Annotated in this window: 58 protein-coding genes and 2 pseudogenes (2 of these 60 cut by a window edge); 26 read left to right on the top strand and 34 right to left on the bottom strand. The window is 65.1% G+C overall.

The window, feature by feature from the left end; all coding sequences use genetic code 11:
- Positions 1-687, bottom strand: partial view of an S-methyl-5-thioribose-1-phosphate isomerase gene (gene mtnA, locus D1F64_RS17510; protein WP_117413461.1) — the 5' portion only. 417 nt of this gene lie to the left of the window's left edge; only the first 687 of its 1,104 coding nucleotides appear in the window; the start codon lies at positions 685-687; its stop codon lies beyond the left edge, outside the window.
- 95 nt (positions 688-782) lie between these two features.
- Complete coding sequence (locus tag D1F64_RS17505; RefSeq protein WP_117413460.1) at positions 783-1,259, bottom strand: YbaK/EbsC family protein; 477 nt, start codon at positions 1,257-1,259, stop codon at positions 783-785.
- A 265-nt stretch (positions 1,260-1,524) separates the two neighbouring features.
- Here D1F64_RS17505 and D1F64_RS17500 point away from each other — a divergent pair, with 265 nt between their 5' ends.
- A complete protein-coding gene (locus tag D1F64_RS17500; protein WP_346432264.1) occupies positions 1,525-2,085 on the top strand; it encodes a hypothetical protein in 561 nt (186 codons plus the stop codon).
- Here D1F64_RS17500 and D1F64_RS17495 read toward each other — a convergent pair.
- A complete protein-coding gene (locus D1F64_RS17495; RefSeq protein ID WP_117413458.1) occupies positions 2,067-3,035 on the bottom strand; it encodes a metallophosphoesterase in 969 nt (322 codons plus the stop codon). The two genes, D1F64_RS17500 and D1F64_RS17495, sit on opposite strands and share 19 nt — an antisense overlap.
- A 426-nt stretch (positions 3,036-3,461) precedes the next feature.
- Between D1F64_RS17495 and D1F64_RS17490 the strand changes: the two genes are divergently transcribed.
- The gene (locus D1F64_RS17490; protein ID WP_117413457.1) at positions 3,462-3,953 is read left to right on the top strand and encodes an NUDIX domain-containing protein; all 492 of its coding nucleotides are present in this window, start codon (positions 3,462-3,464) and stop codon (positions 3,951-3,953) included.
- Between the two features lie 34 nt (positions 3,954-3,987).
- Here the strand turns inward: D1F64_RS17490 and D1F64_RS17485 are convergent, their stop codons facing one another.
- Complete coding sequence (locus D1F64_RS17485; protein ID WP_117413456.1) at positions 3,988-4,962, bottom strand: glutathione S-transferase family protein; 975 nt, start codon at positions 4,960-4,962, stop codon at positions 3,988-3,990.
- Between the two features lie 368 nt (positions 4,963-5,330).
- Between D1F64_RS17485 and D1F64_RS17480 the strand changes: the two genes are divergently transcribed.
- The gene (locus tag D1F64_RS17480; protein WP_248304497.1) at positions 5,331-5,906 is read left to right on the top strand and encodes an N-acetyltransferase; all 576 of its coding nucleotides are present in this window, start codon (positions 5,331-5,333) and stop codon (positions 5,904-5,906) included.
- A gap of 2 nt (positions 5,907-5,908) precedes the next feature.
- Positions 5,909-6,205 carry a GNAT family N-acetyltransferase gene (locus tag D1F64_RS17475; protein ID WP_117413455.1) on the top strand — a complete coding sequence of 99 codons (297 nt, stop codon included), beginning with the start codon at positions 5,909-5,911 and terminating at the stop codon, positions 6,203-6,205.
- A gap of 6 nt (positions 6,206-6,211) precedes the next feature.
- Here the strand turns inward: D1F64_RS17475 and D1F64_RS17470 are convergent.
- The 5 genes and pseudogenes from D1F64_RS17470 to D1F64_RS17455 all read right to left on the bottom strand — a co-directional run bounded on the left by D1F64_RS17470 (position 6,212) and on the right by D1F64_RS17455 (position 13,190).
- Positions 6,212-8,307: pseudogene (locus D1F64_RS17470) on the bottom strand (hypothetical protein).
- A gap of 3 nt (positions 8,308-8,310) precedes the next feature.
- Positions 8,311-10,470 (bottom strand): DUF4159 domain-containing protein, encoded by a 2,160-nt coding sequence (locus tag D1F64_RS17465; protein ID WP_346432263.1) that lies wholly within the window; start codon positions 10,468-10,470, stop codon positions 8,311-8,313.
- Positions 10,455-11,135 (bottom strand): BatA domain-containing protein, encoded by a 681-nt coding sequence (locus D1F64_RS25525; protein ID WP_346432262.1) that lies wholly within the window; start codon positions 11,133-11,135, stop codon positions 10,455-10,457. Before D1F64_RS25525 ends, D1F64_RS17465 begins: the two co-directional genes overlap by 16 nt.
- Complete coding sequence (locus tag D1F64_RS17460; RefSeq protein WP_117413454.1) at positions 11,135-12,097, bottom strand: DUF58 domain-containing protein; 963 nt, start codon at positions 12,095-12,097, stop codon at positions 11,135-11,137. The genes D1F64_RS25525 and D1F64_RS17460 overlap by 1 nt, the downstream gene beginning before the upstream one ends.
- A 70-nt stretch (positions 12,098-12,167) precedes the next feature.
- Positions 12,168-13,190: a MoxR family ATPase gene (locus D1F64_RS17455; protein WP_117413453.1), complete on the bottom strand. Its 1,023-nt coding sequence runs from the start codon at positions 13,188-13,190 to the stop codon at positions 12,168-12,170.
- Between the two features lie 419 nt (positions 13,191-13,609).
- Here D1F64_RS17455 and D1F64_RS17450 point away from each other — a divergent pair, with 419 nt between their 5' ends.
- The 5 genes from D1F64_RS17450 to D1F64_RS24770 are packed head-to-tail and all read left to right on the top strand — an operon-like array spanning position 13,610 to position 16,448.
- Positions 13,610-14,224, top strand: a complete 615-nt coding sequence (locus D1F64_RS17450) for a DUF1285 domain-containing protein (protein WP_346432261.1) — start codon at positions 13,610-13,612, stop codon at positions 14,222-14,224.
- Positions 14,221-14,910 (top strand): CoA pyrophosphatase, encoded by a 690-nt coding sequence (locus D1F64_RS17445; RefSeq protein ID WP_248304496.1) that lies wholly within the window; start codon positions 14,221-14,223, stop codon positions 14,908-14,910. Before D1F64_RS17450 ends, D1F64_RS17445 begins: the two co-directional genes overlap by 4 nt.
- A gap of 26 nt (positions 14,911-14,936) precedes the next feature.
- Positions 14,937-15,197 carry a DUF6111 family protein gene (locus D1F64_RS17440; protein ID WP_117413451.1) on the top strand — a complete coding sequence of 87 codons (261 nt, stop codon included), beginning with the start codon at positions 14,937-14,939 and terminating at the stop codon, positions 15,195-15,197.
- Positions 15,198-15,204: 7 nt separating this feature from the next.
- On the top strand, positions 15,205-15,972 hold the full coding sequence (locus D1F64_RS24775) for a CCA tRNA nucleotidyltransferase (RefSeq protein WP_205470521.1): 768 nt from the start codon (positions 15,205-15,207) through the stop codon (positions 15,970-15,972).
- Positions 15,903-16,448 carry a hypothetical protein gene (locus D1F64_RS24770; protein ID WP_205470520.1) on the top strand — a complete coding sequence of 182 codons (546 nt, stop codon included), beginning with the start codon at positions 15,903-15,905 and terminating at the stop codon, positions 16,446-16,448. The genes D1F64_RS24775 and D1F64_RS24770 overlap by 70 nt, the downstream gene beginning before the upstream one ends.
- A 3-nt stretch (positions 16,449-16,451) precedes the next feature.
- On the opposite strand, the gene hemF is transcribed toward D1F64_RS24770, so the two are convergent.
- A complete protein-coding gene (gene hemF / locus D1F64_RS17430; protein ID WP_117413450.1) occupies positions 16,452-17,363 on the bottom strand; it encodes an oxygen-dependent coproporphyrinogen oxidase in 912 nt (303 codons plus the stop codon).
- A gap of 46 nt (positions 17,364-17,409) precedes the next feature.
- Complete coding sequence (locus D1F64_RS17425; protein WP_117413449.1) at positions 17,410-17,868, bottom strand: tRNA (cytidine(34)-2'-O)-methyltransferase; 459 nt, start codon at positions 17,866-17,868, stop codon at positions 17,410-17,412.
- A 158-nt stretch (positions 17,869-18,026) separates the two neighbouring features.
- Here D1F64_RS17425 and D1F64_RS25520 point away from each other — a divergent pair, with 158 nt between their 5' ends.
- The 8 genes from D1F64_RS25520 (at position 18,027) to bluB (ending at position 25,205) form a co-directional block, all read left to right on the top strand.
- Complete coding sequence (locus D1F64_RS25520; RefSeq protein WP_346432260.1) at positions 18,027-18,527, top strand: hypothetical protein; 501 nt, start codon at positions 18,027-18,029, stop codon at positions 18,525-18,527.
- Positions 18,461-19,864, top strand: coding sequence for an ABC transporter ATP-binding protein (locus D1F64_RS17420; RefSeq protein ID WP_346432259.1), 1,404 nt, complete (start codon positions 18,461-18,463; stop codon positions 19,862-19,864). Before D1F64_RS25520 ends, D1F64_RS17420 begins: the two co-directional genes overlap by 67 nt.
- A 268-nt stretch (positions 19,865-20,132) precedes the next feature.
- A complete protein-coding gene (gene petA, locus D1F64_RS17415; protein WP_117414690.1) occupies positions 20,133-20,717 on the top strand; it encodes a ubiquinol-cytochrome c reductase iron-sulfur subunit in 585 nt (194 codons plus the stop codon).
- A gap of 26 nt (positions 20,718-20,743) precedes the next feature.
- The gene (locus tag D1F64_RS17410; protein ID WP_117413448.1) at positions 20,744-22,015 is read left to right on the top strand and encodes a cytochrome b N-terminal domain-containing protein; all 1,272 of its coding nucleotides are present in this window, start codon (positions 20,744-20,746) and stop codon (positions 22,013-22,015) included.
- A gap of 30 nt (positions 22,016-22,045) precedes the next feature.
- The gene (locus D1F64_RS17405; protein ID WP_117413447.1) at positions 22,046-22,888 is read left to right on the top strand and encodes a cytochrome c1; all 843 of its coding nucleotides are present in this window, start codon (positions 22,046-22,048) and stop codon (positions 22,886-22,888) included.
- A gap of 141 nt (positions 22,889-23,029) precedes the next feature.
- Positions 23,030-23,914, top strand: a complete 885-nt coding sequence (locus tag D1F64_RS17400) for an S-methyl-5'-thioadenosine phosphorylase (RefSeq protein ID WP_117413446.1) — start codon at positions 23,030-23,032, stop codon at positions 23,912-23,914.
- Positions 23,915-23,993: 79 nt separating this feature from the next.
- On the top strand, positions 23,994-24,542 hold the full coding sequence (locus D1F64_RS17395; RefSeq protein WP_117413445.1) for an adenine phosphoribosyltransferase: 549 nt from the start codon (positions 23,994-23,996) through the stop codon (positions 24,540-24,542).
- Positions 24,543-24,548: 6 nt separating this feature from the next.
- Entirely contained in the window at positions 24,549-25,205 is a 657-nt protein-coding gene (gene bluB, locus D1F64_RS17390; RefSeq protein ID WP_117413444.1) for a 5,6-dimethylbenzimidazole synthase, read from the top strand.
- Between the two features lie 9 nt (positions 25,206-25,214).
- Here bluB and D1F64_RS17385 read toward each other — a convergent pair whose 3' ends face one another.
- Both D1F64_RS17385 and D1F64_RS17380 read right to left on the bottom strand, forming a co-directional pair.
- Positions 25,215-25,694: a MaoC family dehydratase gene (locus D1F64_RS17385; protein WP_117413443.1), complete on the bottom strand. Its 480-nt coding sequence runs from the start codon at positions 25,692-25,694 to the stop codon at positions 25,215-25,217.
- Complete coding sequence (locus tag D1F64_RS17380) at positions 25,691-26,149, bottom strand: MaoC family dehydratase (protein WP_117413442.1); 459 nt, start codon at positions 26,147-26,149, stop codon at positions 25,691-25,693. The genes D1F64_RS17385 and D1F64_RS17380 overlap by 4 nt, the downstream gene beginning before the upstream one ends.
- A gap of 257 nt (positions 26,150-26,406) precedes the next feature.
- Between D1F64_RS17380 and D1F64_RS17375 the strand changes: the two genes are divergently transcribed.
- Complete coding sequence (locus D1F64_RS17375) at positions 26,407-27,438, top strand: methyltransferase (RefSeq protein ID WP_117414689.1); 1,032 nt, start codon at positions 26,407-26,409, stop codon at positions 27,436-27,438.
- A 116-nt stretch (positions 27,439-27,554) separates the two neighbouring features.
- Entirely contained in the window at positions 27,555-27,953 is a 399-nt protein-coding gene (locus tag D1F64_RS17370) for a phospholipid-binding protein (protein WP_117413441.1), read from the top strand.
- A gap of 63 nt (positions 27,954-28,016) precedes the next feature.
- Here the strand turns inward: D1F64_RS17370 and ychF are convergent, their stop codons facing one another.
- The 9 genes and pseudogenes from ychF to lgt form a co-directional block, all read right to left on the bottom strand.
- On the bottom strand, positions 28,017-29,114 hold the full coding sequence (gene ychF, locus D1F64_RS17365; protein ID WP_117413440.1) for a redox-regulated ATPase YchF: 1,098 nt from the start codon (positions 29,112-29,114) through the stop codon (positions 28,017-28,019).
- Between the two features lie 31 nt (positions 29,115-29,145).
- Positions 29,146-29,879: pseudogene (gene pth, locus D1F64_RS17360) on the bottom strand (aminoacyl-tRNA hydrolase).
- A gap of 147 nt (positions 29,880-30,026) precedes the next feature.
- Entirely contained in the window at positions 30,027-30,659 is a 633-nt protein-coding gene (locus tag D1F64_RS17355) for a 50S ribosomal protein L25/general stress protein Ctc (RefSeq protein WP_117413439.1), read from the bottom strand.
- A gap of 224 nt (positions 30,660-30,883) precedes the next feature.
- A complete protein-coding gene (locus D1F64_RS17350) occupies positions 30,884-31,816 on the bottom strand; it encodes a ribose-phosphate pyrophosphokinase (RefSeq protein WP_117413438.1) in 933 nt (310 codons plus the stop codon).
- Between the two features lie 208 nt (positions 31,817-32,024).
- Positions 32,025-32,741: a hypothetical protein gene (locus D1F64_RS17345; protein ID WP_205470518.1), complete on the bottom strand. Its 717-nt coding sequence runs from the start codon at positions 32,739-32,741 to the stop codon at positions 32,025-32,027.
- On the bottom strand, positions 32,741-33,892 hold the full coding sequence (locus tag D1F64_RS17340; protein ID WP_117413437.1) for a Xaa-Pro peptidase family protein: 1,152 nt from the start codon (positions 33,890-33,892) through the stop codon (positions 32,741-32,743). The genes D1F64_RS17345 and D1F64_RS17340 overlap by 1 nt, the downstream gene beginning before the upstream one ends.
- A 2-nt stretch (positions 33,893-33,894) precedes the next feature.
- Positions 33,895-34,746, bottom strand: a complete 852-nt coding sequence (gene pgeF / locus D1F64_RS17335; RefSeq protein ID WP_117413436.1) for a peptidoglycan editing factor PgeF — start codon at positions 34,744-34,746, stop codon at positions 33,895-33,897.
- On the bottom strand, positions 34,700-35,839 hold the full coding sequence (locus D1F64_RS17330) for a class I SAM-dependent methyltransferase (RefSeq protein WP_117413435.1): 1,140 nt from the start codon (positions 35,837-35,839) through the stop codon (positions 34,700-34,702). The genes pgeF and D1F64_RS17330 overlap by 47 nt, the downstream gene beginning before the upstream one ends.
- The gene (gene lgt / locus D1F64_RS17325) at positions 35,836-36,681 is read right to left on the bottom strand and encodes a prolipoprotein diacylglyceryl transferase (RefSeq protein ID WP_117413434.1); all 846 of its coding nucleotides are present in this window, start codon (positions 36,679-36,681) and stop codon (positions 35,836-35,838) included. The genes D1F64_RS17330 and lgt overlap by 4 nt, the downstream gene beginning before the upstream one ends.
- Positions 36,682-36,983: 302 nt before the next feature.
- Between lgt and D1F64_RS17320 the strand changes: the two genes are divergently transcribed.
- The 5 genes from D1F64_RS17320 (at position 36,984) to D1F64_RS17300 (ending at position 40,197) form a co-directional block, all read left to right on the top strand.
- Complete coding sequence (locus D1F64_RS17320; RefSeq protein ID WP_117413433.1) at positions 36,984-37,295, top strand: accessory factor UbiK family protein; 312 nt, start codon at positions 36,984-36,986, stop codon at positions 37,293-37,295.
- A gap of 360 nt (positions 37,296-37,655) precedes the next feature.
- Positions 37,656-38,156: a YbjN domain-containing protein gene (locus D1F64_RS17315; RefSeq protein ID WP_117413432.1), complete on the top strand. Its 501-nt coding sequence runs from the start codon at positions 37,656-37,658 to the stop codon at positions 38,154-38,156.
- Positions 38,153-38,971 carry a pyrroline-5-carboxylate reductase gene (gene proC / locus D1F64_RS17310; RefSeq protein WP_117413431.1) on the top strand — a complete coding sequence of 273 codons (819 nt, stop codon included), beginning with the start codon at positions 38,153-38,155 and terminating at the stop codon, positions 38,969-38,971. Before D1F64_RS17315 ends, proC begins: the two co-directional genes overlap by 4 nt.
- A gap of 135 nt (positions 38,972-39,106) precedes the next feature.
- Positions 39,107-39,793 (top strand): TetR/AcrR family transcriptional regulator, encoded by a 687-nt coding sequence (locus D1F64_RS17305; protein WP_117413430.1) that lies wholly within the window; start codon positions 39,107-39,109, stop codon positions 39,791-39,793.
- A gap of 38 nt (positions 39,794-39,831) precedes the next feature.
- Entirely contained in the window at positions 39,832-40,197 is a 366-nt protein-coding gene (locus D1F64_RS17300; RefSeq protein WP_248304495.1) for a tRNA-binding protein, read from the top strand.
- A 24-nt stretch (positions 40,198-40,221) separates the two neighbouring features.
- Here D1F64_RS17300 and D1F64_RS17295 read toward each other — a convergent pair whose 3' ends face one another.
- Genes D1F64_RS17295 through D1F64_RS17285 form a run of 3 tightly spaced genes read right to left on the bottom strand, consistent with a single transcriptional unit; the run spans position 40,222 to position 42,920 of the window.
- Positions 40,222-41,616: an ATP-binding protein gene (locus tag D1F64_RS17295; RefSeq protein WP_117413429.1), complete on the bottom strand. Its 1,395-nt coding sequence runs from the start codon at positions 41,614-41,616 to the stop codon at positions 40,222-40,224.
- Between the two features lie 7 nt (positions 41,617-41,623).
- Complete coding sequence (locus D1F64_RS17290; RefSeq protein WP_117413428.1) at positions 41,624-42,355, bottom strand: response regulator; 732 nt, start codon at positions 42,353-42,355, stop codon at positions 41,624-41,626.
- Between the two features lie 37 nt (positions 42,356-42,392).
- On the bottom strand, positions 42,393-42,920 hold the full coding sequence (locus D1F64_RS17285; RefSeq protein WP_117413427.1) for a MarR family transcriptional regulator: 528 nt from the start codon (positions 42,918-42,920) through the stop codon (positions 42,393-42,395).
- A gap of 270 nt (positions 42,921-43,190) precedes the next feature.
- Here D1F64_RS17285 and D1F64_RS17280 point away from each other — a divergent pair, with 270 nt between their 5' ends.
- Entirely contained in the window at positions 43,191-44,093 is a 903-nt protein-coding gene (locus tag D1F64_RS17280) for a branched-chain amino acid aminotransferase (RefSeq protein ID WP_117413426.1), read from the top strand.
- A 72-nt stretch (positions 44,094-44,165) separates the two neighbouring features.
- Here the strand turns inward: D1F64_RS17280 and D1F64_RS17275 are convergent, their stop codons facing one another.
- Entirely contained in the window at positions 44,166-44,594 is a 429-nt protein-coding gene (locus D1F64_RS17275) for a helix-turn-helix domain-containing protein (protein ID WP_117414686.1), read from the bottom strand.
- 88 nt (positions 44,595-44,682) lie between these two features.
- Between D1F64_RS17275 and D1F64_RS17270 the strand changes: the two genes are divergently transcribed.
- A complete protein-coding gene (locus D1F64_RS17270; protein ID WP_117413425.1) occupies positions 44,683-45,540 on the top strand; it encodes an SDR family oxidoreductase in 858 nt (285 codons plus the stop codon).
- A gap of 78 nt (positions 45,541-45,618) precedes the next feature.
- On the opposite strand, the gene D1F64_RS17265 is transcribed toward D1F64_RS17270, so the two are convergent.
- The 8 genes from D1F64_RS17265 to uvrC form a co-directional block, all read right to left on the bottom strand.
- Entirely contained in the window at positions 45,619-46,869 is a 1,251-nt protein-coding gene (locus D1F64_RS17265) for a multidrug effflux MFS transporter (RefSeq protein WP_117413424.1), read from the bottom strand.
- A 119-nt stretch (positions 46,870-46,988) separates the two neighbouring features.
- Positions 46,989-47,489, bottom strand: coding sequence for a molybdenum cofactor biosynthesis protein MoaE (locus tag D1F64_RS17260; protein ID WP_117413423.1), 501 nt, complete (start codon positions 47,487-47,489; stop codon positions 46,989-46,991).
- 58 nt (positions 47,490-47,547) lie between these two features.
- Complete coding sequence (gene moaD, locus D1F64_RS17255) at positions 47,548-47,799, bottom strand: molybdopterin converting factor subunit 1 (protein ID WP_117413422.1); 252 nt, start codon at positions 47,797-47,799, stop codon at positions 47,548-47,550.
- Positions 47,796-48,374, bottom strand: a complete 579-nt coding sequence (gene pgsA, locus D1F64_RS17250; protein WP_117413421.1) for a CDP-diacylglycerol--glycerol-3-phosphate 3-phosphatidyltransferase — start codon at positions 48,372-48,374, stop codon at positions 47,796-47,798. The genes moaD and pgsA overlap by 4 nt, the downstream gene beginning before the upstream one ends.
- A 235-nt stretch (positions 48,375-48,609) precedes the next feature.
- Positions 48,610-49,887, bottom strand: coding sequence for a GGDEF domain-containing protein (locus D1F64_RS17245; RefSeq protein ID WP_117413420.1), 1,278 nt, complete (start codon positions 49,885-49,887; stop codon positions 48,610-48,612).
- A 214-nt stretch (positions 49,888-50,101) separates the two neighbouring features.
- Positions 50,102-51,682 carry a sulfotransferase gene (locus D1F64_RS17240; protein WP_117413419.1) on the bottom strand — a complete coding sequence of 527 codons (1,581 nt, stop codon included), beginning with the start codon at positions 51,680-51,682 and terminating at the stop codon, positions 50,102-50,104.
- 176 nt (positions 51,683-51,858) lie between these two features.
- Positions 51,859-53,427: a sulfotransferase gene (locus D1F64_RS17235; protein WP_117413418.1), complete on the bottom strand. Its 1,569-nt coding sequence runs from the start codon at positions 53,425-53,427 to the stop codon at positions 51,859-51,861.
- Positions 53,428-53,551: 124 nt separating this feature from the next.
- A protein-coding gene (gene uvrC, locus D1F64_RS17230) for an excinuclease ABC subunit UvrC (protein WP_117413417.1) crosses the window boundary here: on the bottom strand, positions 53,552-54,255 show its 3' end. 1,300 nt of this gene lie beyond the right edge of the window; the window shows 704 of its 2,004 coding nt (coding positions 1,301-2,004); the start codon falls outside the window, past its right edge; its stop codon occupies positions 53,552-53,554.

The raw sequence follows: 54,255 nt of genomic DNA, 5'->3' as shown, positions 1-54,255 counted from the left end.
GTGTCCGCCGGAGTTGTCCGGGATCACGGTGTGAGGGACGCCGTGATGGCCAAGCTCGAATGCGGTCAGCGCGGCGCCCTGGTTGCGCGGCCGCGTCTCGTCGACCCACACATGCATCTTGATTCCCTCGTCGTGGGCCATGTAGATCGGCGCGGTCGCCGTGCCCCAGTCGACGGTCGCAAGCCAGCCGGCATTGCAGTGCGTGAGCACGTTGACCGGCTCTCCCGGCGCCTTGCGCGCGGCGATGTCGCGGATGATCGCCAGTCCGTTGCGGCCGATGGCGGCGCAGATCTCCACGTCCTCATCGCAGATCTCGGCGGCGCGCTCGTAGGCGCGTGCGGCGCGTTCGCCGCGCGGCACGTTGCGCAAGGCCGCCCGCATCTCGTCGAGCGCCCACTTCAGGTTGATCGCGGTGGGCCGCGTCGCGTGCAAGGTCTCATAGGCGGCGTCTATGGCCTCGTCGCTGTCGTCCTCGCGCAGTTGCAGGCACATGCCATAGGCGGCCGTGGCGCCGATCAGCGGCGCGCCGCGCACCAGCATGGCGCTGATCGCGTGTGCGGCGTCGGCCATGGTGCGCAGCGTCACCGTGGCGAAGACATGCGGCAACCGGGTCTGGTCGATGACCTCCACCGACCAGCCGTCCCCATTGGTCCAGATGGTGCGCATGTGCGTTCCGTCGATCTTCATGGCTGCTGCTCCGGTTGCGGGGTGAGGTGTTGGTCTGGATCGTATGCGAAAGAACGCGGTTTGCGGCGCGTGGCGTGCGGTTCTCCCCAGGAGCCTCAGGTGACGTCGATCACCACGGCGCCGACCGTGTCGCACAGGGCCTGCGGATTCGTGGCGAACACGCAGCGCGGGGTGCCGGCGGCGGCCCAGATTTCGGCATGCGCGAAGAGATCGCGGTCCATGTAGACGTCCATCGCCGAGGCATGGGCGAAAGGCGGCACGCCGCCGATGGCGAACCCGGTCGTCTCGCGCACATAGTCGGCGTCCGGCCTGCGCAGCGCTTCGCCGATGTGTGCCGCCGCCGCCTTCTCGTTGACCCGGTTGCCGCCCGAAACCAGCAGCAGGATCGGCTTGCCGCTCCGGGCTCCCTGAAACACCAGGGACTTGACGATCTGGCCGACCTGGCAGCCGCAGGCGTCGGCGGCCTCCTGCGCGGTGCGCGTGGAGCCCGGCATCTCGATGATCGCAATGGCGAGGCCGGAAGCCGCCGCCGCGTCGCTGACGCGCCGGGCGCTGGGCGGTAGATCGGTCATCAGGTCTCCACAGTCGCGTTTACCATGAACGGAAGATTACCGGTGAACATCGCCGGTTCAAGAGGGCGATGGGCTGAATTTCGAGCCTCAATGTGGTACTTAAGAATTCGTTAACGTGCCGCGATCCGATTCTCGCGCCTCACCGCCTGAAAGGGTGCTGCGCCAGGCGCGAACGGTCGTGTGCCCGGTTCGGGGGATCTCGACGATGAGCGAGAATATCGACAACGTTGTGCCGCATTCCAGGGTGCGTTCTTTGCGAGAGGCCATGCGAAAGGTTCGCGTGGCGTCGGCGGAGCGTACGGATGTGATCGTCGAGCTTCAGGAAACCGAAAAAGCGCGGCTCGAGATTCTGCTCGAGGAACTGTCCGATGTCCTCAAGGAACTTCCCGAGGACGATGAGCAGTTTGCCTTGCAGGTCGTGCCGGGCAATCCGCCGCGTCTCTGGATCGACCTCACCAGTCATGTGGTCATGGGGCGCGACCGGCGGACCTATCGGTTCATCAAGGACACCCGGCTCGGCCGCACGGTGATCCTCGAGACCGACGAGGCGGGTCCGATCGCCGACTGCATCACGGAATACATCGCCGAACGCATTATCGAACGCGAGCGGGCGCTTGAAGCCGATTGGCTGCTGAAGCGGCTCGGCCAGGATGCCGAAAAGGCGATGGCCGAGGCGGAAGAGCGCAGGAAGGCGGAAGAGGCCAGGGCGCGCAAGCCACTCCCCGCGGGCACCTACTGGACCGCCATCGGTACGTTCTTCGTCGGTCTTGCGCTTGGTATCGGCGGCCTGATCGCCTACGCGTGGTTCTACAACCCGCTCGGCTGAGCAAGCGAATGCCGAGGCGCGTGCTCCTTGGTTGGACCTTCCGGGCTCAGCGTCTTTTCCCGAATATCTGAAATTCCCTGCCCGGGCGCGGTGAAGCCGCGTTCGAGCATGTGGCATCGCCATTTTCCGTGAGTTCCGGCCGAACCGCTCGCGCGTTCGATCGTGAACAGGTTGTAGCGCGCACCGGGATGAAAGGTTCCGGGGGCGTGTGATGCCGAGGGAACGCCAACCACGGGCACGGGTCCATCGGGTCCGGGAATCCAGTTGAGACTGTCGACGTGGGTATGGCCGTGCAGGACGAGCTCGGCGCCGGCCTCGCGAATGGCCGCGCGAACGCGCGAGGCGCCGATCAGCCGTTTGTGCCAGTGGGTCGCGCCGCGGATTGGCGGGTGATGGATCATCACCACCCGGAACGCGTTGTCGCGCCCGGCGCGGGCCAGCATGTCCGTCAGCCGCTTGGCCTGGCCGGAGCCGACATGACCGGTGGCCATGAAGGGGCCGGTCGCCACGGCGCTGGAGACGCCGATGATCGCGATGTCGTCGCGCTGCCGCAGGTAGGGGAAGGGGCCCGGGTGGAGGGCGTGGTCGCCGGTGAGATAAGGCGCCCAGGCGTCGCACGCCTTGCGCAGCGCGCCAGGCACATAGGCGTCGTGATTGCCCAGGACGAGGGAAATGTCCCTGGGATCTCCCAGTCCGTCGAGCCAGCGCCGGGCGGGATCGAGTTCCGCCTCGATGGCAATGTTCACCAGATCGCCGGTGATGGCGATGTGATCAGGCGCGCGGGCCGTCAGATCGGCGACGATTCCGTCGAGATGCTCGCTGGTGAAGCTTGCGGCGCGGTTGCTTTGCCAGTTGATGTAACCGAGTACGCGCTTGGACACCAGTTCCCGGACGGTCGGATCGGGCAAGGGGCCGAGATGCGGATCTGATAGATGAGCGAGGGTGTACATGATGCGCGCATCATCTCCCGATGCGCAGTTGCGTCAAGTGCAGGCGCGCGATTAGATCCGCGATCGTGTTCAGGTCACCGGCATTGTGGACAAGGCGGCAGCCAGATGCGGATTTGCGGTGTTGATGGCGGGGGCCCAATGGAAGCGGCGGGCGCGGCGGCGGGTAAAGAGACGGGCGAACATGTCAGAGGTCCTGAACGTGAATGGCCGGGTGCTGGGCAGGATGCCGCGCCGGCAAGGTGACTAATAATTGCGCAGTGTCTGCCGCTTATTTATGCCCTTGGGGAAATTTTGAAACAGACAGTTGTGCAAGGCCGCCATGCGGCTGCTGCATGACGAAAGTGAAAAATGTTCATCAATTAGACACGATTGAAATGCGGCACTGAAAACCGGGCTGCGGGAGCCGGTTTCCCGCCAAGGTGCCGGGTGGGGTCAATGCTGGAATCGCTTCGAACAATCTTCAAGCCGCTGACAAAGAAGGCAATCGCGCTCGTCAGCCTCATGACGCGGCCGATGACCCTTGGCGTGCGCACCATGGTGTTTGACGAACAGGGCCGGATCTTTCTCGTTCGTCACAGTTACGTGCCCGGCTGGTATCTGCCCGGCGGCGGCGTCGACGCGGGCGAGACCTTGGCCCAGGCCGCGGTGCGGGAGTTGCGCGAGGAAGGAAACATCCATGCGAACGGGCCGCTTGAGCTCTTCGGAGTGTATCTGAACGCCGGTCATTCGAGGCGCAACCATGTCGCGCTTTACATTGTCCGCGACTGGAACCAGCCGGGGCCGCCGAAAATGCCTGGCCTGGAAATCGTGGAGGTCGGATTCTTCGACACCACGGCCTTGCCCGAAACAACCACCGCGGCGACGCGCCGGCGCATCGCCGAGGTCCTCGACGATGCGCCGCGCAACGAGATCTGGTAGCGGGCGGGCTCGCCTTGCTCTGGCGGGCGATCCGTCAGGCCGCCAGCTTCGCCCGGTCGTGCGGGGCGAGAAAATCCAGCTCCGGCCCAAGCGGCACGATGCCGGTCGGATTGATGGTTGCGTGGCTGCCGTAGTAGTGCCGCTTGATGTGCTCCATGTTCACCGTCTCGGCGACACCGGGTACCTGATAGAGCTCGCGCAGATAATTCGACAGGTTCGGATAATCCTGGATGCGCCGGAGATTGCACTTGAAGTGGCCGACGTAGACGGCATCGAACCGCACCAGCGTCGTGAACAGCCGCCAATCGGCTTCCGTCAGATGGTTGTCCACAAGGTAGCGCTGACCGCCAAGCCGAGAGTCGATATCGTCGAGCGCGTTGAACAGGTTTGTGAACGCGCTTTCGTAGGCGTCCTGCGTCGTTGCGAAGCCGGTCTTGTAGACGCCGTTGTTGATCTTGCCGTAGACGGTCTCGTTGATGGCGTCGATCGCCTGCCGCTGCCTCTCGGGATAGAAATCCAGGGTCGCGTCGACGGCGTCCAGACCGTTGAACGCCGCGTTGAACATGCGGATGATATCGGCGCTCTCATTGCTGACGATGGTCTTGCGCTTCTTGTCCCACAGCACCGGCACCGTGACGCGGCCGGAATAGTCCGGATCCGCCGCCGTGTAGACCTGCCAGAGTTTTGTGGCGCCATTGACCGGGTCGGCTTCGGAAAAGATCCAGCCGTCTTCCAGCATCAGCGGCTCGACGATGCTCACCGAAACGGCGCTCTCCAGCTTCTTGAGCTTGCGGAAGATCAGCGTGCGATGTGCCCACGGGCAGGCAAGCGCCACATAAAGGTGGTAGCGCCCCGCCTCGGCCTCAAAGCCGCCCTCGCCAGTCGGCCCTTTCGAACCATCGGCCGTGACCCAGTTGCGAAAACGCGATTCCTGGCGGACGAATTTGCCGCCCGTCGATTTCGTGTCGTACCACTTGTCCTGCCATTCGCCGTCCACCAAAAGGCCCATGTGCCTGCGCATCCTTTTTCGTTTTCGCTTGATTATCTGCACGATAGGTAACCATGTCCGGACGCGGATCAAGCGGCGTGAACACTGTGTTGACCCCAGGCGAACGGGGCGGCCCCCCATCTGGCGCCGACCTCGCGAGAGGCACCGTCCCCCTGCCACCGCCGCGCGCGGCGCGGATCCGCTGGACGCCCATGCGGGCGTATGCTATCGGCAACCCTTCGGCAATCGGCAGCCGTGGGACAGGAACCCACGGACGAGAGGCAAGCGCATGTTGGTCTTCGACCGGCGACGACGAAGCGAGCGACGTGGAATCAGCTTCCACGCATACGCCCGCGTGTCCGCGGTGCGCGCTGCCGAGTGATCCCAGCATGGGCGACCGGCGGCGCCCGTCCGCCACGCAGTCTGCCCGCTTTTTTGGATCACGCACCGATATGTCGAACCTTCCCTGCCAATTCCGGAGCGAGTCTCCGGCTGATGATGCCGCCATTTGCACCATTCAAGCTGACGCGTTCGGACCCGGGCGTTTCGCCCGTTCCGCCTTTCGCGTGCGTGAGGGGATCGCGCATGACGCCGATCTGAGCTTCGTCGCGCTGAAGGACGACGAGGTGATTGCGTCCGTGCGCCTGACGCCGGTGCGCATCGGCACCTGCGACGCCCAGCTCCTGGGACCGCTGGCGGTTCAGCCCGCGCACAAGAACAAGGGCATCGGCCGGATGCTGCTGCGCATGGCGCTGGATGCCGCGCGCGACAAGGGCGAGACGCTGGTACTGCTGGTCGGCGATGCGCCGTACTATGCGCCCTTCGGCTTTCGCGTCGCGCCAATGGGAAGCATTTTCTTTCCCGGGCCGGTCGATCCGGCGCGGGTGCTCGTCGCGGAGCTTGTCGGGGGCGCCGCGCAAGGTGTTCACGGGGCGGTGCGTGGACGCGGTCTTGCGGGAGAGTGACGATGACAGCCGGAATCGAGATCGCGTTCGAGGACAATGAATCCAAGGGACGCTACTTCTACCGTGCGCCCGGCGGGCCGGAAGCCGAGATGACCTTCAGCCGCGCCGGAGCCGCGCTTCTCATCATCGACCACACCGACGTGCCCGACGCCTATCGCGGACAGGGGATCGGCGTGATGATGGTCGCGCGTGCGGTGGAGGACGCGCGCGCCGCGGGCAAACGCATCCTGCCGCTGTGCCCGTTCGCGGCCGCGCAGTTCCGCAAGCATCCCGAATGGGCTGACGTGCTGCAGGGATAGGCGGTCTTAGCGGCCCTCGCGGTACCAGGTCATGGTCAGCGCGCCGAGCAGGATCGCAAGACCGAGGAACCCGACGAACAGGGGGATGCGGTCGATCCCCTTGAGCACGCTGGCCTCGGTCATCTTCAGTCCGACCCATCCCGAGCCCGCGAAGCTCGAGGCGCGCCTGAGCGCCACGACGCGGGGGATCTCGGGCGCCGTGTCCGCGGCCGCCGTGGCTCGCGGCGTCAGCCGGCGGACGCTGCCGCGCGAGGCCTCGGCGAGGGGCCGAGTGTCTCGGCGCTGGAGCGGACGTCGACGAATTCTCGCGGATTGGGCGGGCCCACATGGGCAAGCGCCGTCCGCTCGCCATCGGTGACCGAGTAGAGCCCCAGATCCGTGGTTACCTTTGTGGCGCGCCACAGGCCCGGTTCGGCCTCGGTCAGCACCATCGTCTCGGTCTCGCCGGACGGCAGCGTGAGTGTCACCGGCTCCACGTCCTCGCCCAGGGTCTGACGCTCAATGGTCAGTTGCGTCCCGCGCACCGAAAGCCGCAGGGCCTCTTCCTCCAGGTCCGGCTCCTTCATCAGCCAATGGGCCAGTCTGCGCAGCAACTGCACGTGCGGGCCGCCGCCTTCATAGCCGCGCGCCCACAGCCAGGCATGATCGGACAGCAGCAGCGCCACGCGGCCCTCGCCGCGGCGGTCGAGCACCAGAAGCGGCTTGTTCTCGGCTCCGCGCATGACGACGTCGCCCTCAGTCGACACCGTGTCGACCAGGCGGAACCAGCGGCTCCAGGCGGGAGGGTCGCTCTCGGCGCCGGGCAGAGCGCGGGTCACAGGGTGGCGCTGCCCCTGTTCGGAGATGGATGCGTGATAGGGCGTTTCGATGATCTCGCCCGAGGGTTCGGCCGGCAGGACCGCGGACAGCGGCGTGCGGTACAGGCTGCCGCTGTCGGCGTAGTCCGGGCCGGCGGCGAGCAGCACGGCGCCGCCGTCGCGCACGTAGCGCGCGATGTTGTCGAAATACAGGATCGGCAGCACGCCGCGCCGCTTGTAGCGGTCGAAGATGATCAGGTCGAAATCATCGATTTTCACGGAAAACAATTCGCGTGTCGGAAAGGCGATCAGCGACAGCTGATTGATCGGCGTGCCGTCCTGTTTTTCCGGCGGCCGCAGAATGGTGAAATGCACCAGATCGACGGCGGCGTCGGACTTGAGCAGATTGCGCCACGTACGCTCGCCTGCGTGCGGTTCGCCGGAGACCAGCAGCACGCGCAAGTTTTCGCGGATGCCGTCGATGGTGACCACCGCGCGGTTGTTGACCAGCGTCAGTTCATCATCCAGCGCTTCCGCCTCGACCTCATAAATGTTGGGTCCGCCGTGGGTGATGGGCAGCGGCAGGGAGATCGTCTCGCCAGGCGTGACGCGTTGCTCGCCGATCAGTTCACCGTCGTGGCGGATCAGCAGCCGCACGCGCGATTGCGGGATGTCGGGCCCGGCCTGCATGACGCGAAGCTGCATCTGCTGTTCCGTGTCGACGAGGCCGAAACGCGGCGCGCGGTGGATGACGATGCGGCGGTCGCGCTCGTCCGGCCGGCCGGTGATCAGCGCGTGCAGCGGTGCGTCAAACCCAAGCGCGGCGGCATTGTCGGGGATATCGTGCACCTGGCCGTCGGTGATCATGATTGCGCCCGCGACACGGTCGGGCGGCACATCCGATAGTCCTTGCTGCAGGGCGTCGAAAAGAGCGGTGCCGTCCTCATGCACGCCGTCGCGGTTGCGGCCGGCGTCGATGACCCGAACCTCGATATCGCCAAGTTGCTTGAGTTTCTCCTGCAGCGCTTCCTGCACCGCGGCGGTCGTCTCCTTGCGCCCGGCGAGGTCCTGGCTCTGGCTCTTGTCGACCACGAGAGCCACCACACTGGAGAGCGCTTCGCGGTCCTCCCGCTCGATGGCCGGGTTGAGCAGTGCCAGGATCATCGCCGCAAAGGCCGCGGCGCGGATCACCATTCCGCGTTGCCGGCGCCACAGGCCGATGGCGACGAGCACGGCGGCCAGCACGGCGAGGCCGATGATCAGCCACGATGGCACGAGGGGGGCGAAGTCGACGCTCCAGATCATCCGCTATTGTCCCAGACGTTCGAGCAGCGCAGGCACATGCACCTGATCCGCCTTGTAGTTTCCAGTCAGCGTGTACATCACGATGTTGACGCCTGTGCGGAACGCGAATTCCCGCTGCGAGGGATCGCCGGGCACCGTCGGATGCAGATAGTTGCCTTCGCCGTCGATGGCCCAGGCGGAGGCGAAATCATTGGCGGTGATCAGGATCGAGGAGACCCCGTCGCCGGCGCGCACCGGCCGGCGCGTGCCGTCGTCGGACTCCGGCAGCGCCTGCACCCACAAGGGGCTGCCGATCCAGCGGCCCGGGAAGGCGTCCAGCAGGTAGAAGGCTTTCGAGAGCACATGATCGGGCGGAACGGGCTCGAGCGCCGGAACGTCGAGACTGGCCAGGATGGCGCGCAGCTTGGCGGTGGCGGGCGAGACACCGAATCCTCCGGTGCTGGCGTTGGCGGTGAGCTGGTCGCGGGTGTCGAACAGGACGGTGCCGCCCGAGCGCATGTAGGCGTCGATGCGGGCCATGGTCCGCGCCGAGGGGACTTCGGCCGCGTCGTCGACGGGCCAGTAGATCAACGGGAAGAAGGCGAGTTCGTCGGCATCGATGTGCACGCCGACCGGTTCCCCGGGCTCCAGAGCCGTACGCGAGGCGAGATACTCCGAAAGTCCGGCCAGCCCGCTGCGGCTGGTCGCGTCGATCTGCCGGTTGCCGGTCACCACATAGGCGAGGTGGGTCGCGGACGCCGCTTCCAGCGCCCACAAGGTGTCCTTGCCCGACTCCTGGGCGTGTGCGGGTGCGGAGGGAATGGTCGCGGCGCCTGATGCGATGCCGAGCGCGATCAGGACGGCCGCTGTGGCGGAATGGCGCGGCCAGCGCAGTCCGGATCCCATCACCAGAACGGCGACGGCATCGGCGAGCAGCAGGATGAGCGCGAGCACAAACAGACCGGCGCGCATGTCCAGCGGCCCTTCGGTTTCATATTGCCGGATATCGGCGCCGCGCCCGAGGGCCGCAGGATCGAAGCGGAGGATCTCCGCGTCGTCTGCCAGCAGGTTCAGGGCGCGGAAGGCGGCGTCGGCGCCATAAAGCCCCGGGGGATTTTCGCGGCCCGCGGGCTTGGCGTCGATGTCGGCGCTGGACACCGGCTTGGCGTTGGCGGCGGGCGCATTGAGCCGGCCAAAACCGTCAAGCAACCGCATCGGCGCCAGCATCGATGCGCTCGCGCCTTCGGCTGCGTCCGCGCCCGAAACAGAGGCGGCGGAGAATGCCAGGATTCGCCGGAGCATCTCGATGAACGTCCCGGAGATCGGCAGGTTCGACCAACTCGTGTCGGCGGTGACGTGGAACAGCACCACCCAGCCGCGATTCATCCGTTCCGCTGTGACAAGCGGCGTACCGTCGGCGAGGCTGGCCCAGGTCTTGTCGGGAAGCGTCTCGTCCGGCTCCGCCAGCACCTGCCGGTTGACAGTCACGTCGTCGGGGATGGGCAAGTCATCGAAGGGGGTGGACTGCGCGAAGCTCCCCAGCGGCTGCGGCTGTTGCCACGACAGGCTACCGCCCAGCGCGCGGCCGCCCGAGCGCAGACGCACCGGAACCAGCGCGTCGGTCGCGGCACTCAGGTTCGGGCCCGCGAAGCGCACCAGCACGCCGCCGGCCGAAACCCACTTCTGCAGGCTGTCGAGTGCGTCGCCGGTGATGTTGCCGATGTCGGCGAGCATCAGCACGGAGGTGTTTTGCTCGATCAGTTCCGGCACGGCGAGCGCCAGGTCGGCGGATCGCGGCTGACGCAGATCCGCATAGGGTTCCAGCGCCCGCGTCAGATAGTAGAGCGGTGAAAGGAAAGGCTGCGCGCGTTCGCTCGAGGCGCCGGATATCAGCCCCACGGTGCGCCGCCGCCACCGCTCGTCGATCAGTTGCACCGCGCCGGCGGTTTGCTCGCCGGTGATTTGCAGACGGGCGATTTCGTTGCGCAGCTCAACGGGAAGAGCGAACTGCACGTCGGCCTCCCCGGCGTCACCGTCGAAGGTCGCCTGTGCTTCGCCGATCACCAGTCCTCTGAGGTCGCGCGCCTGCACGGTCACTTGCGCGCTGGGTTCGTTCGAGCTGCGCACGATGGTGGCGATCAGCGCCTTGGCGTCGTTGCGCACGGCCTTCAGTCCCAGCGGCATGTCCTGCGGGTGTAGGCAACGATGGATGCATCGCCCGCGATGCCGCCCAGTTTTTCCGCGAAATCGTCAACCGTCTCGCCGCCCAGGCCGTCGGTCATCCAGACGACGGCGCCGGGGGCCGATTCCGCCGCGGCGGCTTGCAGCGCGGGAAGGAGTTCGCCCTGCATCGCGGGCCAGGAACGGGGCTCAAGCGCGCGCAGCCGGTCGCGGGCGTCGTTGGGGGATCCCGGCTGAAGCGTCTGTGTAGGGCCGTCGGCGGTGGCGGCGAGCAACACGGGCTGGCCGCGATCCTCGGCCTCGTCCAGGGTGCGCTCGGCGGTCACCAGACGGTCTGGCCAGGACTGCGCGGATGTCCAGCCATTGTCGATCAGCAGCCACAGCGGCCCCTCGCCGGTGGCGGTCGCCACCATCGGCCGCCAGATGGGTCCCGCCAGCGCAATGATCACGGCGGTGGCGATCAAGAGGCGCAGCAGGGTCAGCCACCAGGGGCTGCGGGCGGGGGTTTCCTCGCGTTTTTCCACATCGACCAGAAGCCGCGTGGGCGGAAAGGTGACCTCGCGCGGACGTGGCGGGGTCAGTCGCAGCAGCCACCAGATCACCGGCAACAGGGCGAGGGCGGAGAGGACCAGGGGGGCCGCGAAACCGAGCGGGAGAAATGAGAACATCACGATCCCCCAATGGGCGCGCTGGCCGGGCCGAAGGCCGAAGGGCGCGCCGGGGCGACTTCGTCGGCGTTGTCGGCCAGGCGGCTGTGCAGGCCCAGCAGCGGCTCGACCGCGGGCCGGTCGGTATGATGGACCATGAAGGTCCAGCCGGCGCGTGATGCGAGGTCCGCCAATGCCCCCCGGTGGGCCGCGAGCCGGGCGTGGTACGCCTCGCGCCAGCTTTCCGCGCGGCCTGTGACCAGACGCAATCCGCTTTCCGGGTCACGGAACTCCGTGCGGCCGGAAAACGGGAAGGTTTCCTCGATCGGATCGAGCACCTGCACCAGGTGGCCGCGGGCGCCCGCCGCCATGACGGTGCGCGCCCAGGCGGACAGATCCTCGATGGGGTCCAGCAAATCGCCGATCAGCACGACATCGGAGAAGCGGCCGACGGCATGGGTATCGGGCAGCGGAACCGGCTTGGAAATATGGGACAGGGCGGTTGCGACCTTTTCGGCCGCGTTGCGGTCGGCTGTGGCGCGCGTCAGGCCGGTCAGCCCGATGCGCTCGCCGCCGCGCGCCAGCAGATCGGCGAGGCCGAGCATGATCACCAGGGCCCGGTCGCGCTTCGATGTCTGCGACAACCGCGAACGATAGGCCATCGATGGCGACAAATCGCTCCACATCCACACCGTGTGAGCGGCTTCCCATTCGCGCTCCCGCACATACAGATGGTCGTCGCGGGCGGAGCGGCGCCAGTCGATGCGCTTGGCCGGCTCGCCCATGTTGAACGGGCGGAACTGCCAGAAGGTTTCGCCGGGTCCGGCGCGGCGGCGTCCGTGCCATCCGGCGGAGACGGTGTTGGCGATCTGGCGCGCCTCGACAAGCAGATCGGGCAGGGATTCCGCAACCGTCCGCGCGTCGCCGAGAATGTTCGGCCAGGCCTCCTGCGACAGCGTTACCGGCTCGTTGCGTCCGTCCATTGGATCCTGCCTTTGCCTTGTTGCCGGTGTCGTTTTCCCGTTGCCGCGCCGCGGGCGCGCGCGTCTCGCGTCAGGCGAATTTCGCCTTGATTCGGGAAATGACGTTGCGCACCGTGTGGCCGTCCGCGCGGGCCGCGAAGCTGAGCGCCATGCGGTGCTGAAGCACCGGCTCGGCCATCGCCATGACGTCGTCCACAGAGGGCGCGAGGCGGCCTTCGAGCAGGGCGCGGGCGCGTACGGTCAACATCAAGGCCTGGGAGGCGCGCGGGCCGGGACCCCAGGCGATCAGGTCGGTGATCGGATCGCTTTCTTCTCCCGGCCGCGCCGAGCGGACGATCCGCAGGATCGCGTCGACGACGGATTCGCCCACCGGAATGCGCCGCACCAGATTCTGGAAGCGCTTCAGCTCGCTGGCGTCCAGTACGGCCTTGGCGGTCGCGTTATGCGCGCCGGTGGTCTCCAGCAGAATCTTGCGCTCGGCTTCAAGCTCCGGATAGTGCACGTCGATCTGCACCAGAAAGCGGTCGAGCTGCGCTTCGGGCAGCGGGTAGGTGCCCTCCTGCTCCAGCGGATTCTGGGTGGCCAGCACGTGGAACGGTTGCGGTACGTCGTGCCGGGCGCCGGCGACCGTGACATGATATTCCTGCATCGCCTGCAGCAGCGCCGACTGGGTGCGCGGGCTGGCGCGGTTGATCTCGTCCGCCATCAGAAGCTGCGCGAAGACGGGGCCGGGGAGAAAACGGAACGAACGTGTCCCGTCGGGGGCCTGTTCCATGACTTCCGCGCCGAGAATGTCCGAGGGCATCAGGTCCGGTGTGAACTGAATGCGGTTGGCATTCAGCCCGATGACGGTTCCCAGCGTTTCCACCAGCTTGGTCTTGGCGAGGCCGGGAACGCCGACCAGCAGGCCATGGCCGCCCGCGAGAATGGTGATCAGCGCCTGTTCGACCACGGTCTCCTGACCGAAGATCACGCGGCCGATTTCGGTGCGGGTCGCGGCGAGACGCTCAACGGCGGCTTCGGCTTCGGCCACGACGGCCTTGCCGTCCGCGCTGTTGGGGTCGATCTGGCCTGCTGATGGTAGAGCGCTCATATAGTCCCCCGTCGTTGATGTCGGCTGGGTTGTCTGCCGATGCCGTATCTTGTGGCGGCCTGCGCCGGATGGCCCGGTGCATGGACGCAAAATGATAGTCCCGCCAAACGTAGGCTCACGGTGCCGGTCTCGGCATCACGTTGCGTTGAAAACACTCGCCAATGCACGCGAAAACAATGGGAAGAGACTATGGGAATCCACCATTGGCGGTTGAATTTGAGACTTGAACACTGGCAGAAAAATGGCAGCCCCGGTCCGGGGCATTGCTTAGGTCGGGTTTCCCGGCCGCTCGGCCCGCCGGGAAATGGAACCCTGTTCGGAACACAGGGTACGCTGCATTTTTTGAAATCCGGAGCGATTTCTTTCCGCCGAATTGGCTAGAATGACCAACCGTGATGACCAAGGAGCCGTCTGTTCGCATGGAAACAATGCCCAAGGGCTTGCAGGAGATGATCCGCAGGGCCGGCCCCGCGGGCCGTGGCCCGGCTCCCGTCGAGCTGTGGGAGCCGGACTTCTGCGGTGATCTGGATATGCGGATCGCGGCGGATGGCACATGGTTCTACATGGGCACGCCCATCGGCCGGGAGGCATTGGTGCGGCTGTTCTCCACGGTTTTGCGGCGGGATGCGGACGGCCGCTATTACCTCGTCACGCCGGTCGAGAAGATCGGCATTCAGGTGGAGGACGTTCCCTTCGTCGGCGTCGAGCTTTTTGTCGACCGGCCGGCCGACGCCTCCGGTGAACGGGAGGGCGGTGGACAGCGGCTCTCCGTGCGGACAAATGTTGGTGATGTCGTCGTTGCCGGAGAGGATCATCCGCTTCGCTTTGTCCTGGATCGGGAAAACGGCGGATTGATTCCCTATATCCTGGTCAGGGGGCGACTCGAGGCCCGTCTCGCCCGGCCCCTGTTGTATGAGCTTGCCGAACTGGGCGAAGTCGCGGATGTCGAGGGAACCGAGCAATTCGGCGTGTGGAGTGACGGCTGCTTCTTTGCGATGATGCAGGCGGACGAAATTGCCAAGGCGCTTGAATGACGACCGATATGAAATGGCGACCGGATTCAGAAGATCACCTGCCCCGGCCTGTTGCGGCGGGCGGGGATGCGTTTTCCTATACGGTGGACGAGGTGACGCGGCGGGCGAAGACGCGTCTCGACGCTCCGCCGCGCGTCACGGGCGATCATGTGCTCAATCCGGCCCTGCATCCGGATGGCTCTCCGGCGCGGTCCTTGCGCGAGGCGGCGGTGCTGATTCCGGTGGTGGAGCGCGACTCGGGCGCCAGCGTTCTGCTGACCACGCGCACGGATCATCTGCCGACTCATGCGGGCCAGGTCGCCTTTCCCGGCGGCAAGATTGATCCCGGCGACGCGAATGCGACCGCCGCGGCCTTGCGTGAGGCGGAGGAGGAAATCGGGCTCGACGCGGCCTATGTCGATCCCATCGGGATGCTGCATCCCTATCTGACGGGTTCGGGATTCCGCATCATTCCGGTGCTCGGACTGGTCCGCGAGGGGTTTACGCTGACCCCGGAGCCGGGAGAAGTCGCGGATATCTTCGAGGTGCCGCTTCAGTTCCTGATGACGCCGGCGAACCATCAGCGGCGCAGCCGCGAATGGGACGGCCGGCGGCGGTATTTCTATGCGATCCCGTTCGAGGAGCGCTACATCTGGGGCGTGACCGCCGGAATCGTCCGCAGTCTCTACGATACGCTCTACGGTTGATTTCAACAGGCTGGGACCTTCGTTCAATGCTGAGAATAATCCTCGTACATCTGCTGCTGTTCCTGCTGCCGACACTCGGCTACGCGTTCTGGCTGCTCGTCACGCGTCAATCCGCCGCTCAGGAGCAATGGGAGGATGCGCCCAGGATCTGGCTTGCGATCATTGGCGCCGGGCTGGTGGTGATCAGCTTGCTGTTCTTCGCCACGTTCGAGGGCACGCCGCCCGACGGGGTCTACAAGCCGGCTGAATTCAAGGATGGCAAGCTGGTGCCGGGCCGGTTCGAATAGGGCGCCCATGGCCGGTTCTCCAATCCAACCGATGCGGTCGCTGGCGGATGCCGACTGGCTGAACACGCGGGCAATCCGCAAGGTCTTCGCCGCGATCGAGCGTGATGGCGACGCGGCGCGGGTCGTCGGCGGGGCCGTGCGCAACGCGCTGCTGGACGAACCGGTCGCCGACATCGACATCGCCACCACCGCTTCGCCGCAGGACGTGACGGCGCGCGCGCGCGCGGCCGGACTCAAGGCGGTGCCCACCGGGATCGAGCACGGCACCGTGACCGTGATTTCCTCGGGCACGCCCTTCGAGGTGACGACCCTGCGCGAGGATGTCGAAACCTTCGGCCGGCATGCCTCGGTGAGGTTCGGGCGCGACTGGACCGCGGATGCCCAGCGGCGCGATTTCACCATGAACGCGCTCTATGTCGACAGCACGGGTGCGATCTTCGATCCCATCGGAAGCGGCTATGCGGATTGCCTGGCGCGGCACGTGCGCTTCATCGGCGAGCCGGAGGCGCGGATTCGCGAGGATTACTTGCGCATTCTCCGGTTCTTTCGGTTCCACGCCCAGTATGGCGCCGGCGCCATGGATGCGCAGGGGTGTCCGCGGTCCTGCAATGCCGCAACGGATTGCGGCATCTGTCGGCCGAGCGTGTCGGTCATGAAATTCGCCGCGTTCTGGTCGCGCCGGGCGCCAGCGGCGTGGTGGAAGCGATGGCCGACACCGGGATCATCGAGATCGCGCTGGGCGGCGTCGTGCGGGTCGAGGATTTCCAGCATCTGACGCGGCTGGCGGCGTTCGCGCCGGAAGCTCTTGAGCCGGCGCTTTGCCTGGCTGTGCTGGCTTGCTTCGTGGATGAGGATGTTGCCCGGCTCGACGAGCATCTGCGGCTCACCAACCGGGAAACGGACCGGATGCGGCGCGCGCTTGCCGCCAATGGCGGGTTGCGCCCGGGCCTCAACGACCACGACGTGCGTGCTTGCCTCTACCGGCTGGGACGCGAGACCGCGGTCGACGGGGTGTTGATGGCCTGGAGCCGGGACGTTTCCGGTCCGGACGACGCGGCGTGGCGCGCGCTTCTGGACGCGGTGCGCGCGGCCGAGGTGCCGGTGTTCCCGGTCAGGGGACGCGATCTCGTGGCGCTAGGCGTTCCCAAAGGGCCGGACGTCGGCGAGACCATGCGCACGCTGGAAGGCCGCTGGATCGCCTCGGACTTTACCGAAAGCCGCGACAGCCTGCTGGCTTTGGTGGAATCCTGACGTTTACGGCCACTTCACCACTGGCGGCATGGAGGAGAGGATCGAGGCGACGTTGCCGCCGGTCTTCAGGCCGAAGATCGTGCCGCGGTCGTACAGCAGGTTGTATTCCACGTAGCGGCCGCGCCGGATCAGCTGCTCCTCGCGTTCCGGTTCGGTCCACGGCTTGGTGAAATTCGCGCGTACCAGCTTCGGATAGATATCCGCGAACGCCAGCCCCACGTCCTTGGTGTAGGCGAGGTCCGCGTCCCAGTCGCCGGAGTTGTGGTAGTCGTAGAAGATGCCGCCGACGCCGCGCGGCTCGTTGCGGTGCTTCAGCCAGAAATACTCGTCGCACCACTGCTTGTAGCGCGGATAGTCCGCCGCTTCATGCTTGGCGCAGGCCGCTTCCATCGCTGCGTGGAAGGCGACCGTGTCCGGGTCTTCCTGGGTGCGGCGGGCGTCCAGCACCGGGGTCAGATCCGCGCCGCCGCCGAACCATTGCCGCGTGGTGACCACCATGCGCGTGTTCATGTGCACCGCCGGCACGTGCGGGTTCTGGGGGTGGGCGATCAGCGAGATGCCGGAGGCCCAGAAGCGCGGGTCAACGTCCGAGCCGGGGATCTGGCCGCGGAATTCCGGCGAGAACTCACCGTGCACGGCGGAGATGTGCACGCCGACCTTCTCGAACACCCGGCCGTGCATCAGCGACATCTCGCCGCCGCCGCCCTTTTCGCCCGTGTGATCGGTGCGCTCCCACGGGGTGCGCTCGAAGCGGCCCGGCTTCCGATCGCCCATCGGACCTTCGAGTTCGCCGATTTCGTCCTCAAGCCGCTCGAATTCGGCGCAGATCCGGTCGCGCAATTCGCGGAACCAGGCGCTGGCGGTGATTTTCTTGGCCTCGATGTCCGCCGGGATCGGTCCGCCGCGCTCGCTCATTCTTGCCTCGTCCTCATAGGGTCTTCGTATTCTGGGTAGCCCTGCTTTACGGGAAAGAGCCGGTCTGCCGCAAGGCTTCGCCGGTCACCATGGCGGCGGACAGCGCGATGTTGAGCGAGCGGGTGCCTTTGATCATCGGAATCGTCAGCCGCGCGTCGGCGGCGTCATGCACCTCTTGCGGCACGCCCGCGCTTTCGCGGCCCAGCAGCAGGATGTCCGATGTCTCGAAGCCGAAGCCGGCGTAGGCCTGCGTCGCCTTGGTGGTCAGCAGCACCAGCCTGCGCCCGGCATCACGGCGCCAGGCTTCAAAGGCGGCCCAGTCCACGTGACGGACAAGCGCTGCGCGGTCGATGTAATCCATCCCGGCGCGTTTGAGATTCCGGTCCGACAGGGCGAAACCCGCGGGCTCGATCAGGTGCACGGTGATCCCCAGACAGGCTGCCATGCGCAGGATCGTGCCGGTGTTTTGCGGGATGTCCGGCTGGTAGAGCGCGATGTCCGGCATACGGGGATCCTTGGCTCGTCCGCGATGTCGCGGCGGGGGCATGCGATGATTGTTCGCGGTGTTCGCGACCGGGTGGGTGATTGCCCATCGCCGCTGTCGCCTATATCCCTAGGGTGCAAATGGGGCGGGCGAAACGAGAATCGGAATCCGGGAACGCCATGTTCACTTGGTTTGAACGTCTTATTCGGCCTTTTTCCGAGCACACCGTCGAACGTCCTCCGGCCGATGTGCTTGGCTTTTATGTCTATTTTCTCAAACCCATCAAATGGGTGCTGCTGGTCACGCTTGCGGTGTCGCTGGCGGGCGCCATCGCGGAAATGGCGCTCTTCGTCTTCGTCGGCCAGCTCGTCGACATGATGTCGGCGGGCAACCGGGAGACCTTCTTTCACGATCATGCCGCGGCCCTGATTGTCATGGCGCTGGTGGTGATGGTGCTCAGGCCGGTTCTGGGCGTCGCCGCGCGTGGTTTCGTCAACCTGACGCTGGCGCCGGGGCTCACGAGTTTGGTGCGCTGGCGGACCTATCGCTACGTGCTGCGCCAGAGCCTGGGTTCTTTCACGATGATTTCGCCGGACGGATCGCGCAGAAGGTCATGCAGACCGGCATGGCGGTGCGCGAGAGCGCGGTCAACGTGGTCGACGGCGTCTGGTTCCTGCTGATTTATCTGGTGGGCACGATCTGGCTGTTCGCGGAGCTCGACTGGCGTCTGGTGGTGCCGATGCTGTTGTGGACCGCGGGCTATCTGGCGACGATCGTTCTGCTGGTGCCGCTGGTGCGCCAGCGTTCGGCCGCGGTCGCGGAGGCCAACTCGATGCTGTCGGGCCGCATCGTCGACAGCTACACCAACATCCAGTCGGTCAAACTCTTCGCCAGCATTCAGCGCGAGGACGCCTTCACGCTGGAAGGATTCCGCCGGCAATACGCCGCCATGTGCGGGCTGATGCGCTGGATCGTGGTGATGACGGCCTCATTGATGGGGCTCAACAGCCTGATGATCTTCTTTGTCGGCGCGCTGGCGCTGTGGCTGTGGAGCGTGGATGCCATCAGCATGGGGGCGGTCGCCCTGGCCGGCGGGCTGGTGATCCGCCTCAACCAGATGTCGGGCTGGATCCTGCGCACCATCACCTCGCTGTTTGAAAACATCGGCACGGTGCAGAACGGCATCCAGACGCTGGCCAAGTCGATGTCGGTGGTCGATCGCCCGGGCGCCCGGCCGCTGGCCGTCAGCCGCGGCGAGATCCGGTTCGAGAACGTCGGCTTTCACTACGGCCGGGAAGACGGCGTCATCGACGATCTGACACTGACGATCCGCCCCGGTGAGAAGGTTGGCATCGTCGGTCGCTCCGGCGCGGGTAAGTCGACGCTGATCAACGTGCTGCTGCGCTTCTACGATCTGGAATCGGGCCGCATTCTCATCGACGGGCAGGATATCGCCACCGTGACTCAGGAAAGCCTGCGCGCGGCCATCGGCGTGGTCACCCAGGATACCTCCCTGCTGCATCGCTCCGTGCTCGACAACGTGCTCTACGGCCGTCCGGAAGCGGACATGGACGAGGTCGAGGACGCCATCCAGCGCGCCCACGCCGACAACTTCATCCCCGAGCTGCGTGACCGCTCCGGCGCATCGGGCCTCGATGCCCTGGTGGGCGAGCGCGGCGTCAAGCTGTCGGGCGGCCAGCGGCAACGGATCGCGATTGCCCGGGTGCTGCTCAAGGACGCACCGATCCTGGTGCTCGACGAGGCGACCTCGGCGCTCGATTCCGAGGTCGAGGCGGCGATCCAGCAGCAGCTCGACCACCTGATGAAGGGCAAGACGGTCATGGCCATCGCGCACCGGCTTTCGACGATCGCGGCGATGGACCGGCTTGTGGTCATGGACCAGGGCCGAATCATCGAGCAGGGCACCCATTCCGCGCTTTTGGAGGCCGATGGTCTCTACGCACAGCTGTGGAAGCGGCAATCCGGCGGCTTTCTGGCGGAAACCATCGCCGCGTAGCTGTTTCGCGCCGCTCGTGGACAAGGTCCTGCGTCAATATCGCGCACCGGCAATCGGCAATTGCTGCGACAATCCGTCTGGAAAGATACTGCCTGTCTGGACAAGCGCCGGGAAGGGTGCAAAAAGACCAACCGCTTGAGGAGGTGCGGCACGGCCGCGCCATTGTGCTCTGTGGGAACCCGCAATCGTCCGTCTGGTCGCCTTGGTCATGACGGGATTTGGTGCGGGGCGTCCGCTCAGCAACAACAGGTTTCGAGAGGACGTGACCTTGGCTACCACGGAAACGGCAGAACCGACGCGCCGCGATTTCCTCTATATCGCCACCGGTGCGGTCGGAGTGGTTGGCGCCGCAGCGCTGGCCTGGCCCTTCATCAATCAAATGAATCCGGATGCGTCCGCCCTGGCGCTGGCGTCCATCGAGGTCGATGTTTCGGCCGTCGAGGAAGGCCAGCAGATCAAGGTGATGTGGCGCGGCAAGCCGGTGTTCATCCGCAACCGGACGGAAACGGAAGTCGAGGCGGCCAAGGCCGTGCCGACCGACGATCTGCCGGACCCGCTGGCGCGCAACGCGAACCTGGCCGCCGATGCGCTGGCCACGGATGAAAACCGCGCCGCCGGCGTGGCCGAGGGCGCTGCCGCCGACGGCGGTGAAAAGCTGATCATCATGGTTGGCGTCTGTACCCACCTGGGCTGCATCCCGCTCGGCGAATCCGGCGACTTCAACGGGTGGTTCTGCCCGTGTCACGGATCCCACTACGATACCGCCGGCCGCATTCGCAAGGGCCCCGCGCCCGAGAATCTGATGGTCCCGCCCTATACCTTCGTCTCCGATAGCCTGATCAAGATCGGCTGACGCGGACGTTTCGAGGAGAATGCGAAATGGCCGGACATTCGACATACGTGCCGCAAAGCAAGGCTGCCCGCTGGCTGGAATCCCGCCTGCCGGTTATCAGCCTCGTGCATGGCAGCTTCGTTGATTTCCCGACCCCGAAGAACCTGAACTACTGGTGGACCTTCGGAGGAATTGCCTTTTTTGTGCTGTTTGCACAGATCCTGACCGGCATCGTGCTGGCGATGCACTACACGCCGCATGTGGACATGGCCTTCAATTCCGTCGAGCACATCATGCGCGACGTGAACTACGGCTGGCTCATGCGCTACATCCACTCCAACGGCGCGTCGATGTTCTTCGTCGCCGTCTACATCCATATCTTCCGCGGTCTGTACTACGGATCCTACAAGGATCCCCGCGAGATCTCCTGGATCCTCGGCGTCATCATCTTCCTGCTGATGATGGCCACGGCCTTCATGGGCTACGTGCTGCCGTGGGGACAGATGTCCTTCTGGGGCGCCACCGTGATCACCAATCTGTTCTCGGCGATCCCGCTGGTCGGACATGAGATCACGACGTGGCTGTGGGGCGGCTTCGCCATCGACAACCCGACGCTCAACCGCTTCTTCTCGCTGCACTACCTGCTGCCGTTCATGATCATCGGCGTTGTGGTGCTGCACGTATGGGCGTTCCACACGACGGGCAACAACAACCCGACCGGCATCGATCCGAAGTCGAAGAAGGACACGATCCCCTTCCATCCGTACTACACGATGAAGGATTTCTACGCGATCATCGTGTTCATGATCCCCTTCGCCTGGTTCGTCTTCTATGCGCCGAACTACATGGGCCACCCGGACAACTACACCCAGGCGAACCCGCTGGTGACGCCGTCGCACATCGTGCCGGAATGGTACTTCCTGCCGTTCTACGCGATCCTGCGGGCGGTTCCGGACAAGCTCGGCGGCGTGATCGCCATGTTCGGCGCCATCGCGGTGTTGTTCGTGTTGCCCTGGCTGGACACGTCCAGAGTCCGTTCGGCGACCTACCGGCCGCTGTACCGGCAGTTCTTCTGGATCTTCGCCATCGTCTGCGTGATGCTGGGCTGGCTCGGTTCCAAGCCGGCGGAAGGCGCCTATGTGATCATGTCGCGGATCGGCACGGTCTACTATTTCGCGCATTTCCTCATCATCATGCCGCTGCTGGGTTTCCTCGAGAAGCCGAAGGCGCTGCCGGGTTCGATCTCTGAATCCGTGCTGGGCAAGAATGGTGCGGGTCAGCCCGCGGGCGCGGTGTCCGCTCCCGAAAACAAGGGCTGAGGACGGATGGTACGAGAGGAATTGAAGCCAATGAAGACCCTCATCGCCAATGCCGTCCGGGCAGCCATCGCGGTCGCGTTTGTCGCGACCGCCGGCACGGCCTTTGCCGCGGGCGGCGAAAAGCACATCGAAAAGCAGGATTGGTCGTTCGCCGGTCCCTTCGGTCACTACGACAAGGCGCAGTTGCAGCGCGGCTTCCAGATCTACAAGGAAGTCTGCTCCGGCTGTCACGCTCTCTCCCTGGTTGCGTTCCGCAACCTGGGTGAGGAAGGCGGCTTGGGCTACTCGGATGAGCAGATCAAGGCGCTTGCCGCGGAATACACCGTCATGGACGGTCCGGACGATGAAGGCGAGATGTTCGAGCGGGCCGCCAAGGCCTCCGATCGTTTGCCTTCGCCGTTCCCGAACGAACAGGCGGCGCGTGCATCCAATAGCGGCGCCTATCCCCCTGATTTGTCGCTGATCGCCAAGGCGCGCGCGGTCGAACGCGGATTTCCGTGGTTCGTCTTCGACGCCTTCACCCAGTACCAGGAGCAGGGCGTCGATTACCTCTACGCGCTGCTGACCGGCTATCACGAGGCGCCTGAAGGCGTCGCCGTGCCGGAAGGCCAGTACTACAACCCGAACTTCATCGCGGGTCACTCGCTGGCCATGGCGCCGCCGCTTTTCGACGAGGGCATTGAATACTCGGACGGGACGCCGATGACGGTCGACCAGTACGCCCGCGACGTCGCATCGTTCCTGATGTGGACGGCCGAGCCCAAGCTGGAGCAGCGCAAGCTGATGGGCTTCCGGGTCATGGTGTTCCTGCTGATCTTCGCAAGCCTGCTGTTCTTCACCAAGAAGAAGCTGTGGCGCAACGTCGAGCATTGAGGCTCGTCGTCTGTCAGTGAATGTTCACGCCGCGCGGGCAACCGCGCGGCGTTTTTTGTGGCCGCACGAGGATGTGGCGTTGATTAACAGCACCCGCGCCGCCATTCTGCGCCGGGTGGATGGCTTTGGGGGACGCGAGCGATGACGCAATCCGTGCTTGGGGTGATTGGCGGATCCGGCATCTATGAACTGCCGGGGCTGGAAAAGGCCGATTGGGAGCGGATCGCAAGTCCCTGGGGTGAGCCCTCGGACGATCTGCGCATTGGCGAGATCGATGGTCTGAGCGTTGTGTTCCTGCCGCGCCACGGGCGGGGACACCGGCTTTCGCCCACCGACATTAATTACCGCGCCAATATCGATGTGATGAAGCGCGCCGGCGTCACGGACCTGATTTCGGTCTCCGCCTGCGGCTCCCTGAAGGAAGAACTCGCTCCGGGCACCTTCGTGCTTGTCGAGCAGTTCATCGACCGCACCTTCGCGCGCGAGAAGAGCTTTTTCGGCAACGGCTGCGTGGCGCATGTCTCCATGGCCTATCCGGTCAGCCCGCTGCTGGTGGATTGCGTCGAGAAGGCGGCGCGCGCCGAGGACATCGCCTGCCGTCGCGGCGGCACCTATCTGGCGATGGAGGGTCCGCAATTCTCGTCGCTGGCCGAAAGCCACCTCTATCGCGCCTGGGGCTGCGACGTCATCGGCATGACCAACATGCCGGAGGCCAAGCTCGCCCGCGAGGCCGAGATCTGCTATGCGACCGTCGCCATGGTCACCGACTACGACTCCTGGCATCCCGAGCACGGCGCGGTCGATATTTCCGCGATCATCAAGGTGCTGCACGACAACGCCAGCAACGCGCAGCGGCTCGTTGCCCGCGTGGCGCGCGAGCTGCCGCGTGAGCATCCTGCGTGCCCGGTCGGCTCCGATACGGCGCTCGAATACGCCATCATGACCGGACCCGATCATCGCGATCCGGAGCTGGTGGCGAAACTTGATGCGGTTGCCGGACGGGTGCTCAATCGCAGCTACGCGTGACGGGGGCCGACCGGCTCCATACGCCAGACACCGTCCGTGTGCCGAACGGCACGGAAATCATGCACAGAGGAAGACATCCATGGATGCGCGCTCCGTATCTGATGAACTTATCGCGGCGATCCGCACCATTCCCGACTATCCCAAGCCCGGCGTGCAGTTCCGCGACATCACCACGCTGTTGAAGGATGCACGCGCGTTCCGCCGTGCGGTAGACGCCTTGGTGCAGCCGTGGGCCGGATCGAAGATCGACCAGATCGCGGGTATCGAGGCGCGCGGCTTCATCCTCGGCGGCGCGGTCGCCCATCAGCTCTCCGCCGGCTTCGTGCCGATCCGCAAGAAGGGCAAGCTGCCGCACGAGACCGTCTCGATCGCCTATTCTCTGGAATACGGCATCGACGAGATGGAAATTCACAAGGATGCGATCATCCCCGGCCAGAAGGTCATCATCGTTGATGACCTGATCGCCACCGGCGGCACCGCGGAAGGCGCCGTGAAGCTGTTGCGCGGCATGGGTGCGGATATCGTCGCGGCCTGTTTCATCGTCGATCTGCCGGATCTCGGAGGCGCGAAGAAACTCCAGGCGCTCGATGTGCCGGTGCGCACGCTGATCGAATTCGAGGGCGATTGAGCCGCCATGGCCGGCGATGCGCCCATCGTGCCGCCGGACTTCGACGCCGCATTCCAGAGGCGTTTCGAGGATCTGTTGCTGTGGCGGCGGGACGTCCGGCGCTTTCTTGAGGCGCCCGTCGAGGACGCCCTGCTGGACCGGCTGAAGGCGATGGCGGACATCGCGCCGTCGGTGGGCAACAGTCAGCCATGGCGCTTTGTCGACGTGCGCGCGCCCGCCGCCCGCCAGGCGGTCATCGACAGCTTTTCGCGCAGCAACGCGCAGGCGGCCGAAGGCTATCGCGGCGCAAAGGCGGCGCTCTACGCCTCGCTGAAGCTGGAAGGTCTTCGCCAGGCGCCTGTGCATCTGGCGGTGTTCTGCGACGAGACGACGGAGCAAGGGGCGGGGCTGGGCCGCCAGAGCATGCCCGAGATGCTGCGCTATTCGACCGTGGGCGCCATCCAGACCCTGTGGCTCGCCGCCCGCGCGTATGGCCTTGGAGTCGGCTGGGTGTCGATTCTGGAGCCGCGCGAGGTGTCCCGCGCCCTCGACGCGCCCGCGAGCTGGACCCTTGTGGCCTATCTGTGCTTGGGATGGCCCCGCGAAGAGCACATTGATCCGGAGCTCGAGCGGCATGGCTGGCAGGCCCGCACGCCGTCTCAGGCGCGGTTTGTGACCCGTTGAGAAACCGCTTCAGGACCCGCGCAGGCCCACCAGCACATGCGACGTGAAGGTGAAGACGGTGTCCCCGTTCTGGTTGATCCCCGCGTTGGCCGCGCTGACGAGACCCCAGCCGGGCCGCGAGCTGAGCCGGCGCTTTGAGGCGACGCGGGTGGAATAGCGGACCGTGTCGCCCACATAGACCGGTTTCAGCCATTTCATGTCATCAAAGCCGGGGGAGGGGCCCAGCGGAGCCTGCCGTGCACCCGCCTCGGGCGGATTCTCCTCGATCAGCCGCTTGCGGTGGGCGATCATCAGTTTCATCCAGATCGCGGCCGTGTGCCAGCCGGAGGCGCACAGCCCGCCGAAATGGCTTTTGGCCGCGGCTTCCTCATCGAGATGAAAGGGCTGTGGATCGAACTTGGCGGCATAGGCCTTGATCTCGTCGGCGGTGAAGGTGTGGCTGCCGAGCGCCTCCTCGCTTCCGATCTCGATATCCTCGAAAAACCTCATGAGACCGTCTCGCGCGTGCCGAACAGGATCGGGTTCTCCTGAACGAGAACGATTTCGTCGTTCTGGTTGGTGACGGTGAAGCGGAAGTCGACGATGCCCATATCGGGCCGTGAGGCGGACCGCCGCGCCGACAGCACGTCGCCGCGTGCGCTCAGGGTGTCGCCCGCCAGCACCGGTTTGCGCCATTTCAGGCTCGTGATGCCGGGCGAGCCCATGGAGCTGGAGCGCACCAGGAACGCATCGCAGAGCAGCCGCATCAGGATCCCGGCCGTATGCCAGCCCGAGGCGGCCAGACCGCCCAGGATCGAATCGCGGCCCGCTTCCTGATCGAGGTGGAACGGCTGCGGGTCGAACTCCGACGCAAAGGCGATGATCTCGGCGGCGGTGACCGTCTTGGTGCCCAGATCGATGCTGTTGCCGGGGTGGAAATCTTCGAAAGTCAGAAATGTATCCATGCGCTTTTTTCGCCCGAAAACCGGCCTCTGTCGAGAGCGCTCGTCCCGACACCTGTTTACCGTTTGCTGCGCGCGGGGAGCGCGAGAATTCGCCAGTTTGCGGCCGTGTTGGCTACAATGTGTGCATGTATAAATTTGCATATGCCCCCGAGACCCTATTATGTGGATACACAAAAATTGAATCTCCAAACGTGTCCCCGAATTGCTTCTGGGGACGGCGTGAAGCGTTGCATTCGCCGAAAAAGGAAAACTACTCAATGTCTTATGCCGAGCCCCTCGAAAATGCGGAACAAATCTCCGATATTGCCTTTGGCTTCATGGGTTCGAAGGCGTTGTTTTCCGCATTGCACGTGGGGCTGTTCACGGCCTTGGCCGACGATGGTCTGAGCGTCGCCGATGTGGCGGAAAAGACCGGCCTGGACGCCGATCGCGCAACGACCCTGCTGACCGCGCTTACCAGTCTCGGACTGGTGTTCCGCGAAGGCGACGGGGCGACATACCGCAACTCACCGGCTGCCGAGGCGTTTCTGGTCAACGGCCGCAAGTATGATTTCGGCGACTATCTGCGGCTGCAGATCGACAAGCAGATGTATCCCTTCCTTACCCAGCTCGAGGACGCGCTGACGGGCGATCTCGCTCCCGACAAGGTGGCGTCCTACGCGGACTGGTTCTCCGATCCCGCCGAGGCGCGGTTGTATTCGGAGTCGCAGCATTCGGGATCGCTTGGTCCGGGCCGGACGCTGGCCAAGCAGGTGGACCTGTCGAAGGCGCGCGCCATGCTGGATGTCGGCGGCGGGACGGGCGCCTTTTCGATCTCGCTCTGCCGCGCCTATCCCGAACTGCGCTCGACCGTGCTCGATTTTCCCAACGTGGCCAAGGTCGGCCGTGAGTTCGTCGATGAGGCGGAGCTGTCCGACCGGATCGCGTTCGCGGACGGCAATGCGCTGGAAAGCGACTGGCCTCAGGCGCGCGACGTGGTGCTGATGTCGTATCTGTTTTCCGGTGTTCCGGGCGATTCCATTCCCGGACTGGTGAAGAAGGCGATGCAGACGCTGACGCCGGGCGGGCGCTTCATCGTGCACGACTTCATGGTCGACGACAGCCGGACAGGGCCCAAGCTCGCGGCGCTGTGGCAGTTGCAGCACGTGGCGTTCAACCCGAAGGCCAAGTCGATCACCAGCGGCTGGGTGCGGGCGCTGATGGAGGCGGCAGGCTTCGTGGAAATCACGGTCGGCGAGATGATCCCGGGCATGACGATGGTCGTGCACGGCCGCAAGCCGGAGGCGTGACCGAGCGCTGGGTGGCGCGCGTTGCCGTGCCTCGCTTTTGATGCTTACATGCGTTTTGGCCGGCCGGAAAAGGGCCGGTTCTTTATTGCACAGTGATCATTAATTGGGAGATCTCAATGCGGCATGCTCTTGCTCTTGGCGTTTTCATCGTGTCGGCAGGCGTGCTCTCTGCGCAACCCGCGGCGGCATTTTCGCTCAGCTTTGATTGGGGAAATATTCCCAAATGCACCACCGGGCGACCGGGACGGGTGCCCAATCCGGTGTTCAAGCTGGGCAAGGTGCCCAAGGGCACCGCGACAATCCGGTTCGACCTGAAGGACCTGCAGGTGCCGCGCTATCCGCATGGCGGCGGCAAGGTTGCCTACACCGGCAAGAGCACGATCGCGCCCGGCGCCTTCAAGTACAACAGCCCGTGCCCGCCGGGCGGCCGGCATACCTACGAGTGGACCGCTGTCGCCCAGGACAAGGCCGGCAAGGTGCTCGCCACCGCCAAGGCCAAGCGCAAGTATCCTTGACACGAAAACACCCGCGGCGATGACGCCGCGGGTGTTTTCACTCAAAGCCGGTGATGTGAACGATCAGGTGTTGAACTTGAACAGCAGCACGTCGCCGTCCTTGACGACGTATTCCTTGCCCTCGTCGCGCGCCTTGCCGGTTTCCTTGGCCTTGGTCTCGCCGTTGCAGGCGATATAGTCGTCGTAGCCGATGGTCTGGGCGCGGATGAAGCCGCGCTCGAAATCCGAATGGATGACGCCCGCCGCCTGCGGCGCCTTGGTGCCCTTGGTGACCGTCCAGGCTCGGGTTTCCTTTGGCCCCACCGTGAAATAGGTGATCAGGCCGAGCAGGTCGTAGCCGGAGCGGATCAGCCGGTCGAGGCCCGGCTCCTCCAGTCCCATGCTCTCCATGTACTCGCGCTGCTCCTCGTCGTCGAGCTGGGCGATCTCCGACTCGATCGCAGCCGAAATCACCACGGCGCCGGCGCCCTCGGCCTCCGCCTTGGCTTTCACCGCGTCGGAATAGGCGTTGCCAGTCGCCGCCGAGGCTTCATCGACGTTGCAGACGTAGAGGACCGGCTTGGAGGTCAGCAGGTTGAGCGCGTCGAAGGCTGCTCGGTCGTCGTCGTCCACGTCCAGCATGCGGGCGGGCTTGCCGTCCTTGAGCAATTCCAGCGCGCCTTCCATCAGCGGCAGCACGGTCTTGGCTTCCTTGTCGCCCACCTGCGCCTTCTTGCGCGTGGCGGCGACGCGGCGCTCCAGGCTGTCCATGTCGGCGAGCATCAGCTCGGTCTCCACCGTGTCGGCGTCGGCGACCGGGTCGATCTTGCCTTCCACATGGGTGATGTCGCCGTCATCGAAACAGCGCAGCACGTGGGCGATGGCGTCGACCTCGCGGATGTTGGCGAGGAACTGGTTGCCCAGGCCTTCCCCCTTCGAGGCGCCGCGCACGAGGCCGGCGATGTCGACGAAGCTCAACCGCGTTGGGATGATGTTGGCTGAGCCGCCCGCCTTGGCCAGCTTGCCGAGCCGCTCGTCCGGCACGCCCACCTCGCCGGTGTTCGGCTCGATGGTGCAGAACGGGTAGTTTGCGGCCTGCGCCGAGGCGGTCTTGGTCAGAGCATTGAAAAGCGTGGACTTGCCCACATTCGGCAAGCCGACGATGCCGCACTTGAATCCCATCTCTTCGTCTTTCCCGGTTCGTTGCGGACGGTCAGTCCGTGTCCTTGTGGCCCAAGAGGCCCCTCAGCATGGCGGCAAGCGGCCCTTCCTTGGGAAGCTCCGGCTTCGGCTTGGACCGCGCCTGACGGATGTGGCTGCGGCCCGCGGCTGGCTCTTTTGGAGCCTTGGCCGTTCCGGTCGCGCTGGCGCGGGGACCCGAACCGGGGGCTGGTGCAGCCGGTTCATGAACTGGCTGTCCTTGCCTTCGATCAGCAGGCCGACCTCGCGCGCGATGTCGTCGAGCAGCGGCTCCAGCCACTCGCCGTCGGCCTTGGCGAAGTCGCCGAGCACGTGGTTGGTGACGCGTTCCTTGGCACCCGGATGTCCGATGCCCAGGCGCACGCGCCGGTAGTCTTTTCCAATGTGGGCGTCGATGGAGCGGATGCCGTTGTGTCCGCCTGCGCCGCCGCCGACCTTCAGTCGCAGTTTGCCCGGCGGCAGGTCGAGCTCGTCATAGATGACGGTCACATCGGCTGGGGTGAGCTTGTAGAAACGCAGCGCTTCTCCGACAGAGCGGCCGGAGTCGTTCATGAAGGTCATCGGCTTGATGAGAAGCACCTTGTGGCCGTCAATGACGCCTTCGGAAACGTCGGCCTGGAAGCGCTTGCGCCACGGGCTCATGCCGGCATGCCGGCGGTGAATGGCGTCCACGGCGAGCATGCCGATGTTGTGGCGATTGCGCGCGTATTTCGGACCTGGATTGCCGAGCCCGACAATGACCTGCATGGCCGTCTCCCGTCTGTCCGGTGATCCGAAAGCGCCTGCGCAATCCGAGCCCGGCGCGCAGATCGGTGGTTGCACCGAGATGCGCGCCGGTTGTCTTCAAGAAGCAAGAGTGAACTGACCGCGTCCGCCTGGGACGCGATGCACGGTCTACTCTTCGGTGCCTTCTTCGTCCTCTTCGCCTTCCTCGCCTTCACCCTTGAGCTCTTCCTTGAGGCCCGCGGGAGCGGCGATGGTGGCGATGGTGAAGTCGCGGTCGGTGATCGTCGGCGTGACGCCGTCCGGCAGCTTCACAGAGGAGATGTGCACCGAGTCGCCGATGTCCAGGCCGGTCAGGTCGATGTCGATCGACTCGGGGATCTGGGTGGCGGGCGCTTCGAGTTCCACGGTGTGGCGAACGATGTTGAGAACGCCGCCGCGCTTGATGCCGGGGGACTCTTCTTCGTTTTCGAAGTGAACCGGCACTTCAACGGCAATGCGCGACTTGGCGCTGATGCGCAGGAAGTCGACATGCACCAGGAAATCGCGCACCGGGTCGAGCTGGTAATCGCGGGCGATGACCTGGATCTTCTCGCCGTCCACGGTGATGTTCGCGACGTGGGTCAGAAAGCCGCCGGTGTTCAGCTGAAGGGTGGTTTCCTTCAGCGGCAGCGCGATCGAGAGAGGGGGCAGGTTTGCGCCGTAGATCACGGCTGGAATCTTGCCATCGCGGCGAAGAGCTCGTGCGGACCCCTTTCCCACACGATCGCGCGACGTTGCCTGAAGCTCGAAGGACTGAGCCATGGCTTGTCTCCTTGATATGGGTGTTCATGAAAAGAGGCCGGTCTGACGGCCTCTTGCGCGCTTCCTCCAGGGGGGTAGGCGCGTGCCGAGGCTTATAGTGCCTCTTCGGGCGAACCGCAAGCGGTTCCGCCGCCCCGGGGAGCCCGGCGGCGGCGGCAAAGGGGCGGGTTTCCACCCCGCGCGACGGCCGGCGGACCGGCGTCGCGCGATGGCGCCGGGTGGCGTCAGATGAACAGGCTGGAGACGGATTTTTCCAAGGCCGTGCGGTTGATGGCCTCGCCGATCAGCGGGGCGATCGTGATCGCGCGGATGTTGGGGGCCGCTTCCACCGCCGCCGTCGTTTCGATGGAGTTGGTGATCACCAGTTCCTTGAGCTTCGACGACGAGATGCGGGCCACCGCGCCGCCGGACAGGACGCCGTGGGTGATGTAGGCGGCGACCGAGGTTGCGCCCTTGGCCAGCAGCGCGTCGGCGGCGTTGCACAGCGTGCCGCCGGAGTCGACGATGTCGTCGACCAGGATGCAGTCGCGGCCCGACACGTCGCCGATGATGTTCATGACTTCCGATTCACCAGGCTTGTCACGGCGCTTGTCGACGATCGCCAGCGGCGCGTCGATGCGCTTGGCGAGCGCGCGGGCGCGGACCACACCGCCGACGTCCGGCGAGACGACCATCACGCTGCCGGGCTTGTAGCGTTCCTTGATGTCGCGGGTCATCACGGGAGCGGCGAACAGGTTGTCGGTGGGAATGTCGAAGAAGCCCTGGATCTGGCCGGCGTGAAGATCCAGCGTGAGCACGCGATGGGCGCCGGCGTGGGTGATCAGGTTGGCGACCAGCTTGGCGGAGATCGGCGTGCGCGGGCCGGGTTTGCGATCCTGGCGGGCATAGCCGAAATAGGGAAGCACCGCGGTGATGCGGCGCGCGGACGACCGGCGCATGGCGTCGATCAGGATCAGCAGTTCCATCAGATGGTCGTTGGCGGGGAAACTGGTCGACTGGATGAGAAACACATCCTCGCCGCGCACGTTTTCCTGGATTTCAACGAAAATTTCCTGATCCGCGAAGCGGCGCACCTGGCATTCGGCCAATGGAACATCGAGATGTCTGGAAATTTCTTCGGCGAGCGCGCGATTGGAGTTTCCCGCGACGAGTTTCATTGCCCGCGATCCTTCATGTTTGCCGCTGGAGCATCAACGCGGCGGCCGGCTTGGTGCCGGTTGGCGATTTTATGCGTGGTGAGCCGGGATTGCGTGTGTTCCCGTACAGGATTCGTTTGCAACAGTGCCAAGCGGCGGCGTTTTAACAACCTAGCAGGCCCTCGACAACCGCCGCGCGGGCGCCTTCGCGCTTAATTTGCAGGTTTTGTTAAGATCCCGCACGTGTCAGCCAGGCCTTGAGGGCGAGCACGGTGCGCGTCGCGATGAGATTGAGCGTTTCGCCGCTGATGCCGGCCCAGGGATCGGCGCTGGTGGCGTTGCTGGTTTCCTGTCCGCTGAAGCGGTGAACCCGGCGGCCGCTGCCGTCGTAGACATCGAACACGTAGAGAATCGTGGAGGCGGTGTTGTCGCCCACTGCCGAGAGGTGGCCCTTGACCCGATAGGTCGCGCGCGCGCCGGCCCGCCGCACCAGTGTCAGGCCTTCCTTGCTGGCCGCTTCGCCGATCTTGCGGCTCAGGTCGTCAAGGGTGTTGCCCGGCGCGCCCGAAAACGGATCGAAGGCGAAGCTGGCCTCGTTGGCGGGCACCGGCGCGGCGTACGACCCGGATTGAACAGCGGCGGATTGCCGCGAGCCGCCAACAAATTCCGGCGGGGTGACGCCGCCGCAAGCGGCGAGCATCAACGGCACAGCCAAAGCGGCGGCGCGCATCAGCATCGATTTGTGGGACAGGCCGGCGGAAGCTGCGCGCTTTGCGGTCGATGCCAGCGGAGTGCGCGCAAGGGGGCGTTTTGCGATCATTGTCTCGCCATTCCGGTCATGGTGGGGCTTGTCTATCCCCTCCGCGCGGCAAAATCCAGTTGGATATTGCCCCTGGCGATATGGCGACCAGACCGGATCGCCGATCGCGACCCGTCCGTTCCGCATCAGCGCACCGCCAAATCGAGCGGCAGACCAGACAGCCGTTCCGGCGCGGCCTCGGTGGTGATGTAGGTGCGTCCCAGCGTCATGGCGGTGTTGGTTTCGGAGTCCACCAGGATCATATGGGCGAAGAGCACCATGTTGGGGGCGATCGCCGCCTGGTTGCCGCGGTAGAACATCGGCCAATCCATCCAGCTCGGCGCGAAGCGCGCGCCCAGCGAGTAGCCGCAGGCATTGAGCCTGTGCGGCAACAGGTCGCGGGCGTCCATCTCGCGCGCATGGGCGTCGAAGACATCGCCGAAGGTGTGCCCCGGACGCATGACCTCCTCGACGGCCTCGAGCGCCGCGCACGCCGCCTCGTGCAGCTCGATGTGGCGCGCCGTGGGCTCGCCGACAATGACCGTGCGCATCAGGGCAACGTGATAGTGGCGGTAGACGCCTGCGAACTCCAGTGTGAGCTGGTCATTGGCGGCCAGTGTCCGCCGGCCGCTCTTGTAGCGGCACAGCAGCGCGTCCATGCCCGATCCGATGACGAACTCGTTGCCCGGGTAGTCTCCGCCGCCTGCCAGCACGGTTGCCTGCAGGGTCGCCAGGATCTCGCCTTCGTCCGCGCCCGCGCGGACTTTCTCGATGCCGGCCAGATAGGCCGCGTCGGCGAGGTCGGCCGCCTTGCGCACATAGACGATCTCCGCCGGCGATTTGATCGCGCGCCGTGACGCGACCAGATCGGACACATCGCTCAATTCGGCGAAGCTGCGCAGCGCCTCGTCGAGCTGCCGGCCATAGCTCGCGGTCAGCCCCTGGGTGTCGTATTCGACGCCGATCTCGGTGCCCAGAAGGTCGAGGTCGAACAGCAAGTCCTTCAACTGGCCGACGGGCGAGGTCTCGCCCCGGTCGATCCAGATGCGGATGTCCTCGATGATCGACGTGTGATTGGCCTGGCGCAGGTCGGGCGCGCGGGTGAACAGGATCAGGCGTCCGTCCTTCATCAGCACAAGGCACTGAAAGAAACAGAAGCCGAAGGTGTCATAGCCGGTCAGCCAGTAGTGGCTTTCGGGCGCGAACAGCAAGAGCGCGTCGAGCTTGCGCTCCTGCATCGATTGCTGCACCTGGCCAAGGCGCTCGCCGAATTCGGCTCTGTCGAAATGCAGCGCCATGGTCAATCCCGCTCCCTGAGGGTGATGGCGGACACAAGGCGGCCGTAATCGGGTTCGCCGCGATGGGTCGTGCGCCGGTAGGAATAGAAGTCGTCTTCATTCGTGTATGTGCACAGGCGCAGGTCTTCGGCGCTGCCGGTACCTGCGCGCTCCAGCCGGGCGAGGATGTAGCCCGGCAGGTCGAACATGGCATGGCCGGCGCGCGTCGACGGCCTGAAGAAGCGGCTGTTCGCGGGGTCGTCCGCCTCGAACCGGGCCCTGAAGTCGTCGCCCACCTCATAGGCGTCGGCGGAAATCGTCGGGCCGAGGACGGCGCTGATGCGCCCGCGTTGCGCGCCCAGGCGCTCCATGGCGTCAAGCGTCGCTTCCAGGACACCGGTCAGCGCGCCGCGCCAGCCGGCATGAGCCGCGCCGATGACGCCCGCCTGATTGTCGGCGAACAGCACGGGCCCGCAATCGGCCGTCAGGATCCCCAGCAGGATGCCGGGACGGTCGGTGACCATCGCATCGCCCCTGGGCGCGGTGCCGCCGGGCCACGGCGTCCGCTCAACCGGGAGCACATCGGCGGAATGGTGCTGGTGAACGGTGACCAGGCGATCGGCCGGCAGATCGAAACGGGCCGCGACGCGGGCGCGGTTCTCAAGCACATTGGCGCGTGGATCATCCGATCCCAGGCCGATGTTGAGGCTGTCGTAGATGCCGTCCGACACCCCGCCCTGGCGGGTGAAGAAGCCGTGGGCGACGCGGTCGTGCGAATCGAGTGCCGTTGCGGTGATCATCGTCCTCCTGGTCCGTCGCGGTGCGCGCTCATGTCGCTCGGGCGAGATGGTGCGGGCGCGCGGGCGTGCTGTCAAACGGCTTCAGCGTCTGTCCAAGGTCCGATCCCGGCGCCGAGAGCGCCAGCACCTTGAACAGGTTTCCCATGTGATCGGCCCCCGCGAGCCGTTCCACGTCCGCGCTCAATTGCTCCTGCACCGAGGGCTCCTTGCCGGCGCCCAGCGCGCCCGCGCGCTCCAGCAGGCCCATCTTGATCAGGAAATCGCCCTGGGTCATTGGCCCGTGCGCCTGTGCGCCCGATTGACGGGCCGCGCGGGCCAGCGCCTCGAAGTTCACATGCGCGGTGAGATCCGCTTCGCCGCAATGCGCAAGCACATCCGCGAACTGGTGCTTGCGCACGGCCTGCAGCGTGTCGCCGGGCGCAGTGCTGACATAGCCGTAATCGATGATCAGGGCCGCGCCGCCGCTCGCCGCAAGCCGCTCGCCAATCGTGGCGGCGATGGCGTTGGCCAGCGGCTGGGTCTCCAAGACGGTTCCCTCGGCCACGGTCCTCAGCCTCTCGGGCAGATCATCATCCGCCAGCCGTCCCGGGCCGATGCCGAAGGCCAACTGGTCGGACGCGGGATCGAGTCCCACCATCCGCTCGCGCCAGGCGCCTGCGGCGCGGACGTATTGGCGGATCGGCAGCGCGTCGAAAAACTCGTTGGCGAGCAGGATCATCGGACCGTCGGGCACGTCGTCGATCCGGTCATGCCAGGCGAGGGGACACGGTGCGCCGGTGAGCGCCGTCTTCTGGGCTTCGCGCAGCCTGGGGCTTGTTTCCACGAGATGCACGCTGAGCGCTTCGAGGAACTTTGGCTGGACCGATGTCACGCGCAACAGGTCCGCCATCAGCGTGCCGCGCCCCGGTCCGGCTTCCACCAGACGCACGGTTTGCGGGCAGCCGGCGTCGAGCCAGGTTTGCAGGCACCACAGGCCGATCAACTCGCCGAACATCTGGCTGACGTCCGGCGCCGTTATGAAATCGCCGCCCCGGCCGAAGGGATCGCCTCGCATGTAGTAGCCGTCCTGCGGGTCGGCGAGGCACAGGGTCATGTATTCGGCGACGCTCATCGGGCCGTTCGCGCGGATCAGCGCCCGGATGCGGCTTTCCAACGGCGTTGCATTCATGCGCCGGTGCTCGCATCAGTGCCCGCGGACCGCGTGCCGCGCGCAGCCCAAACCATGGCCGCGATACCCGCGATGATCATCGGCAGCGACAGCAGCATGCCCATGGTGGTGCCGCCGGCGAGGAAGCCGATCTGCGCGTCCGGCATGCGGAAGAATTCTACCGCGATGCGCGACAGGCCGTAGCCGCAGGCGAAGGCGCCGGCGAGAAAGCCGCGCCTTGCGAGATAGCCGCCGCGATGAGTCAGCAGGCGCAGGAGGAGGAACAGCACGATGCCTTCCAGCGCCGCCTCGTACAGCTGGCTGGGATGACGCGGCAGTGGTCCTGCGCCGGGAAACACCACCCCCCACGGCAGATCGGTCACGCGGCCCCAAAGCTCGGCGTTGATGAAATTGGCCAGGCGGCCGAAAAACAGGCCGATGGGGGCGGCGGCGGCGGCGAGATCGAACAGGGTCCAGACGCTCAGGCCGCGCCGCCAGGAAAACAGCACCATCGCGATGACGGTTCCGAGGAAGCCGCCATGGAACGACATGCCGCCTTGCCAGACGCTGAGGATTTCCACCGGGTTCGCGAGATAGTACGCCGGGTTGTAAAACAGCACGTAGCCGATGCGTCCTCCCAGCACGATGCCCAGCGTCGCCCAGAGCACGAAATCGTCGATGTCGAGTGCCGAGGGATGCGGCTGGCCGGCCCACAGCCGCTCGTTGTTGATCAGCATGCGCATGTAGCGCCAGGCCAGCAGGATGCCGGCGATATAGGCCAGCGCATACCACCGGATGGCGAAGGGCCCCAACTCGATCAGCACCGGGTCGATCGTGGGAAAGGGCAGGGCGAGAAGCGGCATGGCGATGATCCAGGGTTGCGGCTGTTTGCGACCGACCGCCGGCCGCTTGGATTGGATGATACGCCGCGCGTGTGTTCGCCGCGACGTTGGGCATGCGGACGGGCACAGTCAAGTCGCGGCATCCGCATTGCACGGCGCGGTCTTGCGCTTTCGTCCCAATGCCCCAGATTCAGGGCTGACGTTCGACAAATTTGTCGTCGCGGTGATGACATTCGGCCAGGCTATGCATTAGAGCATAGTCATCGGCTGCCCGGATGGCCGACTGTCAGCCCGTCGCCGCACGCCCGCCAAGGAAGACCGCCATGACCCAGACTTCAAATCGCCTGTTCGACGAATTCGCCAAGCTGATGACTGATGCAGCCGGCGTCGCCCAGGGCGTGCGCCGCGAGGTGGAAACCGGTTTTCGCGCCCAGGCGGAGCGTTTTCTGTCGGACATGGACATCGTCTCGCGCGAGGAATTCGAGGCGGTAAAGGAAATGGCCGCCAACGCGCGCGACGCGCAAGCAAAGCTTGAGGCGCGGGTGGCCGAACTCGAGGCGAAGCTCGCGGCCGTCGCGAAGCCCGCCAAACCGGCGCGCCCGAAGGCCGGCACCAAGCCCGCCGACAAGTCCTGATCCAGCCAGACGCCGTCGCTGCGTGATATTTACCAGGCTGTATCGGTCCTTTGTGGCCGATTTCGCGTTGCGGCAATCTGGCCCTATACTCTTCGGGCAACAAGATTCGCGGCAGTCGGCTTCCTGTGGTTGTCACGCTGTAACATTCGCCGGAGATCATGGCCGGGCGAATCATTGCGAATGGCGGTGGCGCCTGGAGCGCCTACCATTCGGGCACACGGTCCGGGTGACATGATCTGCTGAAATCCGGGCGATGCCGCCGGTGCGGTGCCAATCGGATGAAGCGGGCTCCAGCGCTGGCTTCTTTCGCTCCCGGTCCGGACCGTTGCGTCGCGGACCTGCCAGGCACGAGGATCGCACATGAGCCTCATCGAAATCGACGTCGATCAGCACGCCAACCCTGTTGATACAATCGAACAACTTGCCGCCGTCAACGACTGGGCCTTCGAGCGCTCGGGCGAGGACGAAATCACCATCGCTGTCTCCGGACACTGGTGCGACTACCATGTCAGCTTTTCGTGGATGGAAGACGTTGAGGCGTTGCACCTCGCCTGCGGTTTCGATCTGAAGGTCACCGAGCCGCGCAAGCACGAAGTCATGCGCCTTCTGGCGCTGGTCAACGAGCAGCTCTGGATGGGCCACTTCGATTTGTGGAACAAGGAAGGCGTGGTGATCTTTCGCCAGTCGCTGCTGCTTGCCGGCGGCGCGGAAGCGACCTCGGAGCAACTGGAAGGCCTGTTCGCCAATGCCCTGGAGGCGTGCGAGCGATACTTCCAGGCGTTTCAATTCGTCGTCTGGGCCGGCAAGAAGTCCGAAGACGCGCTTGATATGGTCCTGTTTGAGACCGCGGGAGAAGCATGAAACTCACACATTCGAAGCCGTTGCTTCTTGTCGGAGCCGGCAAGATGGGCGGCGCCATGTTGTCCGGCTGGATCGAGATGGGCATCGAGCCCGGCGCCATTGTCGTTTGCGATCCCCGGCCCGCGCCCGAGATGGCGGCCTATCTCGCGGAAAAGTCGATCCGCCATGTCACGCAGGTGCCTGACGATCTGACGCCGGCGGCCGTGCTTGTGGCGATCAAGCCGCAGATGATGGACGCCGTCCTGCCGACGGTGGCGCATGCCGTTGGGCCGCAGACGGTCGTGATGTCGATTGCGGCGGGCACCACGATTGCCACCTTCGAGGCGGCCTTCGGTGCCGTGCCCGTCGTGCGCGCCATGCCCAATACGCCCGCGCAGGTGCAGCGCGGCATGACGGCCTTGATCGGCAACGGCAAGGTCGATGCTGAACAGCGCGCGCTCGTCGAGGACCTGCTGAGCAGCATCGGCGCGGTGGCGTGGCTTGAATCGGAAGACCAGATGGATGCGGTGACCGCCGTTTCCGGCTCCGGTCCGGCCTATGTGTTTCTGCTGGCCGAATGTCTGGCCGCGGCCGGCGTCAAGGCGGGCCTGCCCGAGGCGCTGGCGATGACGCTCGCGCGTCAGACCGTGGCCGGTGCGGGCGAGCTTCTGTATCGCTCCGACGTGGATGCGGGCACCTTGCGCAAGAACGTGACCTCGCCCGGCGGCACCACGGCGGCGGCGCTCGAGGTGCTTATGGCCGAAAACGGCTTCCAGCCGCTGCTCGATGCGGCGATCGCCGCCGCCGCCAGACGGTCCCGCGAGCTGGCGGGCTGATCCAGTCTCGACGCGTGGCGTTCGCCGCCGCGCGTCGTCCCGCCCTGAGGGCGCGCGTTGTCGCAGGCGGTTCCCTTTTGCATCCCGGGCTCCTACTGTTTTGGAGGACGCTCCGGGACAGCAAGGACACGGATCATGGTGGCCGAGAAAACACGCACGTCGATCATCAAAGCCTTCATGGCGCTCCTGGCGGAGCAGCCGTGGGAGACCGTGACCATGACGGAGGTTGCCGGACGCGCCGGCGTGAAGCCGTCCGTCTTGCGTGGCGCCTATGACGGCCGTATCGCGATCCTTGCCGATTTCTTCCGGCGCATCGACGCCAAGGTGCTCGACGGTCTGGATCCGGATCTGGCCGACGAGCCGCCGCTCGATCGCCTGTTCGATGTGCTGATGAGCCGGCTCGACGCCCTTGCGCCCGACAAGCCGGCCTTGCGCGCTCTCGCCGACGAGGCCTGGCGCAACCCGGCGCTGGCCGCCAAGCTCAACCGCATCGCCGTACGATCGCAGGCCTGGATGCTGTCGGCTGCGGGGATCGAGTCGGCGGGCCTGCACGGCGCGGCCAAGACCCAGGGGCTGGCGATTGCCTTCGCCCGCGTGATGGGTGTCTGGTTCACGGACGAGGACCCGGGTCAGGCGCGCACCATGGCGGCGCTGGACACGGAACTCAAGCGTGGCGCGGCGATCCTGGGCCGTATCGACCGGGCAGGGGCGTTCCTGGCGTCGCTGAAGCGCTTCTCCCGGTCCGCGCGGCGCGGCGGAGCCCGGCGGACGACCGGGGGGCCGGACTCGGCTGGTGACACGGACCATGCCAATCCGGCATGATGGCGGCGATGTGAAACAGACGGGCTGACAGAGACGCAATGCACAAGGACATGACGGCCGAGCTGGCCGAAACGATCGCTTTCGATGATTTTCTCAAGGTGGACATTCGGGTCGGCACGATCATCGAGGTGCAGGACTTCCCCAAGGCGCGCAAGCCGTCCTATATCCTGCGCATCGATTTCGGCGAGGTGCTGGGCATCCGCAAGTCATCGGCGCAGATCACCAAACACTATACGCCGGAGACGCTCGTCGGGCGTCAGGTGATGGCGGTGGTGAATTTCCCGCCGCGCCAGATCGGCCCGGTCATGTCGGAGGTGCTGACGCTGGGCTTTCCCGACGAGGCGGGCGAGGTGGTGCTGGCGTCCGTCGACAAGCCGGTCGCCAACGGCGTGCGGCTGTTCTAGCGCCGCACGAGCACCTTCCTGCTTTCAGTCCGGAATCCGCACCATGACGCGCAGCCCGCCCATCGGGCTGTCGCTCAGGGTGATGTCGCCGCCGTGGCCGCGGGCGATGTCGCGGGCGATCGACAGGCCGAGGCCCGTGCCGCCCTCGTCCTGGTTGCGGGCGGCGTCCAGGCGGAAGAACGGCCTGAAAACAGTCTCCCGGTCGGAGGCCGGGATTCCCTCGCCGTCGTCATCGATCGTGACGGTGAGCCAGCCGCCGGAATGCTTGCCGGTAATCCTCATGCTCTTGGCGTAGCGCACCGCGTTGCCCGTCAGATTGGTCAGGCAACGGCGGAAGGCATTGGGCTTGACGGTCACCATCGGATCGCCGTCAAACGATGAGGACGCGCGCCTGCCCGCGGTCTCCGCGTCCGCTTCCAGGTCCTCGATCAGCAGGGCGATGTCGACGCTGTCGGGCTGCTCGTCGCCGTCGCCGCGGGCAAACGCCAGATAGGCCTGCAGCATGGTGTTCATCTCGTCGACGTCGCGTCGCAGCTCATCGATTTCCGGTCCGGTGCCCAGCAGCGCCAGTTGCAGGCGGAACCGGGTCAGGATCGTGCGCAGGTCGTGGCTGACGCCGGCCAGCATGGTCGTGCGCTGTTCGATCTGGCGCTCGATGCGGCGGCGCATCTCGATGAAGGCGTAGGCGGCGCGGCGCACTTCACGGGCCCCGCGCGGCTGGAAGTTGCCGATCGGATGGCCCTTGCCGAAACTCTCGGCGGCGTCGGCGAGACGGATGATCGGCCGGATCTGGTTGCGCAGGAACAGCAGCGCCACGGTGATCAGCACGAGCGAGGTGATGATCATCCAGACAAGGAAGATATGCGAGTTCGAGGCGTAGGTCTGGCTGCGCCGCGCGATGATGCGCATGTTGTGATTGTCGAGCTTGACGCGGATTTCGACGAACTGCGAGCGGCCGATGGTGTCGATCCAGAACGGCTTGCCGACGTATCGGCCGATCTCGCCGCTCAGGGTGCGATCGAGCAGATCGAAGAACGGCTTCGGGCGCGGCGCGGGCAGGCTCGCCGGCGGAAGCAGCGAGATGGAAAGCCCCAGTTTGTCCGACGCGATCGCGGTGATCTTCTCGAAGTCCGCGTCCTGAGGATAGGTCTCGATGACGGTGATGAGGGCCGATATTTCCCGCGCCATGGCGGTCGAGAGGCGCCGGGTGACCGTCTCCCAGTGGCGTTCCATGAACATGAAGGCCAGCACGGACTGCAGCAGCACCATCGGCAGCACGATGATCAGGATGGTGCGCGGATACAGCGATTTGGGAGCCCAGCGGCGCAGCCATCCCGCGGCCGCGCGATAGGGCGCGCGCAAGGGCGCCGTCGAAACCTGAAGCGCGGTGCTGATCCTGTGGCCGATGGTGGCGATCATGGTGGTCTCAGTCGATCAGCAGGCGGTAGCCGACGCCGCGGACGGTTTGCAGGTAGACCGGATTGGCCGGGTCCGGTTCGATCTTGCGGCGCAGCCGGTTGATCTGCACGTCGGCGGTGCGCTCGCCCTGTCCGATCTCGTTGCCGACGATCATGTGGCGGGGAATGGTTTCGCCCGGCTTGGTGGCGAAGATCGACAGGATCTGCCGCTCGCGGTCGGTCAGGCGGACGGGTTCGTCGCCGCGCCGCAACTCCGCGCGCTCGCACAGAAACACGAAGGGGCCGAAGCGCACGTCGTTCAGGGCCTCCGGCGCGCTCGGGCCGGAGCGCCGGAGGATGTTGCCGATGCGCAGCAGCAGTTCGCGCGGCTCGAAGGGTTTGGAGAGATAGTCGTCGGCGCCGATCTCGAGGCCCCGGATGCGGTCGTCGGCTTCCGCAAGCGCGGTCAGCAGCAGGATCGGCACGTCGGAATTGCGGCGCAGGTCGCCGGCCAGATCGAACCCGTTCTCGCCGGGCATCATCACGTCGAGGATCAGCAGATCGAACGTCAGTCCGCGCAACTGCCGCCGCGCCTCGGCGGCGTCGGCCGCCACCGTCACCCGGAAGCCGTTCTCGCTCAGGAATCGCGACAGCAGGGTGCGGATGCGGTTGTCGTCATCGACCACCAGCAAGTGGTCTGCGTCGTCGGGGAGGGCGGATGTCGCGGGCGCGTTCGCGGCGGGCCGGTGCGCGATTGGCATGGGTGTCCTTTCGATCGTCGACACGGTGGCGGGTCGCTCAGCGCTTGTTGGCGAGATGGGCGACTCGGGCGCGTTCGTTTTCGTCGATGATCCGATAGAGGAACTGTCGGGCAATCTCGTGGCCGCCTTCGGGCAATTCGGCCAGCGCGCGCGCAAGACGCCGTGACTGCGGGGCCGCGAGGCGCTCGGACAGCGCTCGACCCTTGTCGGTCGCATAGAGCAGCCGCTGGCGGCGATCGAGCGGACCTGTCCGCTGCTCGATGAAATCCTCGTCGATGAGCTGCTTGAGAACCCGGCCGAGGCTCTGTTTCGTGATTTTCAGAATGTCGAGAAGTTCGGTCACGCGGATGCCCGGATTGCGCGAGACAAAATGCAGCACCCGGTGATGCGCGCGCCCGAAACCGTATTCGGCGAGGATTTCGTCCGGGTCCGAGATGAAATCCCGGTAGGCGAAAAACAGCAATTCAATCAACTCGTACTCAAGCGATCCCGAGGCATCGTCCATGCCTGCGGCCTGGGCGGCATCCGTCCATTGTTTGGGCATATTGAAATTTACGTCAGCCATATTGACATATTTCTGATCGATTGTTACTAAAGCGACCGCTAAGACGAAACGATCGTACTCAGCAGGCGGTTCATTCCGTCCGGTCCTGTCGTGTCGATCTAGCCACGGGATGTCGGTTCCGGCACACTGCTGTTGTGGAACGATATCGGTACTTGAGTTGCAACGCAAAGCCGCCGCGTCGCGCGGGGTGTTTTTGCGCCGGCGATGAGCATCAAATTTGGCGGGCGATGAGGCCCGCTGTTGTGTGCGCCCGAACTTGGAGAGCTTGAGATGGCTGGGCTGCCTTTTGATCAGCGTGACGGTGAAATCTGGTACAACGGCGCATTCGTGCCTTGGGCGGACGCGAAGATTCATGTGCTGACCCACGGTCTGCACTACGCCAGTTGCGTATTCGAGGGCGAGCGCGCCTATGGCGGCCATGTGTTCAAGCTTGAAGAGCACACCGAGCGGTTGCATGAGTCCGGCCGTCTGCTGGGATTCACGATCCCCTACACCCCTGAGCAGATCAACGACGCGACCGTGGAACTCCTCAAGCGGATGAAGCTGGTCGACGCCTATGTCCGTCCGGTCGCCTGGCGCGGCAGCGAGATGATGGGCGTTTCCGCGCAGAACAATTCGATCAACGTGGCGATCGCCGCATGGGAATGGCCGAGCTACTTCAAGCCCGAAGAGCGGCTGAAGGGCATCCGGCTGGATCAGGCCATGTACCGCCGGCCGGATCCGATGACGGCGCCCTCGCGCTCCAAGGCCGCGGGCCTTTACATGATCTGCACGCTGTCCAAACACGCGGCCGAGGCCAAGGGCTACGCGGACGCGATGATGCTGGACTGGCGCGGTCACGTGGCCGAGGCCACCGGCGCCAACGTGTTCTTCGTCAAGGACGGCGTGATCCATACCCCGGACCCCGACTGTTTCCTCAACGGCATCACGCGGCGCACGGTGATCGATCTGGCGCGCAAGCGCGGTCTTGAAGTCATCGAGCGGACCATCCTGCCGGAGGAACTGGAAGGCTTTGAGCAGTGCTTTCTGACGGGAACGGCCGCGGAAGTAACGCCGGTGTCGGAGATCGGCCCGTGGTCCTTCCAGGTCGGCGAGATCACCAAGACCCTGATGGAAGACTATGACGCCGCCGTGCGCGCCAAGGGCGGGCTTGCGGTGGAAGCCGCCGAATAGGCGGGCATCCATTCGGCCAGTATGATCTGCAAAGGCCGCGGGCTTCGTCCCGCGGTTTTTTGTGCCTGTGGCTCAATTCTTCGGGCGCGCCGCCAGAATGCGCGGCAGGCTGTCCTCGATCCAGTCGACCAGATCCTCGAGCTTTGCGGCCGCTTCGCGGCCCAGTGGCGTCAGGTCGTATTCGACGTGCGGCGGGACAACCGGATATGACGTTCGGCGCACGAACCCGTCATCCTCAAGCCATTGCAGTGTTTGGGACAGCATCTTTTCGCTGACCCCATTGATCTTCCGGCGCAATTCGCTGAAGCGATGCGTTCCCGACAGCAGGGCCACCATGATCAGCACGCCCCACCGGCTCGTCATGCGTTTCAGCACGGCGCGCGACGGGCAATCCGACGCGAAAACCTCTCCACGATGCAGAGCCGCTGCCAGTCCGTCTGCCCGGTTTTCTGTGGCGGAAGATCCGGTGTCTGGGATTTTGAGACGTGTCGGAGCGGACATTTTCATACTAACCTTTTTGTGCGTACTTACAAAAAGTAAGTGAATGATCCAGGTTTCGCAACATCGAAACATTGAAAGGATCGGTTTGATGATAGCCGTCACGGGCGCCACGGGCCAACTTGGCCGTCATGTAATTGAGGAACTGCTCCAGCGGATGCCCGCGGGAGACATCGTTGCCGCTGTGCGCGATCCCGCGAAGGCCGCGGATTTGGCCGCCAGGGGCGTTGTCGTTCGTGAAGCGGATTATTCGCGACCGGAGACCTTGCGGCCGGCACTGCGCGGCGCCGACAAGCTGCTGCTGATCTCCTCAAGCGAAGTGGGGCAGCGCGCCAGCCAGCATCGTGCGGTAATCGATGCGGCTCTCGCCGAGAATATTGGGCTTGTCGCCTACACCAGCGTCCTGCACGCGGACACGTCGCTCCTGACCCTGGCGATTGAGCACCGGGACACGGAAGCCGCCCTGCGTGACTCGGGGTTGCCGCACGTATTGCTGCGCAACGGCTGGTACACGGAAAACTATCTTGCCGCGCTGCCGGCGGTGCTCCTCCATGGCGCGGTGATCGGCGCCGCGGGTGAGGGGCGCATCGCGTCCGCCGCGCGTCAGGATTATGCGCGGGCCGCCGCCACAGTGCTGACCAGCCCGGAGCAGCAGGCGGGCCGCGTCTATGAATTGGCGGGGGACGACAGCTATACGCTCGCGGATCTCGCGGCGGAGATTGCGGCGCAGTCCCGAAAGCCCATCGTCTACATGGATCTGTCCGAATCCGATTACACAGCCGCTTTGGTCTCGGCCGGCGTGCCGGCGGCGTTTGCGGTAATCCTGGCGCAATCGGATGTCAGCGCCTCGCAGGGCGCGCTGTTCGATGACTCGCGCGCGATGAGTACTTTGATCGGTGCGGCGACCACGCCATTGGCAACGTCGGTCGCGCATGCGCTTGCCGCCTGATCCGCGATATCGGACTTGCCGCCGGCCATCGGGCCGGCGGCTTCATCGGCGACGGTGCTCTTTTGGAAGCTGCCGCATTCAGGGGTGCTCTGGCGCCGCTTCACCGTGCTGGAACAGCTTGCCGCTTTCGGTGATGAGCACGACCACGAGCGCGATGAGGCCGGTCCCTCCGAAGCCGATCATCAGCGGCAGCACGGAGCCGTCGTACGCCTGGCCGATCATGTAGCCGATCAGCGCGCCGCCGGTGGTCGAGACAAAGCCGATGGCTGCCGATGCGGTGCCCGCAATATGGCCGAGCGGTTCCATCGCCAGCGCGTTGAAGTTCGCCATCAGGATGCCGAAGCAGAACATGCCGATGCCCATCAGCACCACGAAGGAATAGACCGTATCCAGGTGCGCGTAAGCCAGCCCCCCGTGGACCGCGAAGGCGGCGATCAGCGCCAGCAGCGCCCAATGCGACAGCGGCCGCATGCCGAGACGGCCCACGAGCTTGGCGTTCATGAACGACGAGGCCGCCACCGCCAGCGCCACCAGCGCGAAGACCAAAGGGAAGGCGTTGCCGGTGTCGTAGGTATCGACGAAAATCTGCTGGGCGGAATTGAGGAACCCGAACATCCCGCCAAACAGCAAGGTGGCGCCGAGCATGTAGCCGAGCGATACGCGGGTGGTCAGCGCCTCCGCGTAGGACGCGGCGACGGTGCGCACTGACAGCGGCCGGCGCTTGTCGACGTCCAGCGTTTCCGGCAGGCGCAGGCTGGTCCACACGAGCATGGAGACGCCGCCGAAGGTCAGCAGACCAAATATCCAGCGCCACGGGGCCATCAGGATGACCGCCTGACCGATCCCCGGACCGATCACCGGCACGATGATGAACACCATCATGGCGAGCGACATGACGCGGGCCATCTGACGGCCGCCATAGCAATCACGGATGACGGAGATGGCGACGACGCGCGGCGCGGCGCAGCCGATGCCCTGCAGCAAACGGCACAGCAGCAACCCGTCAAACGTCGTCACGAACACTGAGGCTACGCTTGCGGCCGCGTAGATGGCCAGGCCGATCAGGATGAAGGTGCGGCGGCCGAAGCGGTCGGAAAGGGGGCCGAACACCAGTTGGGCGCCGCCGAAGCCGAGCAGATAGGCGGTCAGCACCGTCTGGCTCTCGTTGACGCTGATGCCGCCGAAATCGCGGGCGATGTTGGGCAGCGCCGGCAGCATGGCGTCGATGGCCAGGGCATTCAATGCCATCAGCGCGGCGATGATCGCCACGAATTCGACAAACGACAGTCCGGGATGCGAACCGGCATCCGCCACGGTAGTACGACTCATTGCGTGAACCTTGTTGCGCCGCGGGCGGGGAGTGCGGCGATGCCGCGCCCTGGAAGGGCGTCGTCAGATGCTGGATACCGGGAATACAGCCTGCGGCCGCTGGTGTCATCCTGTGGCTGTCACCAGCGCTCGGTGGCCTCGTCGTCGCGCGCCGCCGCCTCGACCCATTCGGTCGCGGTGCCGTCCCGGCGGTGCTCCTTTTTCCAGAACGGCGCCCGGGTCTTCAGGAAGTCCATCAGAAACTCGCCGGCCGCGAAGGCCGCGCCGCGATGGGCGGAGGCCGTGACCACCAGAACGATATTGCCGCCCGGCGCGATCTTGCCGTGGCGGTGGATCACGGTGACGCCGGCCAGCGGCCAGCGGGCCACCGCATCGTCGACAATGCGGCTGATCTCGCCTTCCGCCATTCCGGGATAGTGCTCAAGCTCAAGTGCCTCAAGCGTGCCGCCTTCATCCCGGCACAGCCCGGTGAAGGAAACGACGGCGCCCACGTCCGTGCGGCCCTCGGCCAGCCGGGCGATCTCGGCGGCACTGTCGAAATCCTCTGCCTGGATGCTGATCCTGACAGGGGCTTGCGGTGCGTCGGCGCGCCGTGCGGATGCGTGAGGTTCGGATGTCATGGCGTAAGGTCCGTCGCTGTGCCGCGGCCCGCCCTGGATGGCGCGCGCGGCGGCCGGTTCAGCCGCCGGTCATCGGCGGGAACAGGGCGATCTCGCGCGGATTGCCCAGCGGCGCGTCCTGTTCCACATGCACCTGATCAAGAGCGACGCGGATGATTTCCGGCCGTTCGAAGGCGGACTCGAATTCCGGCCCGCGCGTCTTCAGCCAGCCGATCAGTTCGGCCGGTGTGGACACGCTCTCGGGCAGGTCCAGGTCTTCTTCCGCGGTTCCGATACGTTCCCGGACCCAGGCGAAATAGAGCACTTTCATCGCTGTTCCTCGATCAGATGGCTGACGCCGGCGCGAAAATAATCATACCCGGTATAAAGGGTCAGCAAGGCGGAAATCCAGAGCAGCGTCAGGCCGGTCATCGTTGTGCCCGGCAGCACCAGATCGCCGGCGGGACCGGCCAGCAGGAAGCCGAGCGCCACAAGCTGCGCCGTCGTCTTGTATTTCGCCATGGTCGTTACCGGCACGCTGACCCGCAACTCCGCCAGGAACTCCCGCAGGCCCGAGACCAGAATCTCGCGGCACAGGATGATGATCGCAGCGAGCAGTGACAAGCCGCCGATGGTGCCGTCGGAGGCAAGCAGCAGCAGGCAGGCGGCGACCAGAAGCTTGTCGGCGATCGGATCCAGCATGCGGCCCAGGGCGGACTGCTGCTTCCAGATGCGGGCCAGATAACCGTCGAAGAAATCCGTGATGGCGGCGGCGATGAAGATCGCCAGGGCGATCCAGCGTGTGGTCGTCGTTGGCCAATGGAAACACGCAGCCACAGCCGGTACGGCGAGGATACGGACATAGGTCAGGATATTGGGAACTGACAGGGCGACGGATGCGGACATCGCGACTCGATTGGAATGGGAGGAATAAGGACTGCGGTGCAAAACAAGCACGCCACCCCGCTTGCCGTCAATTCGCGAGAGCACATTCGTGAAAAACAACGGCGGTGAATCTATCCCGGCGCGCGGCCGACCCGCCGCCAGGACAGGCGATGGATGTTTCCGGACGTCGCGCGCAGGGCGTATCTCGGGCGGTCATGGGCAGGGCTGCCGCGCAGGGCTTCCGGATGCGGGCTGATCACGCGGTTTCTGTTGCGTCTTGCATGTCGTCGGACACGACATGATTGCGGCCGCGGCGCTTGGCGCGGTACAGACGCGCGTCGGCGGCGCGAAAGACCGTGTCGAGATCCGATCCGTCGGTCAACGTGCTCGAGACACCGATGCTGACGGTGATCTCGGTGCCGATGGCCTCCCCGGCGCGCAGGGCCACGGCATTGCGCAGCCGATCGGCCAGCGCCGAGGCGGCTTGTGGGGAGAGCGCGTCGCACAACACGACGAATTCCTCGCCGCCATAGCGAAACAGCTGGTCTTGCTGGCGGATCGCGCCATCTAGGATCTCGGCGATCCGCACCAGCACCGCGTCGCCGGCCGTGTGGCCGAATTCGTCGTTGATTGATTTGAAGTGATCCACGTCGATCATCAGCAGGCTGACCGGGTGCTTGTCGCGTTTGGCGTCCTCCAGCATCTGGTGCCCCACGAGATCGAAGCGGCCGCGATCCTGCACGCCGGTCAGCCCGTCGCGGCCCGTGCGCTCCAGCAGATCCTCGTAGCGCTCGCGATAGGTGAGCTTGTGGAACACGTCCTTCAGGCTTGCGTGATGCACCGGCGGGATATCGTCGCGTTCCATCCAGTGCAGATAGGCGCCCGCGAACAGGCTGAAGACGATGGCAGCGGATATTTTCGCCGCCCAGCCGCCGAACATGACCTCCCATGGCGCGCCCGATACATAGTGCAGGGCGAGGAAAAATCCGGCCTGATCGAATGTCAGCAGGGCGGCGGCGGCAATGAAGATCCGCACCGTGGGAAAGCGGCGGAGCCATTGCCCCAACCGTTCGTAGAGCAGGATGATGGCGATGGAATCGATGAACAGCAGCGCAGTGCCCCAGACCATCAGCCAGCCGATCTCATCGAGGAAGTCGATGTCCGGCAGGCGGTCGGGCACGACGTTGATCACCTCGTGATTGCGCAGAATCATGACCAGTCCGACGATCAGGAAATTGCCGATCAGCAATCCGTAGATGGGCTGGCGGACGACGGTCGCGTCTTCCTTGATGTAGAGCAGCAGGATCATCAGCAGCTTGCCCGAGAACAGCACCGTGGAGCCGGGCGAGATAATTCCGAAGGGAAGCTCGATGTAGAAAACGCTGGCGAGATAGGTTTCCAGAAAATGCATCACGCCCAGGGCGCAGAGAAACAGTCCCAGCCCGAAGCGCTTCCTGCCGTGCAGCAGCGCCGACATGACGCCGAAATAGAAAACGGCCTGCGTCAGCAGGAGCATACTGTTGGAAACAACCATTCGATTTTCTCAGCTCAGACGGGTTGCATGGCGGCGAATTGCGGCGGCGGCGCGTATTACGCGGCCGCCATGCCTTGTTCATCTGCCGGCGCCATGCGGGAGGTGGCGATGCTGCGATTCTGCGGTCTTGAAGCCGCTTTGTATAACACGGTTGTCGCCAAGCGTTGATATCGCTCAAGCGTGTGCGCGGTCCGTCGCCGCAATGTCGGGGTCTTTATCGGGGCTTTGGAGCGAGATCGCCGAGGGCTGCCAGCAGGGGGCCGATATGCGCTTCGTAGCGCTGCCAGCGTGCGACCGATGATGCGTAGATCGGTTGCCGCACCTGTTCCCTGCTGAACGTCTTGACCGCTTCCTCACCCTTGTAGAATTCCAGGCAGGCGTCTTCCCATTCGAGACCGGTATGGGCGATCAGCGCGCGGCTTTGTGCTTCCTGATCGGCGATCACGGCCTCGTAGGAATGGTCATGAACGGTGACCGGAAGCGTCTCGTGCCAGTGCGTCATCAGTTTGCGGTAGTCGCGGTAGTAGAGCCCCAGTGTCCTCTGGCTGCGATTGTACCGGTGCGATGGCTTTAGCGGTGTCGTGAAAATCGAGACACAAGTGTCCGCCGGCTCGCGCGTGCAGTGGATAAAGGTGGCGTTGGGAAACAGCAGCGCGAGGAGCCAGAGAGATTCGAAGTTGTGCGGCATCTTGTCGACGACACGCTCCGCCTTGGGTGCCAGTTGATCCAGTTGCGCCAGATACTTGCGCCCGATGCGCGTCAGGTCCCGCGTTGTCAGGGAAAGGACGTTTTTCGTGAATTCCGCCGGAGTGGCCATGCGGAACCCGAGCGCCAGGTTCTGCTGGTTGAAGAAACCGAGTTCGCCCGCCCCGGCCGCCTGTGAATGGCGGCTGATGATCTGTTCTGCGAGCGTCGTGCCCGAACGCGGCATGCCGACGACGAAGACGGGTTTGCGGGTCTCGAAGGCGGCGTCCCGGCGTTCGAGAAAGAACTCCTTGGTGAACAGGGCGCGCGCGTTGTCGACATGGGCGGCGTAGGTCTCGACGCGATAGGGCGGGTAGAAGCCTTGGTGACCTTTCTCATAGTGCTCGAACGCCCGGGACACCTCGTCCTCCTGATCGGCCATCACCGCGGCGGCGAAGTGCAGACGGCCGATTTCCCGCGCGTTGCGATGCCCGTCGGTTGCAAGCTCCCGTTCAACCGCCGGCAGGTCGTCTGCATGTTTCTCGCGTTTTCTGAGCTGCGACAACGGGATATAGGCGATCGAGCCGTCACCGGTCGGGGACTGCGTCGCGCGGCGCAGCAGCGCCTCGGCTTCCTTCGGTTCGCCAGCGGTGATGCGGAGGTCGGCCAATCCGGTCAGAGCAGCCACATGGTCCGGGCTGAGCTCGAGCGCGCGCTGGTACGACCTTTCGGCAAGCAGTGCGCGGTCCACACCTTGATATACATCTCCCAGCACGGCGTGCATGTCCGGATTTTTCGGCGCCAGCGCGATGGCCTTTCGCGCCGCGTCGATCGCCTCCTTGGTTTCCCCTGCGCGCATGTGGGCGCGGGCCAGTTCCTCGAAGACGATGGCCTTTTTCTTCGCGACCGCCGCTGCCCATTTCAGATGCTTGAGGCAGGCCGCGTCGTCACCGGCCCTGTGCGCGGTGATGCCAAGCGAGAAATTGACGCGCGCATCCCGCGGTGATTGTTCGTGCAGGGTGCGCAACAGCGGTGTCGCGTCGTCGACGCGGTTTTCCTCCAGCAGGTCGAGGGCCGCCTGGAACATGGATTCGGCTTGTTGGCTATGCATGGAACTCACTGGTTGGTCATTGGCGGTGAGCGTGCCGCTCCGCTCTGCGACTCAAGAACTTGATCCGTCCATTGAACAGGACATGACTACACCGGTTCAATGGTCCGGAGGATGATACTCCAACTCCGTTCGCATTGTCCGTCAGACGCTTCGGTTCAGGCATGTCTTATTCCCATTCACCGATCAGTCGGCGCAAGGTCGCCGAGGGCGTCGAGCAGGACTCCGATCTCATCTTTGTACCGGACCCAACGTCTGATCGACGTATTGTATATCGGCTGCCGGACTTGCTGCTGGCTGAAGGTCGCGACCGGTGAATCTCCCTTGTAGAACTCGAGGCAGGCGTCTTCCCAATCAAGGCCCGCATGGGCCAGGAGTGAACGGCTTTCGGTCTCCTGCTCGGCAATCAGCGCTTCGTAGGATTGGTCGCGGATTTTCACCGGCAGAACTGAGTGCCAATGGTCCATGAGTTTGCGATAGGCGCGGTAGTAGCGGCCGAGATCCGTCTGACTGCGGCTGTATCGATGCGCGGCACGCAGCGGCTTGCTCAGAATCGAGGCGCAGGTATCGGCGGGGTCGCGCTTCGCGTGGATGAACGTGGCTCTGGGAAACAGCAGAGCCAGCATCCAAAGCTGCTCGAAGTTGTGCGGGAATTTGTCGATGACCCGCTTTGCTTTTCCATCGATCGCGTCGAGTTTGGCAAGGTAGCGGCGGCCGATCCTGTTCAGTTCCTTCGGTTCGATGTGGGCTATGCGTTCCAGATGGGGTTCCGGTGCATCCGGCCGATACCCCAGTTCGAGCCGCGCGTTGAAGAAGAAGGACAGTTCGCCGGCAGCTTGTGCCCGGGAATGGCGGCCAAGGATTTGCTCGATCAGGGTCGTGCCGGAGCGTGGCATGCCGACGATGAAGACCGGTTTTTCCGAGGTCAGCGCGGCATCTCGCCGTTCTTCCAGAAACTGTGGCGTGACGAGTCCGATCAGTGCGTCGACAAAAGCTTCGTAGCGCGTGTGGTCGTAGGGCGGATAATGGTCCGGCCTTGCGGCTTCGAAATGGCGGAAGGCGGCAGCCGGTTCGTCGAGATCGTCCTCGATCTTGCCGGCCGCCCAGTGCAGGAGGGCCCTCGCATGCGGAGCGGGCTGTTTGTCACGTGCCAGCAAACCCTCGATTTCGTCAAGTAGCGCCGGGCGTTGCTTGAAGCGTTGCAGGTCCGCGAGCCCGGCCAGGGCGGCCGCGCTGTCCGGAGCGACTTCTCTCGTGCGCTCGAACAGGTCTCTCGCGGCTTCCAGATCACCGGATGAGCGGTATTGCTCGGCCAGGGCGAGCAATGCATCGACATGCTCGGGGGCAAGCTTCAAGGCGCGCTCATAGGCGTTCTTGGCCATGACGGGGCGGCGCAGTTCGGTATAAATGTCTCCGATTGCCACGTGCGTGTCCGGATTCGTCGCGTCGAGTGACAACGCGATTTGCGCTGACTTCAGTGCCTCCTGGAGGTGCCCGAGCTTGTATTCGACGCGAGCAAGGTGCTCGAAGATCGGCGCATGTTTCTTGCCGACGCGTGAGGCTTTGCGGAGATAGCCGAGCGCGGCGAGATTGTCGCCTGCATCGGTACACGCGATCCCCAGTGCGAAATTGACTTGCGCGTTCTTCGGCTCGCGCTGGCTGATTTCTTCGAGAATCGGTAACGCCTCGGCAGCCCGGTCGGTCTCAAGAAGAGTGAGCGCGCGGTCAAGTGCCCGGTCGCCATACATGCTTTGCCGCCTCGCGGTTTCGAACGATTGAACAGCGGTATCCTATCCACGGACGGGAGTACGTAAAGCAGTCAAATTGTCTTGTTGCACAAGGACCATAGGGATACGGAGATTGCCCGTCAGGCTACTCGTGGAAATGGTCGTATATCACCTGGGCTATGGCGCGTGAAATGCCCTCCACCGCGGTCAGATCGTCGATGCCGGCCTTGGAGACCGCCTTGGCCGTGCCGAAGTGGCGCAGCAGCGCCCGCTTGCGGCTTGGACCGATGCCGCCGACCTCGTCGAGCGGATTGGCGGAGATGTCCTTCTTGCGGCGCGCGCGGTGGGTTCCGATGGCGAAGCGGTGGGCCTCGTCGCGCAGCCGCTGGACGAAATACAGCACCGGATCGCGTTCGGGCAGCATGAAGGATGCGCGCCCCTCCTGGAAGAATTTCTCGCGGCCGGCGTCCCGGTCGGGGCCCTTGGCGATGCCCACCAGACGCACGCCGGAGAGCCCCATTTCATCGAGCGTCTCGCGCACCGCGTTGAGCTGGCCGAGGCCGCCGTCGATGAACACGAGATCGGGCCATGGCGGCATGTCGGCCGCCGTGTCGGCGGCATCCGTGCCGGCCTCATCGGCGCCGGCCAGCTCCGGCTCTTGCGCGCCGGCGGCCTCGCCCTCCACCGGCAGATCGGGCCGTCCGCCGGCGTGCTCCTTGAGCAGCCGCGCGAACCGCCGTTGCAGCACCTCGCGCATCATGCCGTAGTCGTCGCCCGGCGTGATGTCTTCCGAGCGGATGTTGAATTTCCGGTACTGGTTCTTCGCGAAGCCGTCCGGCCCGGCGACGA

This window comes from Breoghania sp. L-A4, assembly GCF_003432385.1.
Taxonomy (GTDB): Bacteria; Pseudomonadota; Alphaproteobacteria; order Rhizobiales; family Stappiaceae; genus Breoghania.
Note: the sequence above shows the minus strand (reverse complement) of the source record. Positions and strands in the feature narration are given on the sequence as shown.

Excerpts from the sequence above, each read along its gene's own strand:
- D1F64_RS17505 (WP_117413460.1), bottom strand. The coding sequence starts at position 1,259 with ATGACCGATCTACCGCCCAGCGCCCGGCGCGTCAGCGACGCGGCGGCG.
- D1F64_RS17500 (WP_346432264.1), top strand. The coding sequence starts at position 1,525 with ATGCGAAAGGTTCGCGTGGCGTCGGCGGAGCGTACGGATGTGATCGTC.
- D1F64_RS17495 (WP_117413458.1), bottom strand. The coding sequence starts at position 3,035 with ATGTACACCCTCGCTCATCTATCAGATCCGCATCTCGGCCCCTTGCCC.
- D1F64_RS17485 (WP_117413456.1), bottom strand. The coding sequence starts at position 4,962 with ATGGGCCTTTTGGTGGACGGCGAATGGCAGGACAAGTGGTACGACACG.
- D1F64_RS17480 (WP_248304497.1), top strand. The coding sequence starts at position 5,331 with ATGGGCGACCGGCGGCGCCCGTCCGCCACGCAGTCTGCCCGCTTTTTT.
- D1F64_RS17475 (WP_117413455.1), top strand. The coding sequence starts at position 5,909 with ATGACAGCCGGAATCGAGATCGCGTTCGAGGACAATGAATCCAAGGGA.
- D1F64_RS17465 (WP_346432263.1), bottom strand. The coding sequence starts at position 10,470 with ATGCCGCTGGGACTGAAGGCCGTGCGCAACGACGCCAAGGCGCTGATC.
- D1F64_RS25525 (WP_346432262.1), bottom strand. The coding sequence starts at position 11,135 with ATGTTCTCATTTCTCCCGCTCGGTTTCGCGGCCCCCCTGGTCCTCTCC.
- D1F64_RS17460 (WP_117413454.1), bottom strand. The coding sequence starts at position 12,097 with ATGGACGGACGCAACGAGCCGGTAACGCTGTCGCAGGAGGCCTGGCCG.
- D1F64_RS17455 (WP_117413453.1), bottom strand. The coding sequence starts at position 13,190 with ATGAGCGCTCTACCATCAGCAGGCCAGATCGACCCCAACAGCGCGGAC.
- D1F64_RS17450 (WP_346432261.1), top strand. The coding sequence starts at position 13,610 with ATGGAAACAATGCCCAAGGGCTTGCAGGAGATGATCCGCAGGGCCGGC.
- D1F64_RS17445 (WP_248304496.1), top strand. The coding sequence starts at position 14,221 with ATGACGACCGATATGAAATGGCGACCGGATTCAGAAGATCACCTGCCC.
- D1F64_RS17440 (WP_117413451.1), top strand. The coding sequence starts at position 14,937 with ATGCTGAGAATAATCCTCGTACATCTGCTGCTGTTCCTGCTGCCGACA.
- D1F64_RS24775 (WP_205470521.1), top strand. The coding sequence starts at position 15,205 with ATGGCCGGTTCTCCAATCCAACCGATGCGGTCGCTGGCGGATGCCGAC.
- D1F64_RS24770 (WP_205470520.1), top strand. The coding sequence starts at position 15,903 with ATGGCCGACACCGGGATCATCGAGATCGCGCTGGGCGGCGTCGTGCGG.
- hemF (WP_117413450.1), bottom strand. The coding sequence starts at position 17,363 with ATGAGCGAGCGCGGCGGACCGATCCCGGCGGACATCGAGGCCAAGAAA.
- D1F64_RS17425 (WP_117413449.1), bottom strand. The coding sequence starts at position 17,868 with ATGCCGGACATCGCGCTCTACCAGCCGGACATCCCGCAAAACACCGGC.
- D1F64_RS25520 (WP_346432260.1), top strand. The coding sequence starts at position 18,027 with ATGTTCACTTGGTTTGAACGTCTTATTCGGCCTTTTTCCGAGCACACC.
- D1F64_RS17420 (WP_346432259.1), top strand. The coding sequence starts at position 18,461 with ATGCAGACCGGCATGGCGGTGCGCGAGAGCGCGGTCAACGTGGTCGAC.
- D1F64_RS17410 (WP_117413448.1), top strand. The coding sequence starts at position 20,744 with ATGGCCGGACATTCGACATACGTGCCGCAAAGCAAGGCTGCCCGCTGG.
- D1F64_RS17405 (WP_117413447.1), top strand. The coding sequence starts at position 22,046 with ATGAAGACCCTCATCGCCAATGCCGTCCGGGCAGCCATCGCGGTCGCG.
- D1F64_RS17400 (WP_117413446.1), top strand. The coding sequence starts at position 23,030 with ATGACGCAATCCGTGCTTGGGGTGATTGGCGGATCCGGCATCTATGAA.
- D1F64_RS17395 (WP_117413445.1), top strand. The coding sequence starts at position 23,994 with ATGGATGCGCGCTCCGTATCTGATGAACTTATCGCGGCGATCCGCACC.
- bluB (WP_117413444.1), top strand. The coding sequence starts at position 24,549 with ATGGCCGGCGATGCGCCCATCGTGCCGCCGGACTTCGACGCCGCATTC.
- D1F64_RS17385 (WP_117413443.1), bottom strand. The coding sequence starts at position 25,694 with ATGAGGTTTTTCGAGGATATCGAGATCGGAAGCGAGGAGGCGCTCGGC.
- D1F64_RS17380 (WP_117413442.1), bottom strand. The coding sequence starts at position 26,149 with ATGGATACATTTCTGACTTTCGAAGATTTCCACCCCGGCAACAGCATC.
- D1F64_RS17375 (WP_117414689.1), top strand. The coding sequence starts at position 26,407 with ATGTCTTATGCCGAGCCCCTCGAAAATGCGGAACAAATCTCCGATATT.
- D1F64_RS17370 (WP_117413441.1), top strand. The coding sequence starts at position 27,555 with ATGCGGCATGCTCTTGCTCTTGGCGTTTTCATCGTGTCGGCAGGCGTG.
- ychF (WP_117413440.1), bottom strand. The coding sequence starts at position 29,114 with ATGGGATTCAAGTGCGGCATCGTCGGCTTGCCGAATGTGGGCAAGTCC.
- D1F64_RS17355 (WP_117413439.1), bottom strand. The coding sequence starts at position 30,659 with ATGGCTCAGTCCTTCGAGCTTCAGGCAACGTCGCGCGATCGTGTGGGA.
- D1F64_RS17350 (WP_117413438.1), bottom strand. The coding sequence starts at position 31,816 with ATGAAACTCGTCGCGGGAAACTCCAATCGCGCGCTCGCCGAAGAAATT.
- D1F64_RS17345 (WP_205470518.1), bottom strand. The coding sequence starts at position 32,741 with ATGCGGAACGGACGGGTCGCGATCGGCGATCCGGTCTGGTCGCCATAT.
- D1F64_RS17340 (WP_117413437.1), bottom strand. The coding sequence starts at position 33,892 with ATGGCGCTGCATTTCGACAGAGCCGAATTCGGCGAGCGCCTTGGCCAG.
- D1F64_RS17330 (WP_117413435.1), bottom strand. The coding sequence starts at position 35,839 with ATGAATGCAACGCCGTTGGAAAGCCGCATCCGGGCGCTGATCCGCGCG.
- lgt (WP_117413434.1), bottom strand. The coding sequence starts at position 36,681 with ATGCCGCTTCTCGCCCTGCCCTTTCCCACGATCGACCCGGTGCTGATC.
- D1F64_RS17320 (WP_117413433.1), top strand. The coding sequence starts at position 36,984 with ATGACCCAGACTTCAAATCGCCTGTTCGACGAATTCGCCAAGCTGATG.
- D1F64_RS17315 (WP_117413432.1), top strand. The coding sequence starts at position 37,656 with ATGAGCCTCATCGAAATCGACGTCGATCAGCACGCCAACCCTGTTGAT.
- proC (WP_117413431.1), top strand. The coding sequence starts at position 38,153 with ATGAAACTCACACATTCGAAGCCGTTGCTTCTTGTCGGAGCCGGCAAG.
- D1F64_RS17305 (WP_117413430.1), top strand. The coding sequence starts at position 39,107 with ATGGTGGCCGAGAAAACACGCACGTCGATCATCAAAGCCTTCATGGCG.
- D1F64_RS17300 (WP_248304495.1), top strand. The coding sequence starts at position 39,832 with ATGCACAAGGACATGACGGCCGAGCTGGCCGAAACGATCGCTTTCGAT.
- D1F64_RS17295 (WP_117413429.1), bottom strand. The coding sequence starts at position 41,616 with ATGATCGCCACCATCGGCCACAGGATCAGCACCGCGCTTCAGGTTTCG.
- D1F64_RS17290 (WP_117413428.1), bottom strand. The coding sequence starts at position 42,355 with ATGCCAATCGCGCACCGGCCCGCCGCGAACGCGCCCGCGACATCCGCC.
- D1F64_RS17285 (WP_117413427.1), bottom strand. The coding sequence starts at position 42,920 with ATGGCTGACGTAAATTTCAATATGCCCAAACAATGGACGGATGCCGCC.
- D1F64_RS17280 (WP_117413426.1), top strand. The coding sequence starts at position 43,191 with ATGGCTGGGCTGCCTTTTGATCAGCGTGACGGTGAAATCTGGTACAAC.
- D1F64_RS17275 (WP_117414686.1), bottom strand. The coding sequence starts at position 44,594 with ATGTCCGCTCCGACACGTCTCAAAATCCCAGACACCGGATCTTCCGCC.
- D1F64_RS17270 (WP_117413425.1), top strand. The coding sequence starts at position 44,683 with ATGATAGCCGTCACGGGCGCCACGGGCCAACTTGGCCGTCATGTAATT.
- D1F64_RS17265 (WP_117413424.1), bottom strand. The coding sequence starts at position 46,869 with ATGAGTCGTACTACCGTGGCGGATGCCGGTTCGCATCCCGGACTGTCG.
- D1F64_RS17260 (WP_117413423.1), bottom strand. The coding sequence starts at position 47,489 with ATGACATCCGAACCTCACGCATCCGCACGGCGCGCCGACGCACCGCAA.
- moaD (WP_117413422.1), bottom strand. The coding sequence starts at position 47,799 with ATGAAAGTGCTCTATTTCGCCTGGGTCCGGGAACGTATCGGAACCGCG.
- pgsA (WP_117413421.1), bottom strand. The coding sequence starts at position 48,374 with ATGTCCGCATCCGTCGCCCTGTCAGTTCCCAATATCCTGACCTATGTC.
- D1F64_RS17245 (WP_117413420.1), bottom strand. The coding sequence starts at position 49,887 with ATGGTTGTTTCCAACAGTATGCTCCTGCTGACGCAGGCCGTTTTCTAT.
- D1F64_RS17240 (WP_117413419.1), bottom strand. The coding sequence starts at position 51,682 with ATGCATAGCCAACAAGCCGAATCCATGTTCCAGGCGGCCCTCGACCTG.
- D1F64_RS17235 (WP_117413418.1), bottom strand. The coding sequence starts at position 53,427 with ATGTATGGCGACCGGGCACTTGACCGCGCGCTCACTCTTCTTGAGACC.